The organism is Citrobacter rodentium NBRC 105723 = DSM 16636, from assembly GCF_021278985.1.
Classification (GTDB): domain Bacteria; phylum Pseudomonadota; class Gammaproteobacteria; order Enterobacterales; family Enterobacteriaceae; genus Citrobacter_A; species Citrobacter_A rodentium.
This window is the reverse complement of the sequence record NZ_CP082833.1, coordinates 689461-746976: the sequence shown is the minus strand read 5'-3', so window position 1 is coordinate 746976 and position 57516 is coordinate 689461. Positions and strand designations below refer to the sequence as shown.

Annotated in this window: 54 protein-coding genes and 1 pseudogene (2 of these 55 cut by a window edge); 33 read left to right on the top strand and 22 right to left on the bottom strand. The window is 52.5% G+C overall.

Annotated elements, in window-relative coordinates; genetic code table 11:
* Positions 1-21, top strand: partial view of an N-acetylneuraminate anomerase gene (gene nanQ, locus K7R23_RS03455; RefSeq protein ID WP_012908495.1) — the 3' portion only. Its footprint begins 447 nt before the window's first position; only the last 21 of its 468 coding nucleotides appear in the window; its start codon lies off the left edge, out of view; the stop codon is at positions 19-21.
* Positions 22-117: 96 nt separating this feature from the next.
* Here the strand turns inward: nanQ and K7R23_RS03450 are convergent, their stop codons facing one another.
* The 4 genes from K7R23_RS03450 to gltB form a co-directional block, all read right to left on the bottom strand.
* Complete coding sequence (locus K7R23_RS03450; RefSeq protein WP_012908496.1) at positions 118-1398, bottom strand: cytosine deaminase; 1281 nt, start codon at positions 1396-1398, stop codon at positions 118-120.
* On the bottom strand, positions 1388-2638 hold the full coding sequence (gene codB, locus K7R23_RS03445; RefSeq protein ID WP_012908497.1) for a cytosine permease: 1251 nt from the start codon (positions 2636-2638) through the stop codon (positions 1388-1390). Before codB ends, K7R23_RS03450 begins: the two co-directional genes overlap by 11 nt.
* A gap of 258 nt (positions 2639-2896) precedes the next feature.
* Complete coding sequence (locus K7R23_RS03440) at positions 2897-4315, bottom strand: glutamate synthase small subunit (RefSeq protein ID WP_012908498.1); 1419 nt, start codon at positions 4313-4315, stop codon at positions 2897-2899.
* 12 nt (positions 4316-4327) lie between these two features.
* Positions 4328-8788 carry a glutamate synthase large subunit gene (gene gltB / locus K7R23_RS03435; protein WP_024133055.1) on the bottom strand — a complete coding sequence of 1487 codons (4461 nt, stop codon included), beginning with the start codon at positions 8786-8788 and terminating at the stop codon, positions 4328-4330.
* A 686-nt stretch (positions 8789-9474) separates the two neighbouring features.
* Between gltB and mnmL the strand changes: the two genes are divergently transcribed.
* Entirely contained in the window at positions 9475-10392 is a 918-nt protein-coding gene (mnmL, locus tag K7R23_RS03430) for a tRNA modification radical SAM protein MnmL/YtqA (protein ID WP_012908500.1), read from the top strand.
* Positions 10393-10438: 46 nt separating this feature from the next.
* Here the strand turns inward: mnmL and K7R23_RS03425 are convergent, their stop codons facing one another.
* Both K7R23_RS03425 and K7R23_RS03420 read right to left on the bottom strand, forming a co-directional pair.
* Positions 10439-11722: an MFS transporter gene (locus tag K7R23_RS03425; protein WP_012908501.1), complete on the bottom strand. Its 1284-nt coding sequence runs from the start codon at positions 11720-11722 to the stop codon at positions 10439-10441.
* A gap of 83 nt (positions 11723-11805) precedes the next feature.
* The gene (locus K7R23_RS03420; RefSeq protein WP_012908502.1) at positions 11806-12825 is read right to left on the bottom strand and encodes a Zn-dependent oxidoreductase; all 1020 of its coding nucleotides are present in this window, start codon (positions 12823-12825) and stop codon (positions 11806-11808) included.
* A gap of 298 nt (positions 12826-13123) precedes the next feature.
* Here K7R23_RS03420 and uxuA point away from each other — a divergent pair, with 298 nt between their 5' ends.
* From uxuA to mtgA, 4 genes are all read left to right on the top strand, one after another.
* Positions 13124-14188, top strand: a complete 1065-nt coding sequence (uxuA, locus tag K7R23_RS03415; RefSeq protein WP_012908503.1) for a mannonate dehydratase — start codon at positions 13124-13126, stop codon at positions 14186-14188.
* A gap of 179 nt (positions 14189-14367) precedes the next feature.
* On the top strand, positions 14368-16704 hold the full coding sequence (gene arcB, locus K7R23_RS03410; protein WP_012908504.1) for an aerobic respiration two-component sensor histidine kinase ArcB: 2337 nt from the start codon (positions 14368-14370) through the stop codon (positions 16702-16704).
* A 228-nt stretch (positions 16705-16932) separates the two neighbouring features.
* Positions 16933-17586 carry an isoprenoid biosynthesis glyoxalase ElbB gene (gene elbB, locus K7R23_RS03405; protein ID WP_012908505.1) on the top strand — a complete coding sequence of 218 codons (654 nt, stop codon included), beginning with the start codon at positions 16933-16935 and terminating at the stop codon, positions 17584-17586.
* Positions 17583-18302: a monofunctional biosynthetic peptidoglycan transglycosylase gene (gene mtgA / locus K7R23_RS03400; protein WP_012908506.1), complete on the top strand. Its 720-nt coding sequence runs from the start codon at positions 17583-17585 to the stop codon at positions 18300-18302. Before elbB ends, mtgA begins: the two co-directional genes overlap by 4 nt.
* Before the next feature lie 119 nt (positions 18303-18421).
* Here the strand turns inward: mtgA and yrbL are convergent, their stop codons facing one another.
* The 12 genes and pseudogenes from yrbL to K7R23_RS03340 form a co-directional block, all read right to left on the bottom strand.
* Entirely contained in the window at positions 18422-19054 is a 633-nt protein-coding gene (gene yrbL / locus K7R23_RS03395) for a PhoP regulatory network protein YrbL (RefSeq protein WP_012908507.1), read from the bottom strand.
* A 195-nt stretch (positions 19055-19249) separates the two neighbouring features.
* Positions 19250-19522, bottom strand: a complete 273-nt coding sequence (gene npr / locus K7R23_RS03390) for a PTS phosphocarrier protein NPr (RefSeq protein WP_012908508.1) — start codon at positions 19520-19522, stop codon at positions 19250-19252.
* Positions 19519-20373: an RNase adapter RapZ gene (rapZ, locus tag K7R23_RS03385; RefSeq protein WP_012908509.1), complete on the bottom strand. Its 855-nt coding sequence runs from the start codon at positions 20371-20373 to the stop codon at positions 19519-19521. Before rapZ ends, npr begins: the two co-directional genes overlap by 4 nt.
* Before the next feature lie 45 nt (positions 20374-20418).
* Positions 20419-20910, bottom strand: a complete 492-nt coding sequence (gene ptsN, locus K7R23_RS03380) for a PTS IIA-like nitrogen regulatory protein PtsN (RefSeq protein ID WP_012908510.1) — start codon at positions 20908-20910, stop codon at positions 20419-20421.
* A 118-nt stretch (positions 20911-21028) separates the two neighbouring features.
* Positions 21029-21316, bottom strand: coding sequence for a ribosome hibernation promoting factor (gene hpf / locus K7R23_RS03375; protein WP_012908511.1), 288 nt, complete (start codon positions 21314-21316; stop codon positions 21029-21031).
* A gap of 22 nt (positions 21317-21338) precedes the next feature.
* A complete protein-coding gene (gene rpoN / locus K7R23_RS03370) occupies positions 21339-22772 on the bottom strand; it encodes an RNA polymerase factor sigma-54 (RefSeq protein WP_012908512.1) in 1434 nt (477 codons plus the stop codon).
* Positions 22773-22819: 47 nt separating this feature from the next.
* Entirely contained in the window at positions 22820-23545 is a 726-nt protein-coding gene (gene lptB, locus K7R23_RS03365) for an LPS export ABC transporter ATP-binding protein (protein WP_012908513.1), read from the bottom strand.
* A 6-nt stretch (positions 23546-23551) separates the two neighbouring features.
* The gene (lptA, locus tag K7R23_RS03360; protein WP_012908514.1) at positions 23552-24106 is read right to left on the bottom strand and encodes a lipopolysaccharide ABC transporter substrate-binding protein LptA; all 555 of its coding nucleotides are present in this window, start codon (positions 24104-24106) and stop codon (positions 23552-23554) included.
* Positions 24075-24650, bottom strand: a complete 576-nt coding sequence (gene lptC / locus K7R23_RS03355) for an LPS export ABC transporter periplasmic protein LptC (RefSeq protein ID WP_012908515.1) — start codon at positions 24648-24650, stop codon at positions 24075-24077. Before lptC ends, lptA begins: the two co-directional genes overlap by 32 nt.
* Positions 24647-25213: a 3-deoxy-manno-octulosonate-8-phosphatase KdsC gene (kdsC, locus tag K7R23_RS03350; protein WP_012908516.1), complete on the bottom strand. Its 567-nt coding sequence runs from the start codon at positions 25211-25213 to the stop codon at positions 24647-24649. The genes lptC and kdsC overlap by 4 nt, the downstream gene beginning before the upstream one ends.
* Before the next feature lie 20 nt (positions 25214-25233).
* Positions 25234-26219: pseudogene (kdsD, locus tag K7R23_RS03345) on the bottom strand (arabinose-5-phosphate isomerase KdsD).
* Between the two features lie 13 nt (positions 26220-26232).
* Positions 26233-27210: a calcium/sodium antiporter gene (locus K7R23_RS03340; RefSeq protein ID WP_024133056.1), complete on the bottom strand. Its 978-nt coding sequence runs from the start codon at positions 27208-27210 to the stop codon at positions 26233-26235.
* A 198-nt stretch (positions 27211-27408) separates the two neighbouring features.
* Here K7R23_RS03340 and mlaF point away from each other — a divergent pair, with 198 nt between their 5' ends.
* The 7 genes from mlaF (at position 27409) to murA (ending at position 32253) form a co-directional block, all read left to right on the top strand.
* A complete protein-coding gene (gene mlaF / locus K7R23_RS03335; RefSeq protein WP_012908519.1) occupies positions 27409-28221 on the top strand; it encodes a phospholipid ABC transporter ATP-binding protein MlaF in 813 nt (270 codons plus the stop codon).
* 7 nt (positions 28222-28228) lie between these two features.
* Entirely contained in the window at positions 28229-29011 is a 783-nt protein-coding gene (mlaE, locus tag K7R23_RS03330; protein ID WP_012908520.1) for a lipid asymmetry maintenance ABC transporter permease subunit MlaE, read from the top strand.
* A 4-nt stretch (positions 29012-29015) separates the two neighbouring features.
* Complete coding sequence (gene mlaD / locus K7R23_RS03325) at positions 29016-29567, top strand: outer membrane lipid asymmetry maintenance protein MlaD (protein ID WP_024133057.1); 552 nt, start codon at positions 29016-29018, stop codon at positions 29565-29567.
* 18 nt (positions 29568-29585) lie between these two features.
* Positions 29586-30221, top strand: coding sequence for a phospholipid-binding protein MlaC (gene mlaC / locus K7R23_RS03320; protein WP_012908522.1), 636 nt, complete (start codon positions 29586-29588; stop codon positions 30219-30221).
* A complete protein-coding gene (gene mlaB, locus K7R23_RS03315) occupies positions 30221-30517 on the top strand; it encodes a lipid asymmetry maintenance protein MlaB (RefSeq protein ID WP_012908523.1) in 297 nt (98 codons plus the stop codon). Before mlaC ends, mlaB begins: the two co-directional genes overlap by 1 nt.
* A 168-nt stretch (positions 30518-30685) precedes the next feature.
* Positions 30686-30940, top strand: coding sequence for a BolA family iron metabolism protein IbaG (gene ibaG, locus K7R23_RS03310; RefSeq protein ID WP_024133058.1), 255 nt, complete (start codon positions 30686-30688; stop codon positions 30938-30940).
* Between the two features lie 53 nt (positions 30941-30993).
* Positions 30994-32253, top strand: a complete 1260-nt coding sequence (gene murA, locus K7R23_RS03305) for a UDP-N-acetylglucosamine 1-carboxyvinyltransferase (RefSeq protein WP_012908525.1) — start codon at positions 30994-30996, stop codon at positions 32251-32253.
* A gap of 54 nt (positions 32254-32307) precedes the next feature.
* On the opposite strand, the gene sfsB is transcribed toward murA, so the two are convergent.
* Positions 32308-32595: a DNA-binding transcriptional regulator SfsB gene (sfsB, locus tag K7R23_RS03300; protein ID WP_012908526.1), complete on the bottom strand. Its 288-nt coding sequence runs from the start codon at positions 32593-32595 to the stop codon at positions 32308-32310.
* A 223-nt stretch (positions 32596-32818) separates the two neighbouring features.
* Entirely contained in the window at positions 32819-33790 is a 972-nt protein-coding gene (gene ispB / locus K7R23_RS03295; protein WP_012908527.1) for an octaprenyl diphosphate synthase, read from the bottom strand.
* Positions 33791-34049: 259 nt separating this feature from the next.
* Here ispB and rplU point away from each other — a divergent pair, with 259 nt between their 5' ends.
* The 5 genes from rplU to opgB all read left to right on the top strand — a co-directional run bounded on the left by rplU (position 34050) and on the right by opgB (position 39371).
* The gene (gene rplU / locus K7R23_RS03290) at positions 34050-34361 is read left to right on the top strand and encodes a 50S ribosomal protein L21 (RefSeq protein WP_000271401.1); all 312 of its coding nucleotides are present in this window, start codon (positions 34050-34052) and stop codon (positions 34359-34361) included.
* A gap of 19 nt (positions 34362-34380) precedes the next feature.
* Entirely contained in the window at positions 34381-34638 is a 258-nt protein-coding gene (gene rpmA / locus K7R23_RS03285; protein WP_012135319.1) for a 50S ribosomal protein L27, read from the top strand.
* A 129-nt stretch (positions 34639-34767) separates the two neighbouring features.
* Entirely contained in the window at positions 34768-35733 is a 966-nt protein-coding gene (locus tag K7R23_RS03280) for a DMT family transporter (RefSeq protein WP_012908528.1), read from the top strand.
* A 15-nt stretch (positions 35734-35748) separates the two neighbouring features.
* Positions 35749-36921, top strand: coding sequence for an Obg family GTPase CgtA (gene cgtA, locus K7R23_RS03275; RefSeq protein WP_012908529.1), 1173 nt, complete (start codon positions 35749-35751; stop codon positions 36919-36921).
* A gap of 125 nt (positions 36922-37046) precedes the next feature.
* Positions 37047-39371: a phosphatidylglycerol--membrane-oligosaccharide glycerophosphotransferase gene (gene opgB, locus K7R23_RS03270; RefSeq protein ID WP_012908530.1), complete on the top strand. Its 2325-nt coding sequence runs from the start codon at positions 37047-37049 to the stop codon at positions 39369-39371.
* A gap of 31 nt (positions 39372-39402) precedes the next feature.
* On the opposite strand, the gene dacB is transcribed toward opgB, so the two are convergent.
* Positions 39403-40836: a serine-type D-Ala-D-Ala carboxypeptidase gene (gene dacB, locus K7R23_RS03265; protein WP_012908531.1), complete on the bottom strand. Its 1434-nt coding sequence runs from the start codon at positions 40834-40836 to the stop codon at positions 39403-39405.
* Between the two features lie 243 nt (positions 40837-41079).
* Between dacB and greA the strand changes: the two genes are divergently transcribed.
* Positions 41080-41556: a transcription elongation factor GreA gene (greA, locus tag K7R23_RS03260; RefSeq protein WP_012908532.1), complete on the top strand. Its 477-nt coding sequence runs from the start codon at positions 41080-41082 to the stop codon at positions 41554-41556.
* A 155-nt stretch (positions 41557-41711) separates the two neighbouring features.
* Here greA and yhbY read toward each other — a convergent pair whose 3' ends face one another.
* Positions 41712-42005, bottom strand: a complete 294-nt coding sequence (gene yhbY, locus K7R23_RS03255) for a ribosome assembly RNA-binding protein YhbY (RefSeq protein ID WP_024133059.1) — start codon at positions 42003-42005, stop codon at positions 41712-41714.
* Positions 42006-42131: 126 nt separating this feature from the next.
* Here yhbY and rlmE point away from each other — a divergent pair, with 126 nt between their 5' ends.
* The 14 genes from rlmE to K7R23_RS03185 form a co-directional block, all read left to right on the top strand.
* Positions 42132-42761, top strand: coding sequence for a 23S rRNA (uridine(2552)-2'-O)-methyltransferase RlmE (gene rlmE / locus K7R23_RS03250; RefSeq protein ID WP_012908534.1), 630 nt, complete (start codon positions 42132-42134; stop codon positions 42759-42761).
* Positions 42762-42860: 99 nt separating this feature from the next.
* On the top strand, positions 42861-44792 hold the full coding sequence (gene ftsH / locus K7R23_RS03245; RefSeq protein ID WP_012908535.1) for an ATP-dependent zinc metalloprotease FtsH: 1932 nt from the start codon (positions 42861-42863) through the stop codon (positions 44790-44792).
* An 86-nt stretch (positions 44793-44878) separates the two neighbouring features.
* Entirely contained in the window at positions 44879-45727 is an 849-nt protein-coding gene (gene folP / locus K7R23_RS03240) for a dihydropteroate synthase (protein WP_012908536.1), read from the top strand.
* Positions 45720-47057 carry a phosphoglucosamine mutase gene (gene glmM / locus K7R23_RS03235; RefSeq protein WP_012908537.1) on the top strand — a complete coding sequence of 446 codons (1338 nt, stop codon included), beginning with the start codon at positions 45720-45722 and terminating at the stop codon, positions 47055-47057. Before folP ends, glmM begins: the two co-directional genes overlap by 8 nt.
* Positions 47058-47457: 400 nt before the next feature.
* The gene (locus K7R23_RS03230) at positions 47458-48174 is read left to right on the top strand and encodes a type IV pilus major pilin (protein ID WP_012908538.1); all 717 of its coding nucleotides are present in this window, start codon (positions 47458-47460) and stop codon (positions 48172-48174) included.
* 118 nt (positions 48175-48292) lie between these two features.
* Positions 48293-50176, top strand: a complete 1884-nt coding sequence (locus K7R23_RS03225; protein ID WP_012908539.1) for a prepilin-type N-terminal cleavage/methylation domain-containing protein — start codon at positions 48293-48295, stop codon at positions 50174-50176.
* A gap of 30 nt (positions 50177-50206) precedes the next feature.
* The gene (locus tag K7R23_RS03220) at positions 50207-50638 is read left to right on the top strand and encodes a TcpQ domain-containing protein (protein WP_012908540.1); all 432 of its coding nucleotides are present in this window, start codon (positions 50207-50209) and stop codon (positions 50636-50638) included.
* A 7-nt stretch (positions 50639-50645) separates the two neighbouring features.
* A complete protein-coding gene (locus tag K7R23_RS03215) occupies positions 50646-52115 on the top strand; it encodes a hypothetical protein (protein ID WP_012908541.1) in 1470 nt (489 codons plus the stop codon).
* Positions 52116-52127: 12 nt separating this feature from the next.
* Entirely contained in the window at positions 52128-52670 is a 543-nt protein-coding gene (locus K7R23_RS03210) for a hypothetical protein (protein WP_012908542.1), read from the top strand.
* Between the two features lie 3 nt (positions 52671-52673).
* Positions 52674-53570: a flagellar basal body-associated FliL family protein gene (locus K7R23_RS03205; protein WP_012908543.1), complete on the top strand. Its 897-nt coding sequence runs from the start codon at positions 52674-52676 to the stop codon at positions 53568-53570.
* Positions 53558-54127, top strand: coding sequence for a hypothetical protein (locus K7R23_RS03200; RefSeq protein ID WP_012908544.1), 570 nt, complete (start codon positions 53558-53560; stop codon positions 54125-54127). Before K7R23_RS03205 ends, K7R23_RS03200 begins: the two co-directional genes overlap by 13 nt.
* A 182-nt stretch (positions 54128-54309) precedes the next feature.
* Positions 54310-55668, top strand: a complete 1359-nt coding sequence (locus K7R23_RS03195; protein WP_012908545.1) for an ATPase, T2SS/T4P/T4SS family — start codon at positions 54310-54312, stop codon at positions 55666-55668.
* Positions 55652-56680 carry a type II secretion system F family protein gene (locus tag K7R23_RS03190; RefSeq protein ID WP_012908546.1) on the top strand — a complete coding sequence of 343 codons (1029 nt, stop codon included), beginning with the start codon at positions 55652-55654 and terminating at the stop codon, positions 56678-56680. The genes K7R23_RS03195 and K7R23_RS03190 overlap by 17 nt, the downstream gene beginning before the upstream one ends.
* 14 nt (positions 56681-56694) lie before the next feature.
* Positions 56695-57516 carry the 5' portion of a hypothetical protein gene (locus tag K7R23_RS03185; protein WP_148222121.1) on the top strand. It continues 27 nt past the right edge of the window, so only the first 822 of its 849 coding nucleotides appear in the window; it begins with the start codon at positions 56695-56697; the stop codon falls past the right edge of the window.

The window sequence follows — 57516 nt, the reverse complement described above, 5'->3', positions numbered from 1 at the left end:
GCCAGCCTGCTTGACGCGTAGGAGTGCCTGATGACGCTTTGCTTATCCGGCCTGCGCTACGGCGATGATATCGTATGTAGGCCGGATAAGGCGATAAGCCGCCATCCGGCAACGTGGTTACCGCTTAAACGTCACGGCTTCCGGCTGCGTCAGATGCAGCGTTGTCTGGCTGAGCACCGTCTCGGCAATGACTTTCCCGTGGCGAATGGAATAACGGGCGGGCGTCTGGCGGCGAACCGCATCAAAGCCATTTTCAGCTGGTAAAATCACCAGGTTCGCCGGGTTGCCCACGCTCACGCCATAATCCTGCAGGTGGAGGGTTTTTGCGCTGTGGGTGGTGATCAGCTTCAGTCCGTCATTGATTTGCCCGTATCCCATCAGCTGACAGACGTGTAATCCCATGTGCAGCACCTGTAGCATATTCGCGGTGCCCAGCGGATACCACGGATCGAAAACGTCATCATGTCCAAAGCAGACGTTGATCTCCGCTTCCAGCATCTCTTTCACGCGCGTCACGCCGCGGCGCTTAGGATAGATGTCGAAACGGCCTTGCAGGTGAATGTTCACCAGCGGATTGGCGACGAAGTTAATGCCGGACATTTTCAACAAGCGGAACAGGCGGGAAGCGTAAGCGCCATTATAGGAGTGCATCGCCGTGGTATGGCTGGCGGTGACGCGGGCACCCATTCCATCGCGATGCGCCAGCGCCGCGACGGTTTCAACAAAGCGCGACTGTTCATCATCGATTTCGTCACAGTGGACGTCAATAAGCCTGTCGTACTTCTGCGCCAGGGCAAAGGTCTTATGCAACGACTCAACGCCATACTCGCGGGTAAATTCGAAGTGAGGAATCGCGCCAATGACATCCGCCCCCATACGCACGGCTTCTTCTAACAGCGCCTCGCCGTTGGGATAAGAGAGAATGCCTTCCTGCGGGAATGCCACAATTTGCAGATCCACCCACGGCGCCATCTCTTGTTTTACTTCCAGCATCGCTTTCAGCGCCGTCAGCGTGGGATCGGACACGTCAACGTGCGTCCGGACATGCTGGATGCCATTGGCAATCTGCCACTTGATGGTCTGCATGGCGCGGGACTTGACGTCTTCGTGTGTGAGCAGCGCCTTACGCTCAGCCCAGCGCTCAATGCCCTCGAATAACGTACCAGACTGGTTCCAGTTCGGTTCACCCGCCGTCTGGGTGGTATCCAGGTGAATATGCGGCTCAACGAAAGGCGGAATAACCAGTCTGCTTTCGGCATCCAGCACCTCGCCTGAAGGCGCGGGGGCCGCGTCCTGTGGCTCAATGCGGCTGAAGCGACCATTTTCAATGGTTATCTGCCATAAGCCTTCTTGCCCCTGCAAGCGGGCCTGACGGATGGTAAGGATATTATTCTGCATGGGTGGCCTCCGGGGTATTAGCAAAAGCACGTCTGGCGAAGGGGGCTAACAGGACGTAGCTGACCACGCCGCCGAGTACCGCATTGACCGGCACGATGCCCGGCAGGTAGTGTCCGGCAGCCACGCCCAGCGCGACCGAAAGGATGGCTACCCAGTTCACTGGCGCAAATGTCGCGTTGTGGAAGTCGGCATAGCGGCGACGGTTTATCAGATAGTCGGCGATAATCACCCCGCCAACGGGGGGAATCGCAGCTGACAAAAAGGTCAGCCAGCCGACGAAGTTATTGTAAAGCCACAGCGCGCAGAGCGTGCCGATAATTCCGTTAACCACCGACAGCATACGGCTGGAAAGGCCGGTAACATTGGCGAAGCCCAGACCTGACGCATACAGCGCGTTATCATTGGTCGTCCAGATGTTCAGGCCAAGAACCACAATCGCGGGCAGCAGCAGCCCCTGGGCGATCATCACGTCAGAGATATCGGCCTGGCCTACGGCAGCGGCGCCTGCGGCGCCGAAGATAAACATCAGCGAATTGCCGAGGAAAAACGCCACCATCGCGACCAGCACAGCGCCTTTGGCACTGCGACCAAAGCGAACGAAGTCGGCGGTCAGCGTCCCTGCGCTGATAAACGATCCCACCACCAGCGCCAGCGCGTTTGAAAAATTAAGCGGCGTCTGCGGTACGATCGCCTTTAAATGCGCCAGTCCCCCCACACCGTCCACGGCCAGCCAGACAGAGTAGCTGCCGAGAATGACGATAGCGGGAACGGCGACGATCGATAAAATCGTCAGTGCCGAGATGCCGAAGAAGATGGTTACGGTCATCAACAGACCGGAAACGGCAATAAGGATATTCACGTCGATGCCGGTCGCTTTACTCACCGGGATGGCGAACATCGCCACGCCAACCCCAAACCAGCCTACCTGCGTGCCGCCCAGCAGTATTGAGGGAAGCCATGAACCTTTTACGCCAAATGAGTAACGCGCGAGAAGGTGGGTAGAGAGCCCTGTTTTTGCGCCAATGTAGCCGAGAAAAGCAGTGTAAATACCGAGGAGAAGATTACCGAAGAGAACTGCCAGGAAGAAATCGTTATAGGAAAGACCGGTACCGAGCGTGCCGCCGGTCCACATACTGGCGGAAAAAAACGTTAATCCCAACATCACGAACGTCAGTGGAATCACGCCTCTCCGCGCCGTCAAAGGCACCGGGCCCTGGCTATAATTGTTATCTTGCGACACAACGTCTCCTTGTTATTTGGCCAAAAAATCCGCCGCATGATATACATTTTTCTGGTGAATGCAAACGTTTCCGTAGGGCTGGATTCAGCATTGAAAAGAAGAAGGCATCGTCAGGTCAGGGGCGGGGTGTTTTAAAGTTCTGCGGATATTGTCTGCGGGATTTTCAAATGCTGCAAAACAGGTCTGGCACAAATTTTTCGTTGGAAATGGGCTCCCCGGCTATCAGCGCAATGGCGATATCCGGGGAACCTGAACGGTTTACACTTCCAGGTAGTTCATGATCCCGTCGGCCGCTTTACGGCCTTCGGCGATCGCCGTTACCACCAGGTCTGAACCGCGCACGATGTCGCCACCGGCGAAGATTTTCGGGTTGCTGGTCTGGAACGCGTTTTCGCTGCCTTCCGGCGCGATAATACGCCCCTGCGAGTCCAGCTCCACGCTGTGGGTCGCCAGCCATTCCATGCTGTGCGGACGGAAACCAAACGCCATCACCACCGCATCAGCCGCAAGCACATGTTCGGAACCGGCGACAATCTCCGCCCGGCGACGGCCTTTCGCGTCCGGGGCACCCATTTCGGTGCGCGCCATCTTCACGCCGCAGACCTTGCCGTTGGCATTGACTTCGATGCCCAGCGGCTGGACGTTGAACTGGAACTCGACGCCTTCTTCCCGCGCGTTTTTCACTTCGCGTCTGGAGCCCGGCATATTTTCTTCATCACGACGATAGGCGCAGGTGACGTGCGTCGCGCCCTGGCGCACGGAGGTCCGCACGCAGTCCATCGCAGTATCGCCGCCGCCCAGCACCACTACGCGTTTACCTTCCATATTGATAAACGGCGCGTCGGGCGTTTCGCCAAAGCCCATAATTTGCCGGGTGTTGGCGATCAGGAACGGCAGAGCGTCAAACACGCCGTCAGCGTCTTCGTTTTCCAGCCCGCCGCGCATTGACTGATAGGTGCCGACGCCAAGAAAGACGGCGTCATAGTCGTTCAGCAGATCGCTGAACTGCACGTCGCGGCCAACTTCAACGTTCAGGCGGAATTCAATGCCCATGCCGGTGAAAATTTCCCGACGGCGGGTCATCACCTCTTTTTCCAGCTTGAACGCCGGAATGCCGAAGGTCAGCAGGCCGCCAATCTCCGGATGACGATCGAACACCACCGCCTTCACGCCGTTGCGCGTCAGTACGTCGGCACAGGCCAGCCCGGCCGGACCGGCGCCGATAATCGCCACTCGCTTGTCGGTCTGACGCACGCCGGTCATATCCGGCCGCCAGCCCATCTCGAAGGCTTTATCATTGATATAGCGTTCGATGTTGCCGATGGTGACCGCGCCGAACTCGTCGTTGAGGGTACAAGAACCTTCGCACAGACGATCCTGCGGGCAGACGCGACCGCACACTTCCGGCAGCGTGTTGGTCTGGTGAGAAAGCTCCGCCGCCTCGAAAATGCGCCCTTCATTAGCCAGCTTCAGCCAGTTGGGGATGTAGTTGTGCACCGGGCACTTCCACTCGCAGTACGGGTTGCCGCAGGAAAGACAGCGATCGGCCTGCGCCTTCGCCTGACCTTCGGAAAACGGCTCGTAGATTTCCACAAACTCGATTTTACGAATTTTCAGCGGCTTCTTTGGCGGATCAACGCGCTGCAGGTCGATAAATTGATATACGTTTTGACTCATGACCAGAACCTCTTACTGCGCCTGCACGCGCAGCTCTGCTGCGCTACGACTACGGTGACCCAACAGGGCTTTCACATCGCTGGACTTCGGCTTAACCAGCGCGAATTTAGCGGCAAACGCTGACCAGTTAGCCAGAATTTCTTCACCACGCTGGGAACCGGTGTGTTGTACATGCTCGGTGATGAGACCGCGCAGATGCTCTTCGTGAATCGCGAGATCGTCAACGCTCAGCACTTCCACCAGTTCCGGGTTTACACGCTTGCGGAACTCGCCGTCTTCGTCAAGGACATAGGCGAAGCCGCCCGTCATGCCCGCGCCGAAGTTGACCCCGGTTTTGCCGAGAATACAGACGATGCCGCCGGTCATATATTCACAGCCGTTATCGCCAATGCCTTCCACGACGGTGATAGCGCCGGAGTTACGCACCGCGAAACGTTCGCCCGCCCGGCCTGCGGCATACAGACGGCCGCCAGTCGCGCCGTACAGACAGGTGTTGCCGATAATGCTCGCCTCATGGCTGCGGAAGGCGGAACCGACCGGTGGACGCACCGCCAGCAGGCCGCCCGCCATGCCTTTACCGACATAGTCGTTGGCGTCGCCGGTCAGGTACAGCTCCACGCCGCCCGCGTTCCAGACGCCGAAGCTCTGGCCTGCGGTGCCGTTAAAGTACGCTTTGATCGGGTCAGAGGCCAGCCCCTGATCGCCGTGCGTCTGCGCGATATAGCCCGACAGCGACGCGCCAACGGAGCGGTCGGTGTTACGGATATCGAACCAGAAGGTTTTGCTCTGGCGTTCGTCAACGTACGGCTTCGCCTGTTGCAGCAGCTGCGCGTTCAGCACGCCGTTATCGAACGGCGGGTTGTTTTCGGTGCAGTACAGCGCCTTGCCCGGATGAGGCTCGGCGGTTTCCAGCAGGCGGGACAATTCCAGCTTCTGCTGTTTGGCGGTAAACCCTTCCAGCTCTTTCAGCAGGTCGGTACGGCCAATTAGATCTACCAGCCGTTTTACGCCCAGCTGCGCCATCAGCTCGCGGGTTTCGCGGGCGATAAATTCAAAGTAGTTGGTCACTTTGAACGGCAGGCCGTGGTAGTGGTTCTTACGCAGCTTGTCGTCCTGAGTGGCAACGCCCGTCGCGCAGTTGTTCAGGTGGCAAATACGCAGATATTTACAGCCCAGCGCCACCATCGGACCGGTGCCGAAGCCGAAGCTTTCCGCGCCCAGAATCGCCGCTTTGATGATATCAACGCCGGTTTTCAGGCCGCCGTCGACCTGCAAACGGATCTTATGGCGCAGCCCGTTCGCCACCAGCGCCTGCTGGGTTTCCACCAGGCCGAGTTCCCACGGACAGCCCGCATATTTCACCGAGGAGAGCGGGCTTGCGCCGGTGCCGCCGTCGTAACCGGCGATGGTGATGAGATCCGCATAGGCTTTCGCCACGCCGGTAGCGATGGTGCCAACGCCCGGTTCGGAAACCAGCTTCACCGAGATCATCGCTTTCGGGTTAACCTGCTTGAGATCGAAAATCAGCTGCGCTAAGTCCTCGATAGAGTAGATATCGTGGTGCGGCGGCGGGGAGATCAGCGTCACGCCCGGCACCGAATAGCGCAGTTTGGCGATGTACGGGGTGACTTTATCGCCCGGTAACTGGCCGCCTTCGCCCGGCTTCGCGCCCTGCGCGACCTTAATCTGAATGACGTCGGCGTTAACCAGGTACGCCGGCGTCACGCCGAAGCGGCCGGAGGCCACCTGCTTGATGCGCGACACTTTATTGGTGCCGTAGCGCGCCGGATCTTCACCGCCTTCGCCGGAGTTCGAATTACCGCCGAGGCTGTTCATTGCTTCCGCCAGCGCTTCATGCGCTTCCGGACTCAGCGCGCCGATGGACATCGCCGCGGTATCGAAGCGTTTGAACAGCTCAGTCGCCGGTTCAACGTCGTCAATACTGACCGCTTCGCCGCCGGGATTAATGGCCAGCAGATCGCGCAGCGTGGTCGCCGGACGTTCATTAACCAGCTTCGCGTATTCCTGGTAGTCGCTGTACTCGCCGCTCTGCACCGCCTGTTGCAGGGTGCGCACCACGTCCGGGTTATAGGCGTGATATTCGCCGCCGTGCACGTACTTCAGCAGGCCGCCCTGGGCGATAGGCTTGCGCGCCAGCCAGGCGCGTTTGGAGAGGTTCAGCAGATCCTGCTGGAAGTCGGCAAAGCCAGCGCCGCCGATGCGGCTTACCACGCCCTGGAAGCACAGGTTGACGACCTCATCATGCAGGCCGACCGCTTCAAACAGCTTCGAGCAGCGGTAAGAGGCGATGGTCGAGATGCCCATTTTGGACATGATCTTGTACAGCCCTTTGTTGATGCCGTTACGATAGTTCAGCATCACGGTGCGGTAGTCTTTGGCAATCGCCTGGGTGTCAATCAGGCAGCCCAGCGTTTCGTAAGCCAGATATGGATAGATGGCGGTCGCGCCGAAGCCGAGCAGGACGGCGAAGTGGTGCGGATCGCGGGCGCTGCCGGTTTCGACAATGATGTTAGCGTCGCAGCGCAGGCTCTGTTCCACCAGCCGCGTCTGTATCGCGCCGACGGCCATTGGCGCTGGCACCGGCAGGCGGTTCTTGCCGATATTGCGGTCGGAAAGCACCAGCAGTACGGTGCCGTTGCGCACCATCTGCTCTGCGGTATCGCACAGCGCTTTCACTGTCTCTTCCAGCGTGGTCTGCGTGGTGTCGAAAGTGATATCCAGCCAGTCGGCGCGATAGTGATCCTCTTTCATCGTCGTCAACTGCCTGAAATCGGAGTACAGCAGAATCGGCGACCTGAAGCTCAGACGGTGCGCCTGGCCTTCCGCTTCACAGAAGACGTTCATCTCGCGACCAATACTGGTGGCAAGCGACATAACGTGCGCTTCACGCAGCGGATCGATTGGCGGGTTAGTGACCTGCGCGAACTGCTGGCGGAAGTAGTCATAAATAATGCGCGGCTGGCTGGAGAGTACGGCAAACGGGGTGTCGTCACCCATTGAGCCGACCGCCTCCTGGCCGTTTTCGCCCAGGACGCGAATCACGGAATCCAGCTCTTCGGCGCTGTAGTTGAACTGTTTGTGATAGCTGGCGAGCGCATCGTCGTCCAGTTCACGTTGTCCCACCTGATCGTCCGCCAGATCTTCAAACGGCACCAGGCGGCGAACGTTTTTCTCCATCCACTCTTTATACGGATGGCGGCTTTTCAGGTCGTTGTCGGTTTCGGCGGAGTGCAGAATGCGTCCGCTGCGGGTATCGATCACCATCAGTTCGCCCGGTCCGACGCGGCCTTTTTCCACCACTTCGTCAGGCTGGTAGTCCCAGATGCCGACCTCAGAGGCGCAGGTGATCAGTTTGTCTTTAGTGATCACAAAACGCGCCGGACGCAGGCCGTTACGATCGAGGTTACAGGCGGCAAAGCGCCCGTCGGACATAACGATCCCCGCCGGGCCGTCCCACGGCTCCATGTGCATCGAGTTAAAGTCGAAGAAGGCGCGCAGCTCCGGATCCATATCCGGGTTGTTCTGCCAGGCGGGCGGCACCAGCAAACGCATGGCGCGCACAATATCCATCCCGCCAGCCAGCAGCAGCTCCAGCATATTATCCATCGAGCTGGAGTCCGAACCGGTTTCGTTAACGAACGGCGCGGCGTCGTGCAGATCCGGGATCAGCGGCGTCTGGAATTTATAGGTACGGGCGCGCGCCCACTGGCGGTTGCCGGTAATGGTGTTGATCTCGCCGTTATGCGCCAGATAGCGGAACGGCTGCGCCAGCGGCCAGCGCGGCACGGTATTGGTGGAGAAGCGCTGGTGGAACAGGCAGATGGCCGATTCCAGACGCAGATCCGCGAGGTCCAGGTAAAAGCGCGGCAGATCCGCCGGCATACACAGACCTTTATAGATGTTGACCAGGTTCGACAGGCTACAGACGTAGAAGTCTTTGTCGTCCTGCAAACGCTTTTCAATGCGGCGGCGGGCGATGAACAGACGACGCTCCATATCGCGCGGACGCCAGCCCGCAGGGGCGTTGACGAAAATTTGTTCGATGCGCGGCAGAGAGGAGAGGGCGATTTCGCCGAGAACGCCTTCATTGGTCGGCACGTTGCGCCAGCCAACGATTGACAGGGTTTCCTGCTGGAGTTCTTCTTCCACAATACGGCGAGACGCAGCCGCCAGTTCCGGATCCTGATTTAAGAAGATCATGCCGACGGCGTAGTTTTTGGCTAAACGCCAGCCGCGCTCCTGCGCAACAATGCGAAAAAAGCGGTCGGGCTTTTGCAACAGCAAACCGCAACCGTCGCCGGTTTTTCCATCAGCGAGAATCGCGCCACGGTGCTGCATTCGGGCCAGTGCGTGTATGGCGGTACGCACTACCTTGTGGCTAGGTTCGCCTTCTATGTGGGCGATCAGGCCGAAACCACAGTTATCCTTTTCAAGGGATTTATCGTACAACATATCAGTGAACCTCCCCAGGCTCTGCGGGATCCCCTTCCGATACCGTTTGCGCACGGGCACACCAAGAGCATGGCGACGGAGTTTGCGCGTGATACGCTTACCTCGCATTCGCCCTCTTAATCCTTATCGCGTAGGTCAAACAAGTTTGAGGACTTGCTGTCAGAGGGAATCTCAATTACTGCATAAATATGATGAGCACACCGCTCATCCAGAAAGCTTCCAGCGGATTCCCAACTTATCGGGAATCCACACACAGGTCAAATGGCAAGCTTATCCGTTGAAAACTGTGCTATATATTGATTATATTTTTGAAAATATTGAAATTATTGTGCTTTTTACTTTGATTGAGCGCCCGGTGAGTACGGCTCGTAGTGTGATCTGTCTCACTATCATATCCCCCGGCCAGACCTTAACTGCGCTTAAATTAGCGTCGTATTCAGTGTTTCGTGCTGGTTTGTGTTTTTTATGTAATTCAAAATACTGTTTTTGCGCCAGCGGCGTCAGAAGATAAAAAAGCGGCGGTGAAATAAGGAAAAGTAATCGGACAGGTTATGAATGAAATGTCGTTTATTTTGACTTTCTATGCAAATGATAAAAGCCCGCCGGGGCGATTGATCCAGGTCATCGCCGACTGGGGCTAAAAATGGCAGGCTTTGGCCTCTTTTTAAGAGGCGGTCTATCAGATTATGCAGTTACAGAAATTAGTCAATATGTTTGGTGGGGATCTTTTTCGTCGTTACGGACAAAAGGTTCATAAACTGACGCTGCACGGCGGGTTCAGCTGTCCTAACCGTGACGGCACCATCGGACGCGGCGGCTGCACCTTCTGTAACGTCGCCTCTTTTGCCGATGAAGCCCAGCAGCATCGCTCCATTGCCGAACAGCTTGCCCATCAGGCGCATCTGGTAAACCGCGCGAAACGCTATCTGGCCTATTTTCAGGCCTATACCAGCACCTTTGCCGAGGTGCAGGTGCTGCGCGCAATGTATCAGCAGGCGGTCAGCCAGGCCAGCATCGTCGGGCTTTGCGTCGGGACGCGTCCCGACTGCGTGCCGGAGGCCGTGCTCGATCTGCTCTGCGAGTATAAAGACCAGGGATACGAAGTGTGGCTGGAGCTTGGGTTACAGACCGCGCATGATAAAACCCTGCATCGCATTAATCGCGGCCACGATTTTGCCTGCTACCAGCGCACCACCCGGCTGGCGCGTGAGCGCGGGCTGAAGGTCTGTTCTCATCTTATTGTCGGCTTACCGGGCGAGGGGCAGAGCGAATGCCTGCAAACGCTGGAGCGGGTGGTGGAAACCGGCGTGGATGGCATTAAGCTGCATATCGTCAAAGGCAGCATTATGGCGAAGGCCTGGGAGGCCGGGCGGCTTAACGGCATTGCGCTGGATGAGTACACGGTGGCGGCAGGGGAGATGATTCGCCACACGCCGCCGGAGGTGATCTACCACCGTATTTCCGCCAGCGCCCGCAGGCCGACGCTGCTGGCGCCGCTGTGGTGCGAGAATCGCTGGACGGGGATGGTGGAGCTTGATCGTTATCTGAATGAACACGGCGTGCAGGGCTCGGCGCTGGGGCGTGGCTGGATTTCGCCAGCCTGACGCCCCTCGCGCTGACAGGAGGCAGCCTTTGCCCCCTGTCAGGCTATTAAGCCTGCGCGGTTTTGGCCGCTGAGCGCGGCGTCTTGATCACGAACAGCACCAGCAGCGCGCCCAGCGCGGCAACGCTGCCGGCGAGGATAAAGGCGCTGTCGAATTTACCCGTAGACTGAACGATATAACCGGTCACGATCGGCCCAACGATGCCTGAGATGCTGCCAATCAGGTGAATGAAGCCGCTGGTGCCGCCGATGCGGGATTTATGTACCACGTCCTGAATAATGGCCCAGTAAATCGCCCCTGTTACATACAGGAAGAAAATGGAGACCGACATCAGGATAACGGCGGGCACCACGCTGCTTACCGTACCGGCCAGTCCTACACAAATAGCGGCCATCATCAGGCAAACCACCAGCACGATTTTACGCGACAGCAGCAGGCGTCCGGTAATATTAAAGATTTTATCGGAAATATAACCGCCCAGCGCCAGACCAACGAAACCGACAATCCAGGGAATCATCGTGGTGAGGCTCATGGATTTAATATCCAGATGATGTTGCTGCACCAGATAAGACGGGAACCAGCTCAGGAAGAAGAATAAAATATAGTTGTAGCAGAAGAAGGCGAAAGCGGTCACCAGAATAATCGGTTGCTTAAGATAATAACCCAGAGAGTGGGCGGTTTCATTTCCTACCACTTCCTGTTCGGCATCTTCGCTTTTCATCCGCTGAATTAATGCCAGCTCTTCTGTACTGACGCGCTTATGTTTTTCCGGTGAGTTAGCGGCAATGAAGAACCACACGATCATCCAGACAATACCGATGGTGAAAATAATTAAGAAAGCCGGACGCCAGCCGAGCGCCAGCGCCAGATAGCCGACGATAGGACCGGCGACCGCGCCGCCAAGCGGCGAACCTGCGCTGAGAAAGCCGACGGCGGTTGCGGCCTGCTTCTTGGGAAACCAGCCGTTAATCATCTTGTTCGCCGAGGAGCAGATAGGACCTTCCGCCATCCCGAACAGGACGCGCAGGATCAGCATGGAATAAAAACCGGTGGCAAAGGCGGTCAGGCCGCAAAATAGTGACCATAAACCTACGGCGACGCCTAATACCAGCGTGGCGCCAAATCTATCGACGGCCAGACCGCCAATAAAGTTAAATATAGCGTAGCCGAAGAAGAAGCTGCCAAAAATCATGCCGAACTGTTCGGCATTTAGCATCAGATCTTTTTCAATCATCGGAACGGTTATTGATAATGCTACCCGGTCCAGGTAATTTATCATGTAAACCAGAAACAGCAGTAAAACAATTATCCAACGAATATTTTTTGCCATAATAATTCCATTATTATTTTATAGGGAGTGCTGATGACGCATAATCCCCTGTTGGTCATCAGCAAGTGAAATACAGAAAGCGTTTATTTATCTAATTGCAGTAATACTTTGCAGCAGGTTTGCTGGTCATGGGCGAACACGTCCATCGCTTCTTTAACCTGTTCCAGCGGCATACAGTGAGTAATCAGGGCGTCAGGGTTAATCTGCCCTTTTTCCATCCACTCAATCACCATCGGGAAGCGCGCGCTGTTCAGGCGCGAAGAGAAGATTGAAATTTCCTTACTGGTAATACTCTGCTGCGTGACGGTAGAAGGATCGGCGGAGAAGCCCAGAATGCCAATGCGCGCGGCAGGCGACGCCAGATTGATCGCCTCCTGCAGAATGGCTGGATGACAGGCTGCGTCGATCACCAGCGTTGGGGCGATCTTCTCCTGCGCCAGTCGTTCGGCGAGCGGCTGGTGGGCATTATTGATGAGCAGGTCGGCGCCGTTATTTTTCGCCATCTCCAGACGTTCCGGGATGCGATCGGCAACCACCACCTGGCTGACGCCGTAAACTCCCTTCAGCGCCTGGATGGCGGTAAGCCCCATCGGACCTGCGCCGTAGACCAGAGCGATGTCCTGCGGCGTAGGTTTCATCTGGGCGGTAATGTTGGCGGCAATGGTAAAAGGCTCCACCATTGTCGCCTGGCGATCGCTGATATTCTCCGGGATCGGATAAGCGTTTTTCGCCGGTACGCAAACATAATCGCTGAAGCCGCCGTCGCGATGAACGCCAATGACCTGGAGCTGGCTGCACACATTCGGGCGCCCTACGGAGCAGGGGTAGCAGTGACCGCAGCTGACGACCGGATCCACCGAAACGCGCTGGCCTAAGCGCGCCCCATCGACGCCTTCACCTACGGCATCGATAAGGCCGAAAAACTCATGTCCAATCACGCGAGGGTATTTCGCAAAAGGGTTATGGCCGTGATAGATATGCACATCCGATCCACAGATGCCCGCGAAGACGACTTTCACCCGGACCTCATGCGCGCCAGGTTCCGGGACAGGGCGCTGAGCGATGGTAAGTTGACCGGGTTTTTCTACGACGACGCTTCTCATTTTCTCTTTCCTTACGATGTATGTTTGAATCCAGTTTCATTACTTTTTATTACCATACAAGTATACAAAAACAGAAAAGGTGGCCTGGGTCACATTTGGAAAATGTCGTCCATAAGAGAGGGTATGAATGCAATATATTGAAATAAAAGCCAATAAAAATCCTAACAGCATTTTTTGGCAGAAAAAAACGTAAAAGCAGATATGTGATCTTTGTCACTACAGTAATTCCGTGTATGCTTATGATTACTAGTATGGTAGTTGGGCAAGTTTATACACACATTGATTCGGGTGATTTCGTATGCAGATGACAATGCGCTGGTTTGGGCCAGATGAAGATAAGGTTTCCCTGGAGCATATCCGCCAGGTTCCGGGCGTGGAAGGCGTCGTAGGGGCGCTGTATGACGTAGCGGTTGGTGAGGTCTGGCCGGTAGATAAGATCGAAAAGTTGGTTAAGCAGGCGCATGACGCCGGTCTGAAAATGGAAGTCATCGAAAGCGTTAACATCCATGATGACATCAAAATTGGTCTGCCTTCACGCGATCGCTACATTGCCAACTACCAGCAAACTATCCGTAACCTTGCCCAGTCAGGCGTGAAGGTGATTTGCTATAACTTTATGCCCGTTTTCGACTGGATGAAGACGGACATGAACTACGTTCTGCCGGATGGCTCCATGACGATGGCCTTTGAGAAAAAGGATATCGACAAGAGCCTGGAAGAGGTGGTGAAAGAGGTTCTGGAAAACTCGAACGGCTTTGCGCTGCCGGGCTGGGAGCCGGAGCGACTGGCGAAGGTGCAGGAGCTGTTTGCAAAGTATAAAGATGTGGACGACGCGAAGCTGCGCGAAAACCTGGTCTACTTCCTGAAGGCGGTGATCCCGGTCTGTGAAGAGGTGGGCGTGAAGATGGCAATCCACCCGGACGATCCGCCGTACTCTATCTTCGGTCTGCCGCGCATTGTGAAAAACCGCGCCGATCTGGACTGGATCTGCAACGCCGTGGATTCCGAAGCGAACGGTATCACGCTCTGCACCGGTTCTATTGCGGAAGATCCGGACAACAATGTGTATGAGATCCTCGCGGAGTTCAGTCGCCGCAAGCGGATTCATTTCGCGCACGTGCGCAACATCAAGCTCATTAAAGATAAAGACTTTTATGAGTGCGCGCATCCTTCACAGTACGGTTCGTTAGACATGTACAAAGTGATGCAGTCCCTGTATGACAACGGCTTCGACGGTTATATCCGTCCGGATCATGGCCGCTTTATCTGGGACGAAACCGGTCGTCCGGGGTATGGTCTGTTCGACCGGGCACTGGGCGTCACCTACCTGATGGGGCTGTGGGAAGCGCTGGGTAAGCGCTAATCTCGCCTTCGCTTTGATGACGGGTCCGCTTGCCGGGCCCGTCGCAGCATCCGCCATCTTCCTGTTATCTCTCGCCTGTTCCCGCGTAACGCTATTTTCCCCGCATTTTTTACACAATCTTCAACGCGTTGCTCATAATTGAGTATTATTGTGCCAGATTGTCGTAAAGGAAATTCCTGATGAAGCAAATTCGTATGCTGGCGCAATATTATGTCGACCTGATGATGAAGCTGGGTCTGGTGCGCTTTTCGCTCCTGTTAGCGTTTGCGCTGGTTGTGCTGGCTATTGTGGTGCAGATGGCTGTCACTATGGTGCTCCATGGGCGGGTCGAACAGATCGACGTTATTCGTTCTATCTTCTTTGGTTTATTAATTACCCCCTGGGCGGTCTATTTTCTGTCGGTGGTGGTTGAACAACTGGAGGAGTCCCGTCAGCGCTTGTCCAGGCTGGTGCAAAAGCTGGAGGAGATGCGTGAGCGCGACCTCAAGCTTAACGTGCAGCTAAAAGACAACATCGCGCAGCTCAATCAGGAGATCGCCGATCGCGAAAAGGCGGAGGCCGAACGCCAGTCGACCTTTGAACAACTGAAAGTGGAGATCAAAGAGCGCGAAGAGGCGCAGATCCAGCTTGAGCAGCAATCCTCTTTCCTGCGCTCTTTCCTCGACGCCTCGCCGGACCTGGTGTTTTATCGTAACGAAGATAAAGAGTTTTCCGGCTGTAACCGGGCGATGGAGCTGCTTACCGGCAAAAGCGAAAAGCAGCTGGTGCATCTCAAGCCAGCCGACGTTTATTCGCCGGAAGCGGCGGCAAAAGTCATTGAAACCGATGAAAAGGTCTTTCGGCATAACGTGTCGCTGACCTATGAGCAGTGGCTGGATTATCCGGACGGACGTAAGGCCTGTTTTGAAATTCGCAAAGTGCCCTATTACGACCGCGTTGGTAAACGCCACGGTCTGATGGGCTTTGGTCGTGACATTACCGAACGTAAGCGCTATCAGGATGCGCTTGAACGCGCCAGCCGCGACAAAACCACCTTTATCTCCACCATCAGCCATGAATTACGCACGCCGCTGAACGGCATCGTCGGCCTGAGCCGCATCCTGCTGGACACCGACCTGACCGCCGAACAGGAAAAATACCTCAAGACTATTCATGTTTCCGCCGTGACGCTGGGGAATATTTTCAACGATATTATCGACATGGATAAGATGGAGCGGCGTAAAGTTCAGCTCGACAACCAGCCGGTGGATTTCACCAGCTTTATGGCCGATCTGGAAAACCTCTCCGGGCTACAGGCGCAGCAGAAAGGGCTGCGTTTCGTCCTCGAACCAACGTTGCCGCTGCCGCATAAAGTGGTCACTGACGGCACGCGGCTGCGGCAGATTCTGTGGAACCTGATCAGCAACGCGGTGAAGTTTACCCAGCAGGGGCAGGTCACGGTGCGGGTCCGCTATGACGAAGGCGATATGCTGCACTTCGAAGTGGAAGATTCCGGCATCGGCATCCCGCAGGATGAGCAGGACAAGATCTTCGCGATGTATTATCAGGTGAAAGACAGTCACGGCGGTAAACCGGCCACCGGCACCGGGATTGGCCTGGCGGTTTCGCGTCGGCTGGCGAAAAGTATGGGCGGCGACATTACCGTGGCAAGCCAGACGAATAAAGGTTCAACCTTTACCCTGACCGTTCATGCGCCGGCAGTGGCGGAAGAAGTTGAGGACGCGTTCGAGGAAGACGATTTACCGCTGCCGGCGCTGAACGTGCTGCTGGTGGAAGATATCGAACTGAACGTTATTGTGGCGCGCTCGGTGCTGGAAAAACTCGGCAACAGCGTGGACGTGGCGATGACGGGCAAGGCGGCGCTCGAGATGTTCACGCCGGGCGAGTACGATCTGGTGCTGCTGGACATTCAGCTACCGGATATGACCGGACTTGATATCTCCAGGGAACTGACCAAACGCTACGCGCGCGAAGATCTGCCGCCGCTGGTGGCGCTTACCGCCAACGTACTGAAGGATAAAAAAGAGTATCTGGAAGCAGGGATGGATGATGTGCTGAGTAAACCGCTGTCGGTTCCGGCATTGACCGCCATGATTAAGAAGTTCTGGGACACGCAAAATGAAGAGGAGAGCACGGTGACGCCTGAAGAGAACAGTAAATCGCAAGCGCTGTTAGATATTCCGATGCTGGAACAGTACATAGAGCTGGTGGGGCCAAAATTGATTACCGATGGCCTCGCGGTATTCGAGAAGATGATGCCGGGCTATCTGAGCGTGCTGGAGTCAAACCTGACCGCGCGCGATAAAAAAGGCGTGGTGGAGGAAGGGCATAAGATCAAAGGGGCGGCCGGCTCCGTCGGGCTTCGTCATCTGCAACAGCTGGGCCAGCAGATCCAGTCTCCGGATCTTCCTGCATGGGAGGATAACGTCGGCGAATGGATCGAAGAGATGAAGCAGGAGTGGCAGCATGATGTTGCGGTACTGAAAGCCTGGGTGGCGAACGCGCAAAAAAAATGACCCCGGATTAACCGGGGTGCGCGAATACTGCGCCAACACCAGGGAAATCGTAGCTGCGCGGTAAGTTATTCTCATATTTTAAACGCGCAGCGCTCATTTTCAGGCCGCACGCAATTAAGATAGCAAATCTTAAATGTTTTGTTACATGAATCAGTTAAATGTGTGAAGCGTAGCATTTTAATCATTATTTTTAATCCGCTCCAGTCAGTTGCGAAAAGGATGTTTTGAATGAAAAGAATTGGCGTAGTGCTCAGCGGCTGCGGCGTATACGACGGCGCAGAAATTCATGAGGCTGTACTGACTCTTCTGGCGATTGCCCGCAGCGGCGCGCAGGCCGTCTGCTTCGCCCCCGACAAACCGCAGGCCGATGTGATTAATCATTTGACGGGCGATCCGATGGCGGAAACGCGTAATGTGCTGATTGAAGCGGCGCGCATCACCCGTGGCGACATTCGCCCGCTTTCTCAGGCTGTTTCCGCGGAACTGGACGCGCTGATTGTTCCCGGCGGCTTTGGCGCGGCGAAAAATTTAAGTAATTTTGCCAGCCAGGGGCGCGATTGCCGGGTGGACGCCGATTTAACCGCGCTGGCCGTCGCCATGCATCAGTCGGGTAAGCCGCTCGGCTTTATGTGCATCGCTCCGGCGATGCTGCCGAAAATGTTTGGTTTTCCGCTGCGGCTGACCATTGGCACGGATATCGATACCGCCGAAGCGCTGGATGATATGGGAGCGGAGCACGTGCCCTGTCCAGTGGATGATATCGTGGTCGACGAAGACAATAAAATCGTCACCACTCCAGCGTATATGCTGGCGCAGAATATCGCCGAGGCGGCGACCGGCATTGAAAAACTGGTATCGCGCGTGCTGGTCCTGGCGGAATGAAAAAAGGACTTATCGTATTTCTGCGGCGCCTGATTGTACGCGTCGCGCTGGCGCTTGCCCTCTTCTGGGGCGGCGGAATTGCGCTGTTCAGCGTGGCACCGGTGCCGTTTTCGGCGGTGATGGCGGAGCGGCAGATTGGCGCCTGGCTACGGGGCGATTTCGGCTATGTCGCCCATTCAGACTGGGTGAGTATGGATGAGATCTCGCCGTGGATGGGGCTGGCGGTTATTGCCGCGGAAGATCAACACTTTCCGGCGCACTGGGGATTTGACGTTGCCGCCATTGAGAAGGCGCTGTCGCATAATGAACGCCATGAAAATCGCATACGCGGCGCGTCGACGTTGTCACAGCAAACGGTGAAAAATCTCTTTTTATGGGACGGACGTAGCTGGCTGCGCAAAGGGCTGGAAGCGGGTCTGACGCTGGGCGTTGAAACCGTCTGGAGCAAAAAGCGGATCCTGACTGTCTACCTGAATATCGCCGAGTTTGGCGACGGCGTCTTTGGCGTTGAAGCGGCGGCGCAGCGCTATTTCGGCAAACCGGCCAGCAGGCTGACGCAGTCGGAAGCCGCGCTGCTCGCCGCCGTATTGCCAAATCCCTTACGCTATAAGGCCGCCGCGCCTTCCGGGTATGTGCGTAGCCGACAGGCGTGGATTATGCGCCAGATGCGCCAGCTGGGCGGCGAGACGTTTATGACCCGCAATAAGCTGTATTAAACGCGGAATAATGACGTCCCGTAGGGCCTGATAAACGAAGCGCCATCAGGCCTGTTAAATGCATCAGGGTAAACAAGTATCGCCTGATGGCGGCTAACGCCTTATCCAACCTGCAAGGCTTATGCCTCGCGGGAAGAGAGCGCGAGCGCGCTGCGCTCTTTTGGCTGTGCGTTCTTTTCCAGCGCCATGGCCAGCGCTGGCTGGGCAATAAACCGCTGCCACAACCTTTCCTGCTTGCGATGGCAAAACCATGTCGACCTGGTCGCCAGCGGGATCAGCGTCCCTTCGCCAATGTTATCGCACACGACCGGCACGACTTCTGATTCGTTGATGCGATGGCAGAGAATGTTCTGCGGTTTCAGGGTCATTGTGACGATATGATTGTCGCGCAGATAACGCTTCAGCCGCCTCAGCAACTGCCGTAATACGATAACGTCATCTTCATAGCGGCACTGCTTCGTAAATTCGCTGAGCGTCACGGACGGCTTGCCGTCGTAGTCGGCAATCACATCGTAAACGTAACCCGTCCCACAGTCGGTCTCTACCGTGCCGTAGTAGCGCGGGATCCCGCTCCAGTCCTGCAAGTAGCGGGAAAGATGCGCGTAGTATTTCAGCTCGCGCCGCGTCTCTTTTTCGCCGCCGTGACCACCGTTGTACACAATCTTAATGCAGAGTTGGGCATCATCCGGATGCGCATAGCATTTACGATGTCGTCCGGTGCCCAGGGGTGTCTGATCTGATAGACGAATCATAAGAGCTATCCTGGAAATATTTACTGACAATAATTAAGTATGGACAAGAAAAGTAAATGAATCCTAAACGACGGCTCTTAAGGTTTTCCTAAGGTAAATATGCAGCTAAAAAGAGCACGAAAAGTGCAATTGCTGGCAAGGGAAATAAAAAAACGCCATTCGGCGTTTTGTGAGGAGGCGGAAAAAGGGGGAGGATTAGTCTTCGTCGAACCCTGAGTTAAACAGCGCGATAACCGCTGCCAGCGCTTCAACTTCCTGTGGTCCGGTGGCTTCAATTTCAATCTGACGGCCTTTGGCGGAGTCCAGCATCAGTAAGGCGATCACGCTGTTGGCTTCGGCTTCGGTGCCTTCATCGTTACGCAGCAGGACTTCGGCATCAAAACCTTGCATCAATTCGAAAAGCTTCATCGCAGGCCGGGCATGCATGCCCAGCTTGTTAGTCACTTCAACAGTTTGCCTGACGGTCATGTTTTACGTTTTTCCAGCGTACGATGGCGTGACTGTACGTTTTTCCCGCGCGAGCGGAAGTAGTCTGCCAGCTGTTCTGCAATATACACCGAACGGTGCTTCCCGCCGGTACAGCCAATGGCTACGGTCAGGTAGCTACGGTTGTTGGTCTCCAGCATTGGTAACCATAGCTCAAGATAGCTGCGGGTCTGGTAGATAAAATTGTGTACTTCTGTGTGCCGGTCGAGAAAGGCGGCAACCGGTTTATCCAGGCCGGTCATTGGACGCAGCTTCGGGTCCCAGTGGGGGTTCGGCAGAAAGCGCACGTCAAAGACGTAGTCGGCATCAATTGGAATACCGTGTTTGAAGCCAAAAGACTCAAACACCATGGTCAGTTCGCGTTCGCGCTTGCCCAGCAGGCGGGTGCGCAGCATTTCCGCCAGCTCATGCACCGACATTTCCGAGGTGTCGACAATCAGGTCGGCGCGCGAGCGCAGCGGTTCCAGCAGATCGCTTTCCTGATCGATAGCGCTTTCCAGCGATAAATTTTTGCTGGAGAGCGGGTGCAGGCGGCGCGTATCGCTGTAGCGACGAATCAGGGTATTGCGGTCTGCATCCAGGAACAGCAGCTGCGGTGAGAACGCCTCAGGCAGGTTGTTCATCGCCTGCTCAAAGATTTCCGGCGATTCGGGCATGTTGCGCACGTCAATGCTCACGGCAGCCGATATCTGGCGTTCGGCCAGCGTACGAGCCAGATCGGGTAACAGCACCACGGGAAGGTTATCCACGCAGTAAAAACCCATATCTTCCAGCGCACGCAGGGCCACAGATTTACCTGACCCTGAACGACCGCTGACGATCATCAGTACCATGTACTGTTTCTCCTCACCACGTCAAAAGGGGAATGTTCTACGCTTTTATTCATCATCCTGGCAACCGTCGGTGCCAGTGATGATTTGATACAGCTCTTCATCGCTTTGTGCGGCGCGCAGACGACGGCAAATGGTTTTGTCCGCCAGCCGCTTGGCGACCAGCGACAGCGTGTGCAGATGCGTTTTGGTTTGATCCGCAGGCACCAGCAGAGCAAAAAGCAGATCGACCGGTTGATTATCGATCGCGTCAAAAGCGATCGGCGTTTCCAGCTGGACAAACACGCCCACGGCACGCAGGGTGTCTTCTTCCAGCTTGCCGTGCGGGATGGCGATGCCGTTGCCGATGCCGGTACTGCCCATTTTTTCCCGCGTCAGAATCGCTTCGAAAACCACCTGCGGTGGCAAACTGAGCTGCTTCGCCGCCAGTTCGCTGATGATCTCCAGCGCGCGTTTTTTGCTCTGGCAGTGAACGCCACTGCGCGTACATTCCTGGTTAAGTACACTGTTCAGTTGTAGAGTCGTATCGTTATTTATCATAATTTCACCTGGGAACCCGACCCAGTCATCGGACGAGGCGGGTTCGGAGCGCTAACTGTACAAATGGCCTGTTGTTGTACGCAACAGGCCTTCCTGCACCCGCTAACTGCCCGGATACTTAGTGTTGTTTCAGTTTGTCTTTATGTCTGGTTAGCTGTCTGGCCAGTTTATCTATTAAGCCGTCAATCGCGGCATACATATCCTGGCCTTCCGAACTGGCGTGAATTTCGCCGCCATTGACGTGCAGCGTCGCATCCGAGATGTGGGTGACCTTCTCCACCTTCAACACAATGTAGACCTGATTGATTCTGTCGAAATACTGCTCAAGCTTGGCGAATTTATTGTTCACAAAGTCACGCAGGGCTTCAGTGATCTCGACGTTGTTTCCAGTGATGTTGAGCTGCATAGTGTCTTCCTTATCGGTTAGGTCAAACCAGCTGTTTACGCTGATTCGACGGCGGAATGGATAAAGACTCTCGGTACTTCGCAACGGTGCGGCGCGCCACCATGATACCCTGTTCCGACAGCAGCGAAGTTAACTTGCTGTCGCTCAGCGGTTTCGCGGGGTTTTCCGCCGCAATCAGCTTTTTCACCAGCGCGCGAATCGCCGTGGAGGAGGCTTCGCCGCCGCCTTCGGTATTCACGTGACTGGAGAAAAAATACTTCAGTTCAAATATGCCGCGCGGGCTGTGCAGATACTTCTGCGTGGTCACACGGGAAATTGTCGATTCGTGCATCTCGACGGCCTGGGCGATATCCGCCAGCACCATCGGTTTCATAAATTCTTCGCCTTGCTCAAAGAAGGCCTGCTGCTGTTCGACGATACAACGGCTGACGCGCAGCAGGGTATCGTTACGGCTTTCCAGACTTTTAATCAGCCATTTCGCATCCTGCAAATTGCTGCGGATATACTGGCTGTCGGCATCGTTGCGCCCGCCGCTGCACATTGCCGCGTAGTGCTGGTTAATTTGCAGACGGGGGATGCTGTCGCTGTTCAGTTCGACCATCCAGCGGCCGTTATGCTTACGCACCAGCACGTCGGGAATCACGTATTCAGGCTCGCCGGTCTGGATCGACTGGCCGGGTCTGGGGTCGAGCGACTGGATAAGATTTACCGCCTCTTTCAGCACCTCTTCCTTCAGCCTTGTTACGCGCATCAGGGTGCGGAAGTCGTGGTTCGCGAGCAGATCGAGATGATCGCTGATAATGAGGCGGGCTTCTTCGAGAAACGGCGTGGTTTTCGCAAACTGGGAGAGCTGGATCAGCAGACAGTCGCGCAGATCTTTTGCCGCGACGCCGACGGGATCGAATCGCTGAATGCGTTTCAGGACGGCTTCGATCTCGTCAATATCCACCTCTTCGTCGCCCATACTTTCGCGGATATCTTCCAGCGAAACGGTAAGGTAGCCGGTATCATCAACGGCATCGACAATGGAAGTGGCGATGGCGCGATCGGTATCGGTAAACGGCGTCAGCTGCACCTGCCACATCAGGTAATCCTGCAGGCTCTGGGTAGTTTCACCCTGATAAACGGGCAGTTCGTCGTCGATATAGTCGCCGCTGGTGCCCGAAGGCGTGCCGGCGGTATAGATCTCGTCCCAGCTGGCGTCGAGCGGCAGTTCTTCCGGCATCGCCTGTTGTTCGAGCGCGTCGGCGGCGTCCAGCGTTTCGTTGTCCTGCGTCTCGCGGGTGTCCACTTCCTCATGAAGATCGGTTTGCTCAAGCAGCGGATTGCTTTCCAGCGCCTGCTGCAGTTCCTGCTGGAGCTCCAGCGTGGATAACTGCAACAGACGGATAGCCTGTTGTAGCTGAGGCGTCATTGCCAGTTGCTGGCTGAGCCTGAGTTGCAAACCTTGCTTCATATTCAGAATCGTTTTCTCCCGCTATGACGTCGCGAACCTCTACCCTATCAGAGTCTGAAGTCTTCCCCAAGGTATACGCGCTTAACGTGTCCGTCCTGCAGGATTTCCGTCGGCGTACCGTGGGCGATCAGGTGTCCCTGACTGACGATATAGGCGCGCTCGCACACCGCCAGCGTTTCGCGGACGTTATGGTCGGTAATCAACACGCCAAGCCCGCTGTCGCGCAGGTGCTCGATAATGCGTTTGATATCGATAACGGAGATGGGGTCGACGCCCGCAAAGGGTTCATCGAGCAGAATAAATTTCGGATTTGCGGCCAGCGCGCGGGCGATTTCGACACGGCGGCGTTCGCCTCCGGAGAGCGACTGGCCCATGCTGTCCCGCAGATGCTCGATGTGAAACTCTTCCATCAGCTCGTTGGCGCGATCTTCACGCTGTTCGGCGGTGAGATCGTCGCGTATTTGCAGGACCGCCATCAGGTTATCATACACGCTCAGGCGGCGGAAAATCGATGCTTCCTGCGGCAGATAGCCGATGCCGCGCCGTGCGCGGGCGTGCAGCGGCAGCAGGCTGATGTCCTCATCATCAATGATGATGTTGCCGGCGTCGCGCGGCACAATGCCGACCACCATATAAAAAGTGGTGGTTTTACCTGCGCCGTTAGGCCCGAGCAGCCCGACAATCTCGCCCGAATTGACGGTCAGACTGACATCTTCCACGACGCGACGGCCTTTATAGGCCTTCGCCAGATTCTTTGCAGTTAATGTTGCCATAACGAATTAGTTACTCTTTTTCTGAGCCGGGGCCTGGTCTTTGTTTTTGTCCTGCAACTGCGACGGCACCAGCACGGTGGTGACGCGATTCCCTTTCTCGCTGAAGGCCTGCATCTTCTGCTCCTTCACCAGATAGGTAATTTTGTCGCCGGTGATGTTGCTGTCGAGCTGTTCCAGGTACGCGTTGCCGGTGAGCACCACAAAGTCTTTCGCCAGTTCATAATGCATCTTCGACGCGTGGCCTTTGACCGGCTTACCGTTGTCCTGCATCTGATAGAAGGTGGCCGGGTTGCCGAAGCCGTCTATGACCTCTTTACCTTCTTCGCCGCCCGGACGGGTCACGACGACTTTATCCGCGTTGATCTTGATGGTGCCCTGGGTCACGACGACATTACCGGTAAAGGTGACGACGTTGCCCTGCATATCCAGAGACTGCTGGTCCGATTCAATGTGGATCGGCTGGTCGGTATCGCCGGTAACGGCGAACGCCGGAATGCTGGCGGCCAGAAGTGAGCTGGCAAGCACAAGATTAAGGCTGAGTTTGTTTGTTTTGAATTTCATAGGAGGTTCTAACCTTTTCAATCAGCTTGGCGTTCTTGCTGCGTAAGTTGCCGCGCATTTTCAGTCCGCTGGAGTTAAATGTAGTTCCGTATAACGTGACGAGATCCTCAGAGGTCACATCCTGCGTCACCAGATTGACCTGAGCGTTATCGGTGGTAATTCTGCGTAGTTGAGCGTCAGGCACCAGCGCGTTGACTTCAACATGACCATAAAGATACAGCATCCGTTCATCGGTCAGTTTGGCTTTGTCCGCCTTGATTGACCAGGTAGGGATCTTGTCCTTATCAAAGGTGGTTAATACCGGTTGAGTAAACCACGAAACGGCTTGATCCGAATAATATTCGACATTCTGGGCAATCAAACGATAGCTCAGCGCGCCTTCCGGGCTATACACGACGGTATCCGTATGTTCGCTTTTATAAGTGGGATCGCTTGTGTTCACCACTACCGGCGCGGTAACGTCTTTATCGGCCAGATTAATACCAATCAGCACCAGTACGGCCAACGACAGCAGAATGATAACCCAACGTCTGGCTTTACTCATATTGATTGCCCTTTGGCCGCTTCAAGCTTACCCTGCGCCAGTAATAATAAATCACACACCTCACGCACCGCGCCCCGCCCGCCGGCGATTTTTGTCACATAGTCCGCGCGCGGGATGAGCAATGGATGCGCGTCCGCTACCGCGACGCTCAGACCCACTTTTTCCATCACCGGCCAGTCGATCAGATCGTCGCCGACGTAGGCCACGTTTTCCGGCGCGATCGCCAGTTTTGCCAGCAGATCGTTAAACGCCAGCAGCTTATCGGACTGTCCCTGATACAGATGGACGATCCCCAGCGTGGCGCAGCGATCTTCTACCAGTTTAGCCTTTCGGCCGGTGATAATGGCGACTTCGATACCGGAGGTCAGGGCGCAGCGGATACCATACCCGTCGCGGACGTTGAAGGCTTTCAGCTCTTCGCCGTTATTGCCCATGTAAATCAGCCCATCCGACAGCACGCCATCAACGTCGAGAATCAACAGACGAACGTTCTCTGCTCTGGCGATAACCTCAGCGCTGACGGGTCCATAACAGGTCGCAAGCGACGCACCTGCTTTACTCATTTCTTTTTATCCTTGAATTGCTACACGACGCCTGCACGCAGGAGATCATGCATATGTAACACACCGAGCAACTGGTCGCCATCGGCAACCATTACTGAGGTGATATGACGGGACTGCATTAAGTTCAGCGCATCGACCGCCAGAATGCCGGGCGCACGCGGATGCCGCCCGGCGTCATAACGTCGGCAATGCCTAACTGCCGCACGTCAACGCCCATATCAAAGACGCGGCGTAAATCACCGTCGGTGAAGATGCCATCGATCTTCATCGTCTCATCGCAAATTACGGTCATGCCCAGATTTTTGCGGGTGATCTCCAGCAGCGCATCGCGCAGGCTGGCCTCTTTGCGCACGTGGGGGATTTCCTCGCCCGTATGCATAATATCGTTCACGCGCAGCAGAAGTTTACGCCCCAGCGCGCCGCCCGGATGGGATAACGCGAAATCCTCGGCGGTAAAGCCGCGCGCCTTTAACAGCGCCACCGCCAGCGCATCGCCCATTACCAGCGTGGCCGTGGTGCTACTGGTCGGCGCCAGTCCTAACGGACAGGCCTCTTTCGGTACTTTAACACACAGATGCACATCCGCGGCTCGCGCCATGGTGCTTTCCGGACGCCCCGTAATGCAAATAAGCTGCACCTGAAGGCGTTTCAGCACCGGGATTAAGGCGGCAATTTCGCTGGATTCGCCGGAGTTGGAGATGGCAATCACCACGTCCTGCGCGGTCACCATGCCCAGATCGCCGTGGGCGGCTTCGCCAGGGTGGACAAAAAAGGACGAGGTGCCGGTGCTGGCGAAGGTCGCGGCCATTTTGCGGCCGATATGTCCCGATTTGCCCATGCCCATGACCACGACTTTACCGGTGCAGTTGAACATCTTTTCGCAGGCGAGGGTAAAATCCTGATTGATATACTGATCGAGTTCCGCGAGGCCTTCACGTTCAATCGCCAGGACCTCTTTTCCGGCCTGCTGAAAGTCAAAACCCGGTTGTAACGCTAAGTGCGACATAATCTTTTTCCCGTTATCCAACAATAAGCGGCGACAACCAATACAACATCGCCAGCCATATGATAAAACCGCCGGTCAGCAGCGCGCCTGCGCCGCGACCAGACTGACGGGGACGCCGCCAGCAGAGTAACGCAAAGATGACGCTCACCAGCAGCATTACGCTGTAATCACGGCTGAAGGCCAGCGGGTTGACCTCGCCAGGCGTCAGCAGGGCGGGAAGGCCAAGGACGAGCGCGAGGTTAAAAATGTTTGCGCCAATGATATTGCCCACCGCAATATCGTTTTCGCCTTTGCGTACGCCAGCAATGGCGGTCGCCAGTTCGGGCAGGCTGGTGCCAATGGCGATCGCCGTCAGGCCCATCGTCAGTTCGCTCATGGCGAAATAGTTGGCGATCACCGTGGCGTTATCGACCACCATCCGGGTGGCCATCGGCATAATGATCAGCGCGATGCCCAACCATAAAAACGCTACCGGCAGTCCGCCTTCGCGCGGCAGCTCCGCAAGCTGCTCGCGGGTGAGGCTGTCGTTGCCCTGCCGCTCAGCCAGGCGGGCGATTTTAACCATGAACAGCAGCCATAGCACGGCCAGCAGCAGGAGAAAAATGCCATCGCTACGGCTCAGCTCTCCGTCATACAGTACGGAACCGGCTACCATGCTGACGAGTAACATTAGCGGCAGTTCGCGGCGCAGAATATCGGAATGCACGGTAAAAGGATGGATCAGGGCGGCCAGCCCGAGGATCAACAGAATGTTGGTAATGTTGGATCCGATCGCGGTGCCGACGGCAAGATCGAGCTGTCCGTGCAGCGAGGCGGCGAGCGAGACGATGATCTCAGGCAGCGAGGTGCCGATACTGACCACCGTCATACCGATGATCAGCGGCGGGATGCCGAACGTTCGGCATAAAATTGACGCGGCAAATACCAGACGGTCGGCGCCGTAGACGACCAATAATAAACCAATAATTAATAGCGCCGTCGCTAAAAGCATCTAAAGTCCTTTCTTCAGGTATACTCGCCGGTCACCGGGAAACCGTTACGAAGTCTTAATTTTGACTTTATGCGATTAAAAAGTAAAACAAATGCCAGCTTTAGCTAACCAGGGCAGGTAATATTCTGTAAATATGTTGGGTTCATGGCGATTTTCAGCGCCATGCTTTAATCACTAAGCAACACGAAGGATCTATTAATGGGTGAGTCTGTGGCGAATTTAGTCGATATGCGCGATGTCAGCTTTACGCGTGGCGATCGCTGCATTTTCGATAATATTTCCCTGACGGTGCCGCGTGGTAAGATCACCGCGATCATGGGGCCGTCCGGCATCGGTAAAACGACGCTGCTGCGCCTGATCGGCGGGCAAATTTCGCCAGACAAGGGCGAGATCCTGTTTGATGGCGAGAATATTCCCGCCATGTCCCGCTCGCGGCTTTACACTGTACGGAAACGGATGAGTATGCTGTTTCAGTCGGGGGCGCTGTTTACCGACATGAACGTTTTCGATAACGTGGCGTACCCGTTGCGCGAACATACCACGCTTCCGGCGCCGTTACTGAAAAGTACGGTGATGATGAAACTGGAGGCCGTGGGCCTGCGCGGCGCGGCAAAATTGATGCCTTCCGAGCTGTCCGGCGGGATGGCGAGGCGAGCGGCGCTGGCGCGCGCAATTGCGCTGGAGCCGGATCTCATTATGTTTGATGAACCCTTTGTCGGCCAGGATCCCATCACTATGGGAGTGCTGGTTAAGCTCATTTCAGAACTCAACAGCTCGCTGGGCGTTACCTGCATCGTGGTCTCTCATGATGTGCCTGAAGTCCTGAGTATTGCCGATCACGCGTATATCATGGCGGACAAAAAAATTGTTGCCCACGGCAGTGCGCAAGGGTTGCAGGAAAACGACGATCCGCGCGTACGCCAGTTCCTGGACGGTATTGCCGACGGGCCGGTCCCGTTCCGCTATCCGGCGGGCGATTATCACTCTGATTTACTCGGAACAGGGAGTTAAGCCACACATGCTGTTAAATGCACTGGCGACGCTTGGACACAAAGGTATTAAAACCGTGAGTACGTTCGGGCGCGCCGGGTTAATGTTATTCAATGCGCTGGTCGGCAAACCGGAATTTCGCAAACACACGCCGCTGCTGGTGCGCCAGCTCTATAATGTGGGCGTCCTGTCGATGCTTATCATTCTGGTGTCTGGCGTATTTATTGGTATGGTGCTGGGGCTTCAGGGCTATCTGGTGCTCACCACCTACAGCGCGGAAACCAGCCTCGGGATGCTGGTGGCGCTGTCGCTGCTGCGCGAGCTTGGTCCGGTGGTCGCGGCGCTGCTGTTTGCCGGACGCGCCGGTTCCGCGCTCACGGCGGAGATTGGCCTGATGCGCGCCACCGAGCAGCTTTCCAGTATGGAAATGATGGCCGTCGATCCGCTGCGCCGGGTGATCTCTCCGCGCTTCTGGGCTGGCGTGATTTCGCTGCCGCTGCTGACCATTCTGTTTGTCGCGGTCGGTATCTGGGGCGGTTCGCTGGTGGGCGTGAGCTGGAAGGGGATCGACGCCGGATTCTTCTGGTCGGCGATGCAAAACGCCGTCGACTGGCGGCTGGATCTGGTGAACTGTTTGATTAAAAGCGTGGTGTTCGCCATCACCGTCACCTGGATTGCATTGTTCAATGGCTATGATGCGATTCCGACCTCGGCGGGAATTAGCCGGGCAACCACACGCACCGTTGTGCACTCGTCGCTGGCCGTTCTGGGCTTGGATTTTGTGCTGACCGCTTTGATGTTTGGGAATTGAGTTCATGCAAACGAAAAAAAATGAAATTTGGGTGGGGATCTTCTTGTTAGCGGCGCTGTTGGCGGCGCTGTTTGTCTGCCTGAAAGCGGCGAACGTGACCTCAATGCGCACGGAGCCGACCTACACTCTCTATGCGACCTTCGATAATATCGGCGGTCTGAAAGTTCGCTCGCCGGTGCGTATCGGCGGGGTGGTCGTGGGCCGGGTGGCGGACATCTCATTAGATCCGAAAACCTATCTGCCGCGCGTTACCCTCGACATCGAAGAACGTTATAACCACATTCCTGATACCAGTTCGCTGAGCATTCGTACTTCCGGCCTGCTGGGCGAACAATATCTGGCGCTAAACGTCGGTTTTGAGGACCCTGAGCTGGGAACGTCTATCCTCAAAGATGGCGGCACGATTCAGGACACCAAGTCCGCAATGGTGCTGGAAGATATGATTGGTCAGTTCCTTTACAACAGTAAGGGTGGTGACAATAAGAATTCTGGCGATGCGCCAGCGCCGGCCGAAGGCAATAATGCCGCCACCGGGCCTGCGGGCAATACGAATTAATCACGGGAGAATCGACATATGTTTAAACGATTGATGATGGTGGCTCTGCTGGTGATCGCGCCGCTGAGCGCGGCCACGGCGGCCGATCAGACCAACCCCTACAAGCTGATGAACGAAGCGGCGCAGAAAACGTTCGATCGTCTGAAAAATGAACAGCCCAAAATCCGCTCTAATCCGGACTATCTGCGTGAGGTGGTCGATCAGGAACTGCTGCCGTACGTGCAGGTGAAATACGCCGGCGCGCTGGTATTGGGGCGTTACTACAAAGAAGCGACGCCTGCCCAGCGTGACGCCTATTTCGCCGCGTTCCGTGAATATCTGAAACAGGCATACGGTCAGGCGCTGGCGATGTATCATGGTCAGACTTATCAGATCGCACCAGAGCAGCCGCTGGGCAGTGCGACGATTGTGCCGATCCGCGTCACCATTATCGATCCAAACGGTCGTCCACCGGTGCGTCTGGACTTCCAGTGGCGTAAAAACAGCCAGACCGGCAACTGGCAGGCCTATGACATGATCGCCGAAGGTGTCAGCATGATCACCACTAAACAGAATGAGTGGAGCGATCTGCTGCGTACGAAAGGGATCGACGGCCTGACTGCGCAACTGAAATCCATCGCGCAGCAGAAAATCACGCTGGAAGAGAAAAAGTAATGACGCAGTCACTCCGCTGGACATGTGACGGCGATACGCTGATGCTGGCGGGCGAGCTGGATCAGGACGTGCTCAATCCGCTGTGGGATGCGCGCGTTGAGGCGATGAAAGAGGTGACCTGTATCGATCTGAGCCAGATTTCTCGCGTGGATACCGGTGGGCTGGCGCTGCTGGTTCACCTTATCGAGCTGGCGAAAAAACAGGGCAACAGCGTTTCACTACAGGGCGTAAACGACAAGGTTTACACCCTGGCGCAGTTGTATAACCTGCCTGCGGACGTTCTTCCCCGTCCGTAATCTGCGTCGGATAGCTGCGGCTGTCCGGCCTTGCCCCACAGGCCTGATAAGACGCGACAGCGCCGCCATCAGGCAACTTTACATTCATAATCCTTTTGCTTATTTATGACAGCGCAACTTTGCACTAAGATGTTGGGCTGTTTTCACTATCTGACGAATAAAGAGCCCATGGAAAATAATGAAATTCAGAGAGTGCTGATGAACGCACTCTCCCTCCAGGAAGTCCACGTCTCTGGCGATGGCAGTCATTTTCAGGTTATTGCCGTGGGTGAGATGTTTGACGGCATGAGCCGGGTTAAGAAACAGCAGACCATCTATGCCCCGCTGATGGAGTATATTGCGGACAACCGCATTCACGCCCTGTCGATCAAAGCGTATACCCCCGCAGAGTGGGCGCGCGATCGTAAGCTTAACGGTTTTTAAGCTACGGGCCATAACGCCGGTAGCGACGATGAATTTTAACTGAGAACAACATCATGGATAAATTTCGTGTTCAGGGGCCGACGAAGCTCCAGGGCGAAGTCACCATTTCAGGTGCAAAAAACGCCGCACTGCCAATCCTGTTTGCGGCGCTGCTGGCGGAAGAGCCGGTAGAGATCCAGAACGTCCCGAAACTGAAGGACGTGGATACCTCAATGAAGCTGCTGAGTCAGCTTGGCGCGAAGGTTGAGCGTAACGGTTCGGTACGTATTGATGCGCGCAACGTTAACGTTTTCTGCGCGCCGTATGATCTGGTGAAAACCATGCGCGCCTCTATCTGGGCGCTGGGGCCGCTGGTGGCACGCTTTGGTCAGGGGCAGGTTTCTCTGCCTGGCGGCTGCACTATCGGCGCACGTCCGGTGGATCTGCACATCACCGGTCTGGAGCAGCTGGGTGCGACCATCAGGCTGGAAGAGGGCTATGTGAAGGCTTCCGTCGACGGAAGGCTGAAAGGCGCGCATATCGTGATGGATAAAGTCAGCGTTGGCGCGACGGTCACCATCATGTGCGCAGCGACCCTCGCGGAAGGTACCACCATTATTGAAAACGCCGCGCGTGAGCCGGAGATCGTCGATACGGCGAATTTCCTGATTGCGCTGGGGGCGAAGATCTCCGGGCAGGGCACCGATCGTATCACTATCGAAGGCGTTGAACGTCTGGGGGGCGGTGTTTATCGCGTGCTGCCGGACCGTATCGAAACCGGTACGTTCCTGGTCGCGGCGGCGATCTCGCGCGGCAAGATCGTGTGCCGTAACGCGCAGCCGGATACGCTGGACGCGGTTCTCGCCAAGCTGCGTGATGCGGGCGCCGATATCGAAGTGGGTGAAGACTGGATCAGCCTCGACATGCACGGTAAGCGTCCGAAAGCGGTTAACGTACGTACTGCGCCGCATCCGGCTTTCCCGACCGATATGCAGGCGCAGTTTACGCTGCTGAACCTGGTCGCGGAAGGTACTGGATTTATCACGGAAACCGTATTCGAAAACCGCTTTATGCACGTGCCTGAGCTGAGCCGTATGGGCGCGCACGCTGAAATCGAAAGCAATACGGTGATTTGCCACGGGGTGGAGAAACTTTCCGGTGCGCAGGTTATGGCGACGGATCTGCGCGCTTCTGCGAGTCTGGTGCTGGCAGGATGCATTGCCGAAGGCACAACGGTTGTGGATCGTATTTATCATATCGATCGCGGCTACGAGCGCATTGAGGATAAACTGCGGGCGCTGGGCGCTAATATAGAGCGCGTGAAAGGCGAGTAATTCCTATTGAATACATAGCCCCGTTGCGCGTAGCAGGGGCTACTGTCTTGTATTTTACTTGGTATCTGAATTAGCACGACGTGCTGAGCGCATCAGGCGCGTTCTGTCGATAAAAGCATGCGTTTTAGGATCATGATAACGCGACGGCCAGATAACCCAGGGATCCGTTTCTAATACTTTAGCAATAATCACTTCGCCTTTTGGCCAGGGCCGGGTTAAAGCGTTTGCCAGCGTGGAGGAACTCAATCCGTTCCTGCGCGACTCGGCGGCCATTGATGTCCCTTTTTTCCGCAATCCGGCGATGATATCCGCCGGGTGCCAGTCAATGAGTTTGCTTTCCATTTTCCCTCGCTCCTTCAGTTGTTCATGGGTTTTTGAACAATAAAACCGAGAGAAATACTATACGCCTGAAGAACTATTGTTCTAAAAAGTTCATGTAAGTGTTTATGATATTCAGATTTAGCCAAGAACGGTTACGGATTTTAACCGGGTTCTTTGAAGTTGGTCATTTTTATTGGAATTTACTTGAATCATCCCGTTCTTTCACGGGATGATATTGATGTGATTACCGGTCTCGTTGTACGGCGATATGCGCAAGGCCGATTAGCGCTTCGCGCCATGGAGTGTCAGGCAGCGTCTGGAGGGCAGCGATCGCTTTGTCCGCTTCTTCTTCCGCACGCTGACGCGTCCATTCCAGCGATCCGCAGGCATTCATCGCTTCCAGAACCGGCTCAAGAAGATGTCGCCCGTTTCCTTGTTCAATGGCGGTACGAATCATCTGCGCCTGCTCAGGAGTGCCGTGACGCATTGCATGGAGCAGCGGCAACGTCGGTTTACCTTCATTGAGGTCATCGCCGACGTTTTTACCCAGCTGTTCGCCATCGGCGCTGTAATCCAGTAAATCGTCAATCAACTGGAAAGCTGTGCCGAGATAGCGGCCATAGTCCTGTAACCCTTTTTCCTGCGCGTCGCTGCAGCCAGCAAGAATGCCGGAGCACTGCGCCGCCGCTTCAAACAGACGCGCGGTTTTGCTGTAAATTACGCGCATGTAGTTTTCTTCGGTGATATCCGGGTCGTTGACGTTCATCAACTGTAATACTTCGCCTTCCGCGATAACGTTCACGGCTTCCGACATCACTTCCAGCACTTTCAGCGAACCGAGGCTGGTCATCATCTGGAAGGCGCGGGTATAGATAAAGTCACCAACCAGCACGCTGGCGGCATTGCCAAACGCGGCATTCGCCGTTGCTTTGCCGCGGCGCATATCGGACTCATCCACCACATCATCATGCAGCAGGGTGGCGGTGTGGATAAACTCGATCAACGCCGCGATAGTGACATGGGCATTTCCCTGATAGCCAACGGCGCGCGCCGCGAGTACGGCAATCATCGGGCGAATACGTTTCCCGCCACCGCTCACTATGTAATAGCCTAACTGGTTGATCAGTTGAACATCGGAATTAAGCTGTTCAAGGATTGTCGCATTGACACCCGCCATATCCTGCGCGGTTAACTCATTGATTTTTTCTAAATTCATCGCCAAAGCCGGGCTTTTCGCCCCGTTTACCTCTTCAGACAGCAAGGTAACTTAGGGTTTAGGGTTGTAAAATATGTGCTGATTGTACTGAAAAAACGGCGCAGATAAACGTTACCATACGCGTTGTGTTTTTTTTCTTCATGTATTGACTGTAGCACTTGTCAAAGGCTCACGTTTTGCGTAATATTCGCGCCCTATTGTGAATATTTATAGCGCACTCTGAATCATCTAAAAGGTGTGCGCGGAAGCGGAGTTTTTTATGTACGCGGTTTTCCAAAGTGGTGGTAAACAACACCGAGTAAGCGAAGGTCAGACCGTTCGCCTGGAAAAGCTGGACATCGCAACTGGCGAAACTGTTGAGTTCGCTGAAGTTCTGATGATCGCAAACGGTGAAGAAGTCAAAATCGGCGTTCCTTTCGTTGATGGCGGCGTAATCAAAGCTGAAGTTGTTGCTCACGGTCGTGGCGAGAAAGTTAAAATCGTTAAGTTTCGTCGTCGTAAACACTATCGTAAGCAGCAGGGCCACCGTCAGTGGTTCACTGATGTGAAAATTACTGGCATCAGCGCCTAAGACCTGAGGAGAGATTTAAATGGCACATAAAAAGGCTGGCGGCTCCACTCGTAACGGTCGCGATTCAGAAGCTAAACGCCTGGGCGTTAAGCGTTTCGGTGGCGAAACCGTTCTGGCGGGTAGCATCATCGTTCGTCAACGTGGCACCAAATTCCACGCTGGCACTAACGTAGGTTGCGGTCGTGACCACACTCTGTTTGCGAAAGCAGACGGTAAAGTGAAATTTGAAGTTAAAGGCCCGAACAACCGTAAATACATCAGCATCGTTGCTGAGTAAGTTTTTCGTGGTCCGGTAACGGATGAAAGCCCCGCACCCTGTTGCGGGGCTTTTTACATTCGACGACCGGTAAATATGCTCGTGAAACCGTTTCGTACCGGCTAACGAGTCTTTGCAGGGAAAACGGGCATGAAGCAGCAGGCTGGCATTGGCATTCTTTTGGCGCTCACCACCGCAATGTGTTGGGGAGCCTTACCAATTGCAATGAAACAGGTGCTGGAGGTGATGGAGCCTCCTACCATCGTGTTTTACCGTTTTTTGATGGCCAGTATTGGTCTCGGAGCGATTCTGGCCGTAAAGCGCAAGCTTCCGCCGCTGCGAATCTTTCGTAAGCCGCGCTGGCTGGTGCTGCTGGCGATTGCTACCGGCGGCCTCTTCGGTAACTTCATCCTGTTCAGCTCTTCTTTACAGTACCTGAGCCCGACGGCCTCGCAGGTCATCGGACAGCTATCGCCAGTGGGCATGATGGTCGCCAGCGTATTTATTCTGAAAGAGAAAATGCGCGGTACGCAGGTAATCGGCGCAATAATGCTCCTGAGCGGGCTGGTCATGTTTTTTAATACCAGCCTGGCCGAAATCTTTACCAGACTCACCGATTATACCTGGGGAGTGATTTTTGGCGTCGGTGCGGCGATGGTCTGGGTGAGCTATGGCGTCGCACAGAAGGTGTTGTTGCGGCGGCTGGCCTCACCGCAAATTCTGTTTTTACTGTACACTTTATGTACGATAGCGCTGTTGCCGCTGGCAAAACCCGGCGTGATAGCGCAGCTCAGCGACTGGCAGCTTGCCTGTCTGGTTTTCTGCGGGCTGAATACGCTGGTAGGATATGGCGCCCTGGCGGAAGCGATGGCGCGCTGGCAGGCGGCGCAGGTAAGCGCGATTATCACGCTTACGCCGCTGTTTACGCTGTTATTTTCAGATCTTTTATCTGTGGCCTGGCCCGATTTCTTCGCCAGACCGATGTTAAACCTTTTAGGTTATCTCGGTGCGTTTGTCGTGGTTGCGGGCGCGATGTACTCCGCCATTGGTCATCGAATTTGGGGCGGATTACGCAAGCATGAACCGGTGGTATCGCAACCCCGCTCAGGCGAATGATTTACGGAGAGTAAAATGAAGTTTGTTGATGAAGCAACGATTCTGGTCGTTGCAGGCGATGGCGGCAATGGTTGCGTGAGCTTCCGCCGTGAGAAATACATCCCGAAAGGCGGCCCGGACGGCGGCGACGGGGGAGACGGGGGGGATGTCTGGCTGGAAGCGGACGAAAACCTGAACACCCTGATCGACTATCGTTTCGAAAAATCTTTCCGTGCCGAACGCGGGCAGAATGGCGCCAGCCGTGACTGTACCGGAAAACGCGGCAAAGACGTCACGATCAAAGTGCCGGTAGGAACGCGTGTTATCGATCAGGGCACTGGCGAAACCATGGGCGATATGACCAAACATGGTCAGCGTCTGATGGTGGCGAAGGGCGGCTGGCATGGTCTGGGCAATACCCGCTTTAAATCGTCGGTAAACCGTACGCCGCGTCAGAAAACGATGGGAACGCCGGGCGATAAGCGCGATCTGCTGCTGGAACTGATGCTACTGGCGGATGTCGGTATGCTGGGGATGCCAAACGCCGGTAAATCGACCTTTATTCGCGCAGTGTCTGCGGCAAAACCGAAAGTGGCGGATTACCCGTTCACCACTCTGGTGCCGAGCCTGGGTGTCGTGCGTATGGACAGCGAGAAGAGTTTCGTGGTCGCGGATATTCCGGGACTGATTGAAGGTGCATCTGAAGGCGCAGGGCTGGGAATTCGCTTCCTGAAGCATCTGGAACGCTGCCGCGTGCTGCTGCATCTCATCGACATAGATCCTGTCGACGGCTCCGATCCGGTAGAAAACGCCCGTATCATTATTGGCGAGCTGGAAAAATACAGCCAGGATCTGGCGTCCAAGCCGCGCTGGCTGGTGTTCAACAAAATCGATTTGCTGGATCAGGACGAAGCGGAAGAGAAAGCGAAAGCAATCGCGCAGGCGCTGGGCTGGGAAGATAAATATTATCTGATCTCTGCCGCCAGTCAGCTGGGCGTGAAGGAACTCTGCTGGGATGTGATGACCTTTATCATCGAAAACCCGATCGTTCAGGCTGAAGAAGCGAAGCAGCCGGAAAAAGTTGAATTTATGTGGGATGACTACCATCGCCAGCAGCTCGCGGAAGTGGAAGACGAAGCGGATGATGACTGGGATGACGACTGGGACGAAGACGACGAAGAAGGCGTCGAGTTCATTTATAAGCGTTAATCGTAAGGGCTGGTTTTACCAGCCCTTTTCTTTATAAATTCTGAAAATAGTATTAGTGATGTACTTACCTGCCAATAAGCAAATATAATTGCGCTCTTTTCGGGAAATTATATTGAGTTGGGGTAATGGAATACTCATACGCGGCAATAATTCTTTCAATATGGTCAATGGCTTTGGCTATACTTATTTATAAATATAAAAGCGTTCAGCTTAGATATGTCACATTCTTTATTTTGCTTTCTGAATGCATAGTTTTATTACTAACTATATTTTGGTTTGCATGTTATTATTTTACTGGGGAAGGTGTAAATGATGCGGTTATCTTTACTCTGACTAGAACTCTTTATGGTGCTGATTTCGCTAATTATATTGTGCCATTTATTATAACCGTTTTATTAATGTTGCTGATTTTACTGTTTACATTTAAATTTTTAAAAACAAATATTTTTTTAGGAAAAAGAAAACGAAACTGGACAATGGTAGCTGTTTTGCTGGCATTTTTCGCGGTGGGAGTTTCTCCCACTTTATTACAGTTGGCTAACTATAATGACCCTCCTGAAAAAGTAGATGGTTCCGACTTTACGCAATACTATATAACACCTGCAACAAAAATAAATAACCCACAATTCAATTTAGTATATATCTATGCAGAAAGCCTTGAAGGGACATATTTTAATGATGAGATTTTCCCAGGTTTATTACCAGATTTAGCTTTACTCAAGCAGAATGGAGTAGATTTTAGTGGCACTGAACAATATCCCGCTACCGACTTTACAATTGCGGGAATTGTCGCTTCGCAATGCGGCCTGCCTCTTATGGCACCAACCGATTTAAGCGGTAAGAAGGCAAGTCAGGGCTTCTTTTCATCATCAGTATGTCTTGGTGATATTCTGAAAAAGTCAGGCTATGAAACCTGGTTTATGCAAGGGGCTAATTTACGTTTTGCTGATAAAGATGTGTTTTTCAAAACCCATGGAATTGAGCATGCCTGGGGATTAGTTGAATCGGGGTTAGATAAAAATTTTACGTTACAAAATGGCTGGGGGCTGTATGATGATGTTCTTTTGGAAAAAGTCTGGCAAAAGTTCGAATATCTTTCCAGGCAAAAGCAACCCTTTGCTTTATTTACACTGACATTAGATACCCACCCACCTAAAGGTTTTATTCCTTCTACTTGTGCTATGAAGTATACAAAAGATGGTGAAGAGGTCGAGGCGTTGACATCTGTACTTTGTAGTCAGTATGAAATAGCGAAATTAATTAAACGCATACAGTCTTCACCTTGGGCGAAAAATACTATTATTATTCTTTCTTCCGATCATCTGGTGATGAATAACATGACCGTCGCTGTCGATTATCTTAATAAAATGTCGCGGCGTAATTTATTTGTTGTTTTTAAACAAGGGTTGTCGCCGAAAATTATATCTGATAAACGCAGCACTTTAGATAATGGCGCAACAGTACTCGAGCTTTTAGGGGGGGATAACGTATTGGGATTGGGAAGAAGTTCTTTGAGTGAACCTTCGCTGGCATCTATTTTTGATAATTTTAAAGATAAATTATTAGCATGGGGCCCAGCAATTCGGGCTCGGTGGGGCATTCCTGAAAGTATTAAAAATTTCAATATTGATCTCAAACGAAAAGTATTATTTTTCGATAACTTTGAATATCGTATCCCAGTTTTGCTTAAAATATCTCCTGAGAGAGTTTGGCCTGTCGTTGATGAAAGGGATGAACTGGGGGGGTCTCTACGAAGCACATTAGGTTTTTTACCTGAAGGGCATAAATTTATATGGATAGATCAGTGTTTTAAAATAGAGCCAGTATGGCAACCAGATAAACTGGTCACGACCGGATGGTGTATTGCTATGGGTAAAGCAGGTTACGCTACTCGTATTGTTAAATTAACTACAGAAAATTATTCTGATGTTTTAAGAGAATTTTCAGGTGAAACGGATCATGAGCGCTATCAGCATATCCAGAATCGCTTATTGCTTTCATCAAAAGACATTCGTTATCAGTCAGATCGGATAATATTTGCCGCAGACGGTATACCGGTATTTATTAAATCAATTGTAGGAATGGGACATCCTGAGCTATGGGGGCGCTGGTCAGACGCCAACCAGTCACCAGAGATAGTTATTACTTTTAACCAGCCATTACCCGAAAAATTTGATATAGAGATCAAAGCAAAAGCGTATGGTAAAAATATTGGTATACCAATCCCTGTTAAAATTGGATCGCATTCTCAAAATTTGATGCTTCAGGCTGAAACACAAACATCAATAGTACATATGGTTAACTCTGACAGGTTGAACACATTAACCATTACTCCCCCTTTTCCAGAACTTAGCAACGAGGGAAACGTTATCGGATTTCCTAAAAATGCTCCTCCACGGAAACTAGGAGTAGGTTTAACTGAGCTACGGATCATTCCGGTTAATGGATAAACATGAGGGGGATTTCATATCCCCCCACCATCTAGTTATTTTTATAAACATCCTTATACAACCGGCTTTCAAAACGCACCAGCGGGATGCGGCGGTTACGCTGATCGGCTGGCGCAACGGCGTAGCCAGACAGGTACTGCACAAACGCCATGCGTTGACCGCTGGCGGTCGTGATAAAACCTGCAAGGTTATATACGCCCTGTAACGATCCGGTTTTCGCCGACACTTTGCCATCCACGCCAGCCTGATGCAGTCCCGCCCGGTATTGCAGAGAACCGTCATAGCCCGCCAGCGGCAGCATAGAGATGAAATTCAGCTCATTGTCATGCTGAGCAATATATTGCAGCACCTGCATCATGGTTGCGGGGGATATCAGGTTATGACGCGAGAGGCCGGAACCGTCCGCGATAATCGTATTGCCAATATCGACGCCCGCCTGCTGGCGCAGGATCTGGCGTACGGCATCGGAACCTGCGCGCCAGGTGCCGGGTACGTTAAAACGCGCATGACCAATCATGCGAAAGACCGTGTCGGCAATCATATTGTCCGATTTTTTCAGCATAATCTTAAGAAGATCGTGCAGCGGTGCGGACTGTTTGCTGGTGACAACGCTTCCCGGTTCATTAACCTGCGTCTGGCGTAACAATGTGCCGCTATAGCTGATACCGGCCTGCTTTAATTCATCTTTCAGAATTGCGCCTGCATAGCTGGCTCCGTCCTGGATAGCGAAAGCCAGGGGGAGTGGTTCAGCGCGTTGCGGCAGACAGCCGGTTAATGTGAAGCGATTCAGATCGCCAGGCACCACGTCCAGTTCGCAATACTGAGCATCCGCGGAGCCGCGCGCAAGGGTGCGCACCTGACTGAACATGGTAACGGGATAGTAGGAAGCCACGCGAATGTAAGCCAAATCGTTGGGTTTTTGCGCGCTATAAAGTGAGACGGAGAAACAGTTTCGATCGACGATAGCAGCCGCGGGCGGAGCGCTGAAGCATTGCGTCATGTCGTTCCACGGCCAGCCAGGCGCTTTGTCATGACTGGCAAAAATCGACGTATCAATAAGGACATTACCGCTAATTTGCGTTACGCCCGATTTTTTCAGAGTCGCGACCATATTGCGAATATCCTGGCGTTTTAGAGTCGGATCGGCGCCAAATCTTGCCACTAAATCACCTTTCAGCACACCGGCTTCAACGTTGCCTTTGGTTTCCAGCGTCGTGGTAAAACGAAAGTCCGGACCGAGCTGGATGAGTGCCGCCAGCGCGGTGATCACTTTCTGCGTACTGGCTGGAAGCGCCATTTGCTGACTATGATAATCAATCGTGGGAACTGGTGAGCCGACCTTTTGTACCATAAGAGCAAGGTTGGCTCCGGGAGGAAGCTGATTGATGTACACATCGACGTTCGCGGCCTGAACGCTGAACGCTATACTGGTGGTCAATCCGATGATAAATCTGGAAAATCGCATAATCTCGCGCTAACAACCTGGAAACAAGCCGTCATACTACGGCGCAATGCCCAGGAAAGTAAACGATGACCCATAGGGAACTCCAGGGTAAAATGAGTATCAAAATGAAAATTGTAGCTGACCTGGGCCACTTCCCGGGTCGGTATTTTTTTGCTTCTGGCCTGGGTATGACCCTATACCGGGCAGGCTTAACAGCCGGGGTGGAGCGCCGCCCCCTACAGGAATGTTCAAGAGGTATAACAAATGCAAGCTATTCCGTTGACCTTACGCGGTGCAGAAAAACTACGCGAAGAGCTGGATTTTCTGAAGACTGTGCGTCGACCTGAAATTATCGCCGCCATTGCGGAAGCGCGTGAGCATGGCGATCTGAAAGAGAATGCGGAATATCACGCAGCGCGTGAGCAGCAGGGATTCTGCGAAGGTCGTATCAACGATATTGAAGCGAAACTGTCGAATGCGCAGGTGATTGACGTCACTAAAATGCCTAACAATGGTCGCGTCGTTTTCGGCGCCACGGTTACCGTTCTGAACCTCGACAGCGATGAAGAGCAGACCTGGCGTATCGTCGGGGATGATGAAGCCGATTTTAAACAGAATCTGATTTCCGTAAACTCGCCAATCGCCCGCGGTCTGATCGGTAAAGAACAGGATGACGTTGTGGTTATCAAAACGCCGGGCGGAGAAGTCGAGTACGAGATCACAAAGGTCGAGTACCTGTAAGAATTTCCCAATACTCAACTTGTTGATGTATTGTAAAGAAAGGAAAAAGGCCGCATAGCGGCCTTTTATCAACGAACAGAGCGTGGCATTTTGCTCTCTTGCCAGCGGGAAAGGCCTCGTTTTACACAGAAATGGTGTGCAACGGCAGGATATTCTTAGCGCGGCAGCGAGATTTTACGTTCTTTACCCGGACGGTAAAGGACCAGCATTTTACCGATGACCTGTACATTACAGGCGCCGGTTTCGCGCACGATAGCGTCCACGATCAGGGTTTTAGTTTCGCGATCTTCTGATGCGATTTTCACCTTGATAAGTTCGTGGTGCTCTAACGCTTGTTCAATCTCGGCCAGTACCCCTTCGGTCAAACCATTATTGCCAAGCATAACGACCGGCTTGAGCGGATGTGCCAGACCTTTCAGGTGCTGTTTTTGTTTAGTACTCAGATTCATCGTATATTTTTGCTTACGTTGGGATTGAAAACGGGTCATTCTACCGCCATCTCCCATATATCACCAAATGGTGCGTTGCAATTTACGCCATACGGCAACGATGTTCTGTCCCGACGGGAATGTTAAATGACAGGTAAAAAGCGTTCTGCCAGCTCGAGTCGCTGGCTTCAGGAACACTTTAGCGATAAATATGTTCAACAGGCGCAGAAAAAGGGGTTACGTTCCCGTGCCTGGTTTAAACTTGATGAAATACAGCAAAGTGACAAACTTTTTAAACCGGGAATGACGGTTGTCGATCTCGGCGCGGCGCCAGGCGGCTGGTCACAGTATGTGGTCTCGCAGATTGGCGGCAAAGGCCGTATCATCGCTTGCGATCTTTTACCTATGGATCCTATTGTTGGTGTGGACTTTCTTCAGGGCGATTTTCGTGATGAACTTGTTATGAAAGCGCTGCTGGAGCGCGTAGGCGACAGCAAAGTACAAGTTGTCATGTCAGATATGGCACCAAACATGAGCGGAACGCCGGCGGTGGATATCCCCCGCGCCATGTATCTGGTGGAACTGGCGCTAGAAATGTGTCGTGATGTATTAGCGCCGGGTGGAAGTTTTGTAGTTAAGGTGTTCCAGGGCGAAGGTTTCGATGAGTATCTAAGGGAAATTCGCTCCCTGTTTACGAAGGTTAAAGTTCGTAAACCGGACTCTTCACGCGCACGTTCGCGTGAAGTGTACATTGTAGCGACCGGGCGAAAACCATAACTGGTCGATTTCAGACGAAAGTTTGAAAGACGCTGGATATGGAGTATCCTGACGCTGTTTTTAACACAGTTGTAATAAGAGGTTAATCCCTTGAGTGACATGGCGAAAAACCTAATACTCTGGCTGGTCATTGCCGTTGTGCTGATGTCAGTATTCCAGAGCTTTGGGCCCAGCGAGTCTAATGGCCGTAAGGTGGATTACTCTACCTTCCTGCAAGAGGTCAACAACGACCAGGTTCGTGAAGCACGCATCAACGGACGTGAGATCAACGTTACCAAGAAAGATAGTAACCGTTACACGACCTACATTCCGGTAAACGATCCGAAGCTGCTGGATAACCTGCTGACGAAAAACGTCAAGGTTGTTGGCGAACCACCAGAAGAGCCGAGCCTGCTGGCTTCAATCTTTATTTCCTGGTTCCCGATGCTGCTGTTGATCGGCGTCTGGATCTTCTTCATGCGTCAGATGCAGGGCGGCGGTGGCAAAGGCGCCATGTCGTTCGGTAAGAGCAAGGCGCGCATGCTGACGGAAGATCAGATCAAAACCACGTTTGCCGACGTCGCAGGTTGTGATGAAGCGAAAGAAGAAGTGGGCGAACTGGTTGAATACCTGCGCGAGCCGAGCCGTTTCCAGAAACTGGGCGGTAAAATCCCGAAAGGCGTCCTGATGGTAGGCCCGCCGGGTACCGGTAAGACGTTGCTGGCAAAAGCGATTGCCGGTGAAGCGAAGGTGCCGTTCTTTACGATTTCCGGTTCTGACTTCGTGGAAATGTTCGTCGGTGTCGGCGCGTCTCGCGTACGTGACATGTTCGAGCAGGCCAAGAAAGCGGCGCCGTGCATCATCTTCATCGATGAAATCGACGCCGTAGGCCGCCAGCGTGGCGCAGGCTTGGGCGGTGGTCACGATGAGCGTGAACAGACCCTGAACCAGATGCTGGTAGAGATGGACGGTTTCGAAGGTAACGAAGGTATTATCGTTATCGCGGCGACTAACCGTCCGGACGTGCTTGACCCTGCGCTACTGCGTCCGGGCCGTTTTGACCGTCAGGTTGTGGTCGGTCTGCCGGACGTCCGTGGACGTGAACAGATTCTGAAGGTGCATATGCGTCGCGTACCGCTGGCGCCGGATATCGATGCGGCGATCATCGCTCGCGGTACGCCGGGCTTCTCGGGCGCGGACCTGGCTAACCTGGTGAACGAAGCCGCCTTGTTCGCGGCACGTGGCAACAAGCGCGTCGTGTCGATGGTCGAGTTTGAAAAAGCGAAAGACAAAATCATGATGGGCGCGGAACGCCGCTCCATGGTGATGACGGAAGCGCAGAAAGAATCGACCGCTTACCACGAAGCCGGTCACGCAATTATTGGTCGCCTGGTGCCGGAACACGATCCGGTGCATAAAGTGACCATTATTCCGCGCGGACGTGCGCTCGGCGTGACCTTCTTCCTGCCTGAAGGCGACGCGATCAGCGCCAGCCGTCAGAAACTGGAAAGCCAGATCTCCACGCTGTATGGCGGTCGTCTGGCAGAGGAGATCATCTACGGCGTGGAACATGTTTCTACCGGTGCGTCGAACGATATTAAAGTCGCGACGAACCTGGCGCGTAACATGGTGACTCAGTGGGGCTTCTCCGAAAAACTCGGTCCGCTGCTGTATGCGGAAGAAGAGGGTGAAGTGTTCCTCGGACGCAGCGTGGCGAAAGCCAAGCATATGTCCGATGAAACCGCGCGCATTATCGATCAGGAAGTGAAAGCGCTGATTGAACGTAACTATAATCGCGCGCGTCAGCTTCTGAATGACAACATGGACATCCTGCACGCGATGAAAGATGCGCTCATGAAATATGAAACCATCGATGCGCCGCAGATTGACGACCTGATGGCGCGCCGCGACGTTCGTCCGCCAGCGGGTTGGGAAGAGCCTGTGTCTAACAACTCTGACAATAATGGCACGCCTCGTGCGCCGCGTCCGGTCGATGAACCACGTACGCCGAACCCGGGTAACACCATGTTTGAGCAGTTTAGCGACAAGTAAGCTCATCAGTGTAGATGGCTGCGTTTTACTGAAAACCCCGGGGCTTGCTCCGGGGTTTTTTTATTAATTGATATACGGATAACACCATGAAACTCTTTGCCCAGGGCACTTCACTGGATCTGAGATACCCACACGTAATGGGGATCCTTAACGTCACTCCCGATTCGTTCTCCGATGGCGGAGCGCATAACAGCTTAATTGAGGCTGTAAAACACGCGAATCTGATGATTAACGCCGGAGCGACCATCATTGATGTCGGCGGCGAATCCACGCGCCCTGGCGCCGCAGAGGTGAGCGTAGAGGAGGAATTGCAGCGTGTCATTCCGGTTGTCGAAGCGATTGCGCAGCGCTTTGAAGTCTGGATTTCCGTGGATACCTCCAAACCTGAAGTGATCCGGGAATCGGCAAGAGTGGGCGCTCACATTATCAATGATATTCGCTCGCTTTCTGAACCCGGTGCGCTGGAAGCTGCGGCGGAAACTGGCCTACCCGTCTGTTTAATGCATATGCAGGGGCAGCCAAAAACGATGCAGATGGCGCCTGAATATGACGATGTGTTTGTTGAGGTAAATCGCTACTTTATTGAGCAAATAGCGCGTTGTGAAAGGGCAGGCATCGCAAAAGAGAAATTGTTGCTCGACCCCGGCTTTGGTTTCGGTAAAAATCTCTCCCATAACTATACATTACTGGCGCGTCTGGCTGAATTTCACCATTTTAACCTGCCGCTGCTGGTGGGCATGTCACGTAAATCGATGGTAGGTCAACTGCTCAACGTGGGACCCGCTGAGCGTCTGAGCGGGAGCCTGGCCTGTGCGGTCATTGCGGCCATGCAGGGAGCGCAAATCATTCGCGTCCATGATGTCAAAGAAACCGTAGAAGCGATGCGTGTGGTGGAAGCCACATTGTCTGCAAAGGAAAACAAACGCTATGAGTAACCGTAAATATTTTGGTACTGATGGGATTCGAGGTCGCGTTGGCGACGCGCCGATCACCCCTGATTTTGTCCTTAAGCTGGGCTGGGCGGCAGGGAAAGTCCTTGCGCGTCATGGCTCACGTAAAATCATCATCGGCAAAGATACCCGTATTTCCGGTTACATGCTGGAATCGGCCCTTGAAGCGGGGCTGGCTGCGGCAGGCTTATCCGCGTCCTTTACCGGCCCGATGCCGACGCCGGCGGTCGCCTATCTGACGCGCACTTTCCGCGCCGAGGCCGGGATCGTCATCTCCGCGTCGCATAACCCGTTCTATGATAACGGTATTAAATTCTTTTCTATTGACGGCACCAAGCTGCCGGATGACGTAGAAGAGGCCATCGAAGCGGAGATGGAAAAAGAGATCACCTGCGTGGATTCCGCAGAGCTGGGGAAAGCCAGCCGGATCGTGGACGCGGCTGGGCGCTATATTGAATTCTGCAAAGGCACCTTTCCGAATGAGTTGAGTCTGAACGAGTTAAAAATCGTCGTGGACTGCGCCAACGGCGCGACCTATCACATCGCGCCAAATGTGTTACGCGAACTGGGAGCGAAGGTCATTGCGATTGGTTGCGAACCCAACGGCGTGAACATTAATGAACAAGTCGGCGCGACCGATGTGCGTGCGTTGCAGGCGCGCGTGGTGGCGGAAAAGGCCGATCTGGGGATCGCTCTGGATGGCGACGGCGATCGCATAATTATGGTCGACCATGAGGGAAACAAGGTCGATGGCGATCAGATCATGTATATCATCGCGCGCGAGGCGCTGCGTCAGGGACAGCTGCGCGGCGGCGCTGTCGGTACGCTGATGAGCAACATGGGGCTGGAGCTGGCGCTGAAACAACTGGGTATACCGTTTACCCGGGCGAAAGTGGGCGATCGCTACGTGCTGGAAAAAATGCAGGAAAAAGGCTGGCGCATTGGTGCGGAAAATTCAGGCCACGTTATTCTGCTGGATAAAACCACTACAGGCGACGGTATCGTCGCTGGATTACAGGTGCTCGCGGCGATGGTGCGCAATCATATGAGCCTTCACGATCTGTGCAGCGGTATGAAGATGTTCCCGCAGGTTCTGGTTAATGTGCGTTACACCGCAGGCAGCGGTAATCCACTGGAAAACGAAACGGTGAAAGCGGTCACGGCGGAAGTTGAAGCGGCATTAGGTAACCGTGGACGTGTGCTGCTGCGTAAATCGGGTACAGAGCCATTAATTCGCGTGATGGTTGAAGGCGAGGATGAGGCGCAGGTGACGGAATTTGCTCACCGTATCGCGGATGCCGTCAAAGCGGTTTAACGCTGTAAGCGTAACAAAAAGATTAATATAGTTTATTAATTATATATTGCTGAGCGCCCGGTGAATTTACCGGGCGTTTTTTATTGCCTGACGAACAGGTAGGAATTGCAGAATAAAACAAAGGGTTGCGATACTTCAAAAAAACGGAGTTAATAAGGGTGAAAGCATTATTTTTATAAAAATTTATTGGTTTATATAAGCTAATACATTGTCTTTGAGTCGAATAATAGGTTGCGGTTATTTTATCTATTTTCTTATAAATTGTGGTAATGAAATAATCATCATAAATATAAATATATTCTTAGATTTTCGCCATTTCATTGCCTCATTTATTTTGGGGGCTAAACTACTCCGGCAAGATTTAATCTTGTTTAATAACAGTATTAATAAGGGCATATAAATGGATACTATGGTTTTAGATTTAAAAGGAAATGTGGCCCGTAAGGTCGCTAAATTAAAAGAGATGAAGAAACAGCGTGGTGTTACGCTGTTGGAAATCATCATTGTATTGGGAATCATCGGTGTTATCGCTGCTGGTGTGGTTATCCTGGCGCAACGTGCTTTTACAGCACAGGATCTGTCTGCCGTTCAGGATGATTTAACCAGCGTACGTACCGCGATGAATGAGGCTTATAAAGATCAGGCGGAATATCCGGCGCAAACTGACTCTATTTTAACTCTCTCAAAGTCCACCATTGGTGATACTACTGTAAGTAATGCTTCACCAATTGCAACGCTGGTACGGTTGGGGAAAATTTCTGCTGACGAAGCGTTCAACGGTTTTTCCAATGATGCTTTCCAGATCGCTAACGCACAAACAGATTCTTCCAGCTCCCAGAAAAAAGGCTTTGTTGTTATGGTGAATGGTCTGGCTTCAGAAGAGTGTCGTAATCTGATTTCCCAGATGGGTAACCAGTGGGATTATGTAGAAGCAGTCAATACCAATGCGGCAGCAGGTTCTGAGCCTACTATCACTGGTAAGGATTTCAGTGTTGGTAAAAGTGGTGCGATTCTTAAGACTCTGACTTCTGGAGAAATTGCGCCTGCTGATATTGTTGCAGATGGTGTCTGCGATGGTCAGGGCTCTGTTAACGGCGTTATCTTTGGTAGCAAATAATTCTTCAGTTATTATCTAAATTAGAGGTTTTTCTTTTTTAGAATAAAAATAAGTGGCTATTTAGCGTAAATAGCCACTTAATAGTTTCTGCACAACAGGAAGTTATTCAGGAAGGAATATGCGTCCGCGAAATAAAGCGTCAGGTTTTTCATTACTGGAAGTGATCGTCGTTCTGGCCATTGTCGGTGGCGCGTTGGTAATGTATACCAATTACGCTCGTAAACAGGCTGCGAAGGAGATGCGCCAGACCATAGCGAACGCGCTTGTCCAGGAAATGAAGGGCGTGGTAAATTATTTACGTGACGAAACGTTGCAAACCAAAGGAGGGGAGAAAGATAATCCTTTTTATGATAGCAACGGTGCCAGTGCTAATGACGCACATTATCGTTATCGTATTACGAACAGCGTTAACGATATTAATACCGGGAAGGCAACGGATTATTTTTTATGGGGTGATGACTTTAACGCCCAGAAACAACAGCGCTATTTGTTTATTAGTAAAAGTTGTAACACGTCGCTGAAATCAGAGTTTGAACTGACAACAGAGTATTTACCCTGTTCGCTGGTAACGGCTGCAGATAATCCAGCAGCGAAGATTGATCGTATTGGGTTTACCTCTGACGATTTAACCACACCGTCCAGCACCGTTTCCCGGATGGATGTTATCGTTGCTTTTGCGTATACGGATGGCGGAGATAAGTACAGCTTTGCGAACTATGCCTCTGCTTTTAACAACGCGCTGAACAATGCCGGTTTAATTGCTTCGCATATTATGATTGTCCGCCGGAAAACGTCAGTGGATGCCTGGCAACTGGTCACTAAAGCAGACGGTACAACGCCTGTGGAATTTTCTGACATGGCGTCGAATCTGAAACGTTTAGAGAAGGCTGGCGCGGGGCAACAGTTGGGCATTCGTTTGACCTTCGATATGAATGATAACGACAGCGGCAGCGGCGGCAATGCCGGCAATATGTGCTGGAACTCAACGGAAAGTAAGGTTGAGCTGTGTTATGACCAGGAGCCAGGAACCGGAGTACACGGCGAAGACAGAATTCTGGCGCTCAACATGACTGACCAGGAAGATCAGCGTGGCGATCGGGTGGCGGGTACGTTGAAAGCCAATCTGGTGATGGAAAACACCTCGCGGCCGGTTTTTATTTTTAAGCGCCGATATGGTGGCGATTTATGGCTTGCCGCTGACGGTAACCCGGAACGCTTTACGTACACGAACAACAATAATGAAGAGATTGAGGGCGAATTTTACCTGGATGATAATACCTCCAGTCGTCCCTGGAATGGTTATAGCATAAGAGGCTGGGACACTATATCAGATTATTATCCCTCCCGGGCTTATGATGCTTTTGAACTCGTTACTCCGTCGGTGAGCGAATATTCGGGAACTGAATATTCAATAAATGATATTACGGGTAAACAAAATTATATCGCGGAGTATGACGATAGCAATAAAATGTCTGGCTGGCATCGTTTTGCTGTACAGGCTTGTCCTGCTGTTGAACAGGAAATTATTCTACGTGACGCCAATGGTGAAGCGATACTGGACAATGAGGGCAATAAGAAAACAGTAAAAATTGTCAGAAAGTTATATCCGCGACTGTCTGCCAGTATCTCTTCCGTTTCTGCTTATAACGACGGTACTGGTACAGTTGATATGTATACTAAGCAGAGTGAGACGCGCAAAAGATTAAGAGACAGCAAAAAACTCGATATGCTTGGCGGAGTTACGGTGCAGGTAGAACTGGCCGAGCAGGATGTCTCACAAGGGATATCGGCCGATCATAACTCTGCCAGTAAATATATTTATCCTGGCGGCAAATATATCTGGGCTGTGACGGCGGTAATAGGTATGTATGATTCAGAAACGGGACTGGGGCATAGCATCGAAAATCCACCATTCATATCTTATGTTATTACAAAATGGTGTAGTACTATACCGCAATCTGGCACGCCTCAGGATTTATTAAGTACGACAACATATAAATAATGTTTATCTGATAAACAGAGGGAAGATAAAATGATTATCAGGAAAAACTGTCTGTTTCTATTGTCGGTAATGTTTTTGCCGCAGGTTCAGGCAAATAATAACAATGCTTCAGATATCCATACGGTCGCCTCCAGCGAAGTTTCCGGCGCGACTAATCATCAGTCTGCCAGAAATCCCTTTACGGGCGAGACTCAGAGTATGCTTTCCTCCGCAACGCCTTCTTTGATCATTCTGGAGAATAGCCTGCTCAGCCAGGAGATAGGTAAGTGGGTATCCGGTAATGGATATAAACTTTTCTGGAACAGTAAGAAAGACTACCGCGTTTATAACAGTATTACGTTGTCCGGAAAAAATGATGACGAAATACTGCAGGCGCTGGGGGAGCTTTTCTTCTCGGAGAATTATGGTCTGGTGGTTAAAAAGTATCAAAAAAACCGCGTGATTGTTATTGATGAAATGTAAAAAATAAATGGGTGCAGGGATGAAGATCAGAACAGGGCTGTTAATGCTAACGGTATTCCTTCAGGGGTGCGTCAGTGACTTTGAAAAAAAATATGATGCGACAAACCTGGTGCAGGAGCATTTCAAAGATGCCATCACACAGGATGAATCTAAAGCAAGGCCGTATATAAAGTACGAAGGTGCATTTATTGGCCAGAAAGTCGCTTACAGCCCTGAACAGCAACGCATCATGGCGAAACATGTCAAAATTTCCTCTTATGAGCCAGCAACGTTAGCTGTCATTATGGAGGCGGTCTCTGCGCAGACGGGGATTAGCTATCGTATCAATGACAGCTCGATGGGGGGAAAATCAGGGACGACAAAAGGTGATAATAGCTGGGATGTTGCCCGCAGCGTTAAATTCGATGGGACTTTTGAAGAGTTTATTCGCTATATTGCTTCTCTGTATGATGTAAGCCCAAAACTTGACGAACAAAACATATTGAAAATAAACGTTTTTGAAACATATGTTCTCAAGCTTGATTTTTACGGCGAAAATAATAAAACCGAAACCACTCTGGACCTTTCTGGCAACGAAGCAACCTCCAGCGGCGGCCTCACCGGAAAAACGGAGACTAAATTTGAGTCGTCCTTCTGGGATGATGTTGAGGATATGGCTAAAAATTATATATCCTCAGGTAATTATAACATTTTTAAAGATTCCTCTGTGCTAATGGTTAACTCCAGACCTTCTGAATACGAGGCGCTCAGTCAGGCATTAGATAAGTATAAGGCTGATAATAGCCGTCAGTTTATCGTTACCTACAAAATATTCACACTGGATAAAAATAAAGTTAAAGAGCTTTCAGCTGGATTAAAGCTTAATTTTGAAGATGGACATAACACGGTAAAAATCGGCTCAAGTTTACTGGATTCACTTACGGGTGGAATTTCAGCTGGCTGGAAAAACAGCAATGTTGACATCAATAGTGGGCTTGACGCGCTCTATAAGTTAACCGGTGACAGGTCAATACAAAGTGGTTCTTTTATCACGCGGAACAACATGGCTATTCCGCTGAATATGACCAAATCGCAGAATTATGTCTCCGGTAAAACGCGTACAACCGATGACAATGGTGAAGTGAATGTGGAAGTTGAAACTTCATCTGTCGTAACGGGCACCAGCTTTATTATTACGCCGCGCGTGCTTTCCGATGGCCGTATTGAAGTGGTAAGCGGTTTTACGAAGCGTTATCTGGAAGGTATCGATACATACGAAGATGTACAGCTGCCTAATGTGAGTACGACCGAGGCTTTCAACTCATCCATTATCATGCCTGGCGATCTGCTTATGGTAGCCAAATATGATGTGAAAGAAGAAAAGGGCGGACTTGAGTATCAGATCCTGGGCGTGGGCGATAAAAATGAGGATGAAGCGGCCACCGTCGTGATGGTCATTGGCGTCGATTACTATCGTCAGCCAATAACGTCGCGCTGATGAGAAAAGATCATGGATAAGCTCTTACATGACAATAACATCCTGACCGGTCTGCTCTGGGAACCCGTGTCCATGAGTCATCTGGAGCCCGGAGCGCAGGCCGCTTTTCGCGGTATGGTAAAAGCGAACCGCCGATTGGTTTATAAAGATGCAGAGGGGCATCTGGCAACAGGCTATTGCGAAAAAATCTCTACGCTTTATGAGCCCTTCGCGATTTATATAAAAGAGCTGTTTGGTGACGGGATCTATTTTTTCCATGGTGATGATAATTTCACCTATCTGCTGATTGTTAATAACGGCAGGATCGTCAGCGGGACCGACTGTTTTATCGAACGCAGCCTGTTTGATGAATTAATGCGCCATCCGGAACAGTATGAGCATCTGGAAATAACGCTGCTCACCGAAGTTCAGCTTTCCGTGGTGGTGGAAAAATGCCGGGCGCATCAGCTTTCCATGAAGCGGCGTCGCAGACTGATTATTAGCTCAATTCTGGCCGGTGGGATTATTTTTTTGGCACTCCTGGCGTTAGCACTCCATTTTCTGGTGGCGGGATAAGATATGCTGGAAGGTTTATATTTCTGGAAGAAAAAAAGTGGCACGACATCCCTGCTGCAAGTTATGGGGTGGTTGTTGATAATGATTGTACTGTCCGGTGGCGCAGGGGCAGGCTACTGGTATTATTTTATCAAATTGCCTGCCGATGAAATGAAGGCACAGCAGCAACAGGCTGCGCAGCAGTTACGTAAAGACATTGACTCCGTGCAGGACTGGTATGCAAAATCACTCGAAGGGGTAAGTATTGATTCAGCTCTCCGTTTACTGGACGAAATTCATCGTAGCATCCTCTCATTAAGTTTGATTCGGTTGCCAGCTGAAGATCTTGGTTATAACTGCTCAATGAAATTATGCAGTATGCATTTTGAGCTTCAGTCCGGAGCTATCTTAACGCAGCCGTCATTAACCTTTTTTGGTAAAACATATCTGGCATCTTTCCCTGTCGGGAAAGGAAAAAATAAAAAAGATGCGTTATCACTGGAATATAAGGATATGAAGTTTTCCATACCGAACCATGACGGGCTGAAGGCCTATAAAGCAAACAAACCGTTGGAGCTGCCTGCCTGTAATGATGTTATTTCGTACATTAAAACGTATAACTCTGTTATAGCTTCAGGTAAAAGCCGAAAGAAGAATGGTGAAATTGTTTTTAAATCGCTGCCAAAATCACCAGTAGGCGATCTGGAGAAAAGGTTAACTGGACAAGTTAAATCTTACGGGATGCTCTCTTCAGACTGGAGTATTGAGGTATCTGGAACTGGGGGACAATATGGTAGTTCTAAATTTTTAGCTCAGCTCGCCTTGTATAAACAAGCATATCGGGATGCTTTTTTAATCAGGAAGATTGAAACGGTGAAAGATGGAATTAAAATTTCCGGAGGATTAGTATGCAAAGCGTAAAATATTTCGGTGTGATTGTGGCATTAATGGTCAGCAGCGAGTTGGCGCTTGCGGCGCCGACTACGCAATTGCCGTCTGCGCCGCAGGCCGCAGAGAACGTTGCTTCAACCAGTAACATGCCGGAAAAAAGTCCTCCGCAGACGGAAAAAACTGCGCCGATAACGATGCAGGAACATCTCCAGCAGCTCGTTGAGGATGATTATGCTTATCAGTCGGCAAAGCGCAAACTGCAGAATGAAGTCGAACTGGAAAAGATGCGCAGTGAGATCCGTAAACTGCGCGGAGAGGATAAAAAAGCCCCGGCCGCACCTTTAGCGCCGGTACGTAAAGCAGAGCCTCAGGACAACGCAAAACGGTCGGCGCCTGTTGCCACAGTCATGCCGCATGTTGTACTGGAATCAGTCATTGGCGGACGTGCTCGCGTTGCTATTGTCAATCATGCAGGTGACCAGCTGCGTTATGCCGCACCAGGGGAAACATTCTCCATGGATGGACAGCAATACATTCTGCGAAGGGATAAAAACTCAGGGTTAAAAATTGAGGAAGTCATTCCGTGAGCGTTGGCTTTAAGCGAATCACGCCGGAAGAAACCCTTTCTGGTCTGTGGGAATATCATGAGTTTGAGGGCATTGGCATAAGCGCGTCTCCGGTTCAGGGAGAGGGCGAATATTTATTAGTGCATAGCATTAATATCGATAAGCTCTTTGAATATGAACTACAAATAGCGCGCCTGAGATCCATGCATAAACGCCCCGTTATTGGCATAGCTGTGGTAACGGAAGATGATTATTTCCATGTACTGGAATTTATCTCGCTTAGAGCACTTAATGCCGCGCATACTGAAATTGATGTTACGGATACTCAGCAACGATTAGTGAATGTTCTGCAACGCGTAGTAAATATGGGGGCAAGCGATCTCCATATTACGCGTAATGACGTACTTGCCGTCTTTGAAGCGCGCGTTAATGGCGTGTTGAAACCATTTATGCAGATAAAGTCGCAGCAGTGCGATGAGATGGTCTTCGTCTTGTATAACGTGGAGGCAACCACCAGGGATACGACCTGGAACCGTGCTATTCCGCAGAATGCGAATATTTTGTACAGCCTGAACGGTAAGCCTTACCGTTTCCGTTACGCCCATTTTCCCATCTTTGGTGAAACGGCGGACTGTTACCATGCCGTACTGCGTATTATTCCTTCAGGCTTGCAGAAAGATAATCTCGGCTCGCTGGAGAAAATAGGTATTTCTCAGGAGGAAACGGAGGATCTTAAACGCATCCTCAGTAATCCTTATGGCGCTTATGTGATCGCCGGGACGACGGGCTCGGGTAAATCCACCACCCTGAAAAATTTGATGGAGTGGCTGCAGATCAACCGTTATGACGATCGCGGCTGCTTTCTGACGGTTGAAGACCCCGTGGAATACCAGATATATGGCGCAAAGCAAAGCTCGGTGGTGAGCGTGGACGGTGGTGGATTCCATGCGGCGATTAAATCCGCGCTGCGACGGGACCCTGATGTGCTGATGGTGGGGGAAATTCGTGACAACGTGTCGGCCAATGCGCTGGCTGGCGCGGTGGAGAGCGGTCATTACTGTTTCACCACGGTACATGCGGGCAATATCGTTTCGTTACTCCAGCGTATGTCCGCGCTGGGTATCAGCAGCGATAAGCTGTCGACGCCCGGTTTTATTGCAGGGCTGCAGTGTCAAAAGCTGGTGCCGGTGCTTTGTGATGCCTGTAAGCAGCTTTATGCGGAGAAAGTAATTGCCGGGCGCACGTTTACCCTGTACCAGTCCAGCGAACAGGGCTGCGTAAAGTGCAGGCACAGCGGTATCAGAGGGCGCCAGTTGGCGATGGAGTATTTCTTACCGACCTACGATGAGCTGGCGGCGATTTCCCGTCAGGAGTGGCTGAATGTCTATACCCTGTGGCGTGAAAAGCGAAAAAGCGTTGCCGGCCTCGCTGAAGGTTTCGAAATTCGTGAAAAGGTGATGGCATATGTTCTCCAGGGACGCATTGATGCCAGATGGTTTGCAATGGAATTCGGCGTTCTGCCGGTTGAAGATCTGGAGATGATCGTTGAAAAAATTCAGTAAAAAGCAGCGCATCTATATCTACCAGTTTTGCGCCGATATGATTAAGGCGGGCTTACCCTTATATGATTCGTTGCAAAAGTTGCAGAAGGAAGGGCAAGCCTTACTGGGAAAAGGGTTCAGCAAACGTCTGCTGGGCTTAATAAATCAAATGAAGCAGGAGACGTCCGTTGCCGCTGTTTTTGAGGGGATGGTGCCTAACTCAGAACTGAGCGTCATCACCGCAGCAGAGAGAAGCGGACGTCTATCGGAGGGATTTTTTACTCTGGTTTCAATCATTAAATACAATGACGAACTACGTAAAAAAATTATCGGGGCGCTGATTTTCCCGCTAATTATGATTACGTTATCGTTGATTGTTATCGCCGGTTATTCGCAAAAGGTCTTTCCGGCGTTTGCCTCCGTTGTACCTATCGAAAAGTGGCCGGGCGTGACGCAAAATTTATATCATTTTGGCGTTGCGCTTTATGAAGGGCTATGGCTGAAAGTGTTAATTGGATTTGTCCTGCTTGTATTCCTGCTACGGTTAATGATGGCCAATTTCAAGGGCGCGCTGAGAAACCGCGTTTTAGACAAAATCATACCATTTTCGACGTTCAGGCAATTAACGTCTTCCATTTTTCTTAACAACCTGTCGTTGATGTTAAGTAATGGCATTCCGTTAACCGATGCGCTTTCCATTATTCAGCTAAACGCCAATCGCTGGTTGAAATGGCATATCTTTGTCATGCTGGAAAAGATGGCCCACGGCGTCAATTATGGTAAAGCGCTGGACAGCGGACTGATGGGCGCTGAAGAGTTACTGAACATCAGCCTGTATGCCGATCTCCCTTCGTTTAACGAAGTGTTACTTTCCGTATCCGAACGCTCCAGAGAACATATCCAGGAATATATTAAGAAAATTGCCGGACTGCTTAAAAACCTGGCGACGGTAATTTTGGGCGGCAGCGTGATCTGGGTTTTTTTAGCCCTCTTCTCGCTGATGGATACGCTATCGCAAAGCGCTACCGGATAATGTGGAGGGGTAAAATGAAAAAAAGAGTAAAATGGTCACAAATATGCCTGCTGGCTGTATTAAGTTTTTGTAGCCTGAGCGCGAAAAGCTCCCAGAATTATGGATTCAGCGCAGGGGTCAAGCCTTGTTCATTGTGGGACACTTTTTTCCCTATTTCATTTCAGGTTCCTAGTGATAAATTGACTCGGGACTATGTACGGCCGATCTTTAATATTATTTATATTACAGACAGTAATCTTAAGCATATGGATGATTTTTACGATATCTATAAAATTAATGGGAAAGGGGATGCTATATGGCCAACAACACCTTTTCTTGCTACTGGTAGTGACACGGCGTATTGCCGAAATGATGGGGACTGTGTAACGAAAGGGTACGGGGCCTTGGGGAAAGGGATCTCTGCTTACAATGAAATAAAAAAGGATTTTCCGGGAGAGACAGTAAAAGTGCTCTCTGACTCGGCATACGGTAATGGCGATATTAGCTGGCTTTTTCTCCCGACGCGGAAACTGAAATTGTTACGCGTGGAATATTTTACCCCCTACAAAGACGACGACGGAACTATCCTGATAACGTTGAAGAATAAAGAAAACAATAAGTACACTGAGCCCCTTTTTTTTGAATACAGGGCGACAGGCAATGGTGATGAAATGGAGTTAGAGGAGAGCGGTGGCACAGCGGCTGGCGCAAATTTTAATGACGTCAAGTTACCACAGTTTATCAGACCTACCCAACTCTCTGCTATTCAGGTTTGGCTGGATACAACAAGTGGCGGCACCCCGTGGTCTAGTATCTATCCTAACGTCAGGGTGAGGCCTTTTACGGATGAACAGATG

What these genes read in the sequence shown, in the direction of transcription:
- K7R23_RS03280 (WP_012908528.1), top strand. Translation starts at nt 34,768, where the DNA reads ATGAAGCAGCAGGCTGGCATTGGCATTCTTTTGGCGCTCACCACCGCA.
- cgtA (WP_012908529.1), top strand. Translation starts at nt 35,749, where the DNA reads ATGAAGTTTGTTGATGAAGCAACGATTCTGGTCGTTGCAGGCGATGGC.
- ibaG (WP_024133058.1), top strand. Translation starts at nt 30,686, where the DNA reads ATGGAAAATAATGAAATTCAGAGAGTGCTGATGAACGCACTCTCCCTC.
- uxuA (WP_012908503.1), top strand. Translation starts at nt 13,124, where the DNA reads ATGCAGATGACAATGCGCTGGTTTGGGCCAGATGAAGATAAGGTTTCC.
- mlaF (WP_012908519.1), top strand. Translation starts at nt 27,409, where the DNA reads ATGGGTGAGTCTGTGGCGAATTTAGTCGATATGCGCGATGTCAGCTTT.
- ptsN (WP_012908510.1), bottom strand. Translation starts at nt 20,910, where the DNA reads ATGATAAATAACGATACGACTCTACAACTGAACAGTGTACTTAACCAG.
- ftsH (WP_012908535.1), top strand. Translation starts at nt 42,861, where the DNA reads ATGGCGAAAAACCTAATACTCTGGCTGGTCATTGCCGTTGTGCTGATG.
- mlaE (WP_012908520.1), top strand. Translation starts at nt 28,229, where the DNA reads ATGCTGTTAAATGCACTGGCGACGCTTGGACACAAAGGTATTAAAACC.
- yrbL (WP_012908507.1), bottom strand. Translation starts at nt 19,054, where the DNA reads ATGATTCGTCTATCAGATCAGACACCCCTGGGCACCGGACGACATCGT.
- K7R23_RS03420 (WP_012908502.1), bottom strand. Translation starts at nt 12,825, where the DNA reads ATGAGAAGCGTCGTCGTAGAAAAACCCGGTCAACTTACCATCGCTCAG.
- greA (WP_012908532.1), top strand. Translation starts at nt 41,080, where the DNA reads ATGCAAGCTATTCCGTTGACCTTACGCGGTGCAGAAAAACTACGCGAA.
- K7R23_RS03200 (WP_012908544.1), top strand. Translation starts at nt 53,558, where the DNA reads ATGCAAAGCGTAAAATATTTCGGTGTGATTGTGGCATTAATGGTCAGC.
- opgB (WP_012908530.1), top strand. Translation starts at nt 37,047, where the DNA reads ATGGAATACTCATACGCGGCAATAATTCTTTCAATATGGTCAATGGCT.
- dacB (WP_012908531.1), bottom strand. Translation starts at nt 40,836, where the DNA reads ATGCGATTTTCCAGATTTATCATCGGATTGACCACCAGTATAGCGTTC.
- kdsC (WP_012908516.1), bottom strand. Translation starts at nt 25,213, where the DNA reads ATGAGTAAAGCAGGTGCGTCGCTTGCGACCTGTTATGGACCCGTCAGC.
- K7R23_RS03205 (WP_012908543.1), top strand. Translation starts at nt 52,674, where the DNA reads ATGCTGGAAGGTTTATATTTCTGGAAGAAAAAAAGTGGCACGACATCC.
- K7R23_RS03340 (WP_024133056.1), bottom strand. Translation starts at nt 27,210, where the DNA reads ATGCTTTTAGCGACGGCGCTATTAATTATTGGTTTATTATTGGTCGTC.
- K7R23_RS03440 (WP_012908498.1), bottom strand. Translation starts at nt 4,315, where the DNA reads ATGAGTCAAAACGTATATCAATTTATCGACCTGCAGCGCGTTGATCCG.
- hpf (WP_012908511.1), bottom strand. Translation starts at nt 21,316, where the DNA reads ATGCAGCTCAACATCACTGGAAACAACGTCGAGATCACTGAAGCCCTG.
- rlmE (WP_012908534.1), top strand. Translation starts at nt 42,132, where the DNA reads ATGACAGGTAAAAAGCGTTCTGCCAGCTCGAGTCGCTGGCTTCAGGAA.
- gltB (WP_024133055.1), bottom strand. Translation starts at nt 8,788, where the DNA reads ATGTTGTACGATAAATCCCTTGAAAAGGATAACTGTGGTTTCGGCCTG.
- lptC (WP_012908515.1), bottom strand. Translation starts at nt 24,650, where the DNA reads ATGAGTAAAGCCAGACGTTGGGTTATCATTCTGCTGTCGTTGGCCGTA.
- rpmA (WP_012135319.1), top strand. Translation starts at nt 34,381, where the DNA reads ATGGCACATAAAAAGGCTGGCGGCTCCACTCGTAACGGTCGCGATTCA.
- mnmL (WP_012908500.1), top strand. Translation starts at nt 9,475, where the DNA reads ATGCAGTTACAGAAATTAGTCAATATGTTTGGTGGGGATCTTTTTCGT.
- K7R23_RS03215 (WP_012908541.1), top strand. Translation starts at nt 50,646, where the DNA reads ATGGGTGCAGGGATGAAGATCAGAACAGGGCTGTTAATGCTAACGGTA.
- mlaB (WP_012908523.1), top strand. Translation starts at nt 30,221, where the DNA reads ATGACGCAGTCACTCCGCTGGACATGTGACGGCGATACGCTGATGCTG.
- rapZ (WP_012908509.1), bottom strand. Translation starts at nt 20,373, where the DNA reads ATGGTACTGATGATCGTCAGCGGTCGTTCAGGGTCAGGTAAATCTGTG.
- folP (WP_012908536.1), top strand. Translation starts at nt 44,879, where the DNA reads ATGAAACTCTTTGCCCAGGGCACTTCACTGGATCTGAGATACCCACAC.
- glmM (WP_012908537.1), top strand. Translation starts at nt 45,720, where the DNA reads ATGAGTAACCGTAAATATTTTGGTACTGATGGGATTCGAGGTCGCGTT.
- K7R23_RS03450 (WP_012908496.1), bottom strand. Translation starts at nt 1,398, where the DNA reads ATGCAGAATAATATCCTTACCATCCGTCAGGCCCGCTTGCAGGGGCAA.
- elbB (WP_012908505.1), top strand. Translation starts at nt 16,933, where the DNA reads ATGAAAAGAATTGGCGTAGTGCTCAGCGGCTGCGGCGTATACGACGGC.
- lptB (WP_012908513.1), bottom strand. Translation starts at nt 23,545, where the DNA reads ATGGCAACATTAACTGCAAAGAATCTGGCGAAGGCCTATAAAGGCCGT.
- lptA (WP_012908514.1), bottom strand. Translation starts at nt 24,106, where the DNA reads ATGAAATTCAAAACAAACAAACTCAGCCTTAATCTTGTGCTTGCCAGC.
- arcB (WP_012908504.1), top strand. Translation starts at nt 14,368, where the DNA reads ATGAAGCAAATTCGTATGCTGGCGCAATATTATGTCGACCTGATGATG.
- murA (WP_012908525.1), top strand. Translation starts at nt 30,994, where the DNA reads ATGGATAAATTTCGTGTTCAGGGGCCGACGAAGCTCCAGGGCGAAGTC.
- K7R23_RS03210 (WP_012908542.1), top strand. Translation starts at nt 52,128, where the DNA reads ATGGATAAGCTCTTACATGACAATAACATCCTGACCGGTCTGCTCTGG.
- K7R23_RS03230 (WP_012908538.1), top strand. Translation starts at nt 47,458, where the DNA reads ATGGATACTATGGTTTTAGATTTAAAAGGAAATGTGGCCCGTAAGGTC.
- rpoN (WP_012908512.1), bottom strand. Translation starts at nt 22,772, where the DNA reads ATGAAGCAAGGTTTGCAACTCAGGCTCAGCCAGCAACTGGCAATGACG.
- K7R23_RS03425 (WP_012908501.1), bottom strand. Translation starts at nt 11,722, where the DNA reads ATGGCAAAAAATATTCGTTGGATAATTGTTTTACTGCTGTTTCTGGTT.
- K7R23_RS03220 (WP_012908540.1), top strand. Translation starts at nt 50,207, where the DNA reads ATGATTATCAGGAAAAACTGTCTGTTTCTATTGTCGGTAATGTTTTTG.
- K7R23_RS03195 (WP_012908545.1), top strand. Translation starts at nt 54,310, where the DNA reads ATGCATAAACGCCCCGTTATTGGCATAGCTGTGGTAACGGAAGATGAT.
- mtgA (WP_012908506.1), top strand. Translation starts at nt 17,583, where the DNA reads ATGAAAAAAGGACTTATCGTATTTCTGCGGCGCCTGATTGTACGCGTC.
- rplU (WP_000271401.1), top strand. Translation starts at nt 34,050, where the DNA reads ATGTACGCGGTTTTCCAAAGTGGTGGTAAACAACACCGAGTAAGCGAA.
- ispB (WP_012908527.1), bottom strand. Translation starts at nt 33,790, where the DNA reads ATGAATTTAGAAAAAATCAATGAGTTAACCGCGCAGGATATGGCGGGT.
- yhbY (WP_024133059.1), bottom strand. Translation starts at nt 42,005, where the DNA reads ATGAATCTGAGTACTAAACAAAAACAGCACCTGAAAGGTCTGGCACAT.
- sfsB (WP_012908526.1), bottom strand. Translation starts at nt 32,595, where the DNA reads ATGGAAAGCAAACTCATTGACTGGCACCCGGCGGATATCATCGCCGGA.
- mlaC (WP_012908522.1), top strand. Translation starts at nt 29,586, where the DNA reads ATGTTTAAACGATTGATGATGGTGGCTCTGCTGGTGATCGCGCCGCTG.
- K7R23_RS03225 (WP_012908539.1), top strand. Translation starts at nt 48,293, where the DNA reads ATGCGTCCGCGAAATAAAGCGTCAGGTTTTTCATTACTGGAAGTGATC.
- npr (WP_012908508.1), bottom strand. Translation starts at nt 19,522, where the DNA reads ATGACCGTCAGGCAAACTGTTGAAGTGACTAACAAGCTGGGCATGCAT.
- mlaD (WP_024133057.1), top strand. Translation starts at nt 29,016, where the DNA reads ATGCAAACGAAAAAAAATGAAATTTGGGTGGGGATCTTCTTGTTAGCG.